This window comes from Methanohalophilus sp. WG1-DM (assembly GCF_004104135.1).
Classification (GTDB): domain Archaea; phylum Halobacteriota; class Methanosarcinia; order Methanosarcinales; family Methanosarcinaceae; genus Methanohalophilus; species Methanohalophilus euhalobius.
On sequence record NZ_RRBA01000001.1, the window covers coordinates 1 to 57,671 of the forward strand.

Below are 57,671 nucleotides of genomic sequence, written 5' to 3' on the forward strand. Positions count from 1 at the left end.
ATCCCGAACACAGAAGATAAGCCTGCCAGCGTTGTATACTGTACTAAAGTGCGAGAGCCTTTGGGAACTATGCATCGCTGCTGACTCAACTTATTGACTCTTACTAATTCTCTATATTTTTTCTTAATTATGCTATCTGCAATATCTTTCCTCCTATTATCAACTCGCTAGGTAAATCAATACCAAATCTCCAATTTTATTACAGCCTGATGTTGAAGGGAAGATTAGAGGAAGAGGATTTAGATAGATCGAATGAATTCAATAAAGGAATAATGGTTTATTTCCCTGATATTCCTTCAATCATCTGCTTGCCTTCTTCTGTAGCACTATATATTATCCAATTTCCTTCTCTGGTTCCTTTAATAATACCACTTCCACTTAATATTGAAAGGTGGTACGATAACTTTGAATCAGGTACTTTCAGAATATGCTTTATTATGCATACACAGAGAGGTTGCCTGGCTACCATATATAGTATCTTCAATCTGAGTGGGGATGATAATGCATGGTGAATCTCACTCCATCTTTTGAATTCATCTTCAGGAGGCATTTTTTTATAAAGGTTGTCCACTCCTCCTTTATGTTCTATTTCGCATTTTATGGGTTCGGGAATAATCATTTTTTCACCTGCTATAATAAAGACTGAACTTGGATATATTGTCTTTCTCCTTTTCACATTTTCCATTACCATTCAAATACACATATATACTATCACCGGTATCTATTGCTCCCATGACCGCTGTATTCGAAATACTGCAAAAAGACGCAGCTGGCCGTATTGGTAGACTGCATACACCACATGGTGTTGTTGAAACACCAACGGTTATGCCAGTTATCAATCCCAACATAAACACAATACCCTCTTCTGAAATGCATCAGTTTGGTGCACAAATACTTATTACAAATTCATATATCATTTCTCGCAAGGACAAACTCAGGAACGTCGCACTGGAAAAAGGCCTGCATCATCTTCTGGATTTTGATGGTCCCATTATGACAGATTCAGGTTCTTTTCAACTATCCGTTTATGGGGATGTTGAAGTAACAAACGAACAGATTATAAAGTTCCAAAAAAACATTGGTTCTGATATTGCAGTCCCCCTTGACATTCCAACCCCTCCTGATGTCTCTTACAAAAGGGCAGAAGGCGAACTTGAAACTACTCTTGAAAGAGTGATTGCAGCCAAGGAAATTGTAACAGATAATATGCTTTTGGCGGGTCCTGTACAGGGCTCCACTTATCTGGATCTCAGGGCCCACAGTGCGAAAACCCTTTCAAAACATGCCTTTGATGTATATCCTATCGGAGCTGTGGTTCCTCTCATGGAATCCTATCGTTATGCGGATCTGGTTGATGTTGTTATTTCTTCCAAAAAGGGTCTTGATCCTGTGAAACCGGTCCATCTATTTGGTGCCGGTCATCCAATGATGTTTGCTCTTGCTGTAGCAATGGGATGTGACTTATTTGATTCAGCAGCTTATGCCCTTTATGCAAAAGCAGGACGCTATATAACTGTTACCGGAACATCTCATCTTAAAGATCTTCAGTATCTTCCATGTAATTGTCCGGTGTGTTCTGCTCATACTGCATCGGAAATTAAATCTGCTTTCAACTCCACAGAATTACTGGCAAGACACAATCTGTATGTGACCTTTGCAGAAATTCGCAACATCAAGCAGGCCATAAGGGAAGGTAACTTGTTAGAACTTGTGGAACAGCGGTGCAGGAGCCATCCCTCAATGCTGTCAGCTCTTAAAAGATTGTACAATTACAGTCCCTGGCTTGAAAGACTTGATCCGTTTTCCAAATCCACCTTCTTCTATACCGGACCCGAATCTTCAAAAAGGCCGGAAGTTGTGCGATTTGAAGAAAGAATTGGCCGCTTTAATCTGGATGGTAAAATTCTCATACGCTCAAATTCTGTGAAAGGCGAAGGAACTTATGATCACGTCCTGAATTTCAAACCTCCTTTTGGAGCATATCCTGTTGAACTTTCTGAAGTATATCCTTTCAATGCAGAAATCCCTGAAGAAATGGATTCGTCTGCAACAGGTATGGCTTTACAAAACGTAATAGGACTTATTAATAAAAACAGGAATGGATTATTCTATTTGAATCTTCCAGAACAGTACACTGTTCATCCACTTTATGAAACTCTCAAGAAGATTGCCATTCCTTTAGATGAAATGCCCAGTGAAAATCTTTAACTAAACTGACAGAAATCACGGATTTGAATCTAATCCCGGGTGATTTACTTGGTATCTACAACTGGATCAAAGTCCCGCAACCCCTATCTGGAACTACTCAGACCTGAAATAGCTGATATGGACCTTGCCCTACCGGCAGCAAGTGCATTGCTTGCATCATATATATACGCCGGAGATCTACCTTCGGTTTTGCCTTTCATTATTGCAATTATTGGTGGTTATGCTGCGATAACAAGTTCTTATGTGTTCAATGACTGCTGTGATATTGATATAGATAAGATCAACCTGCCCGAAAGACCCATTGCATCTTCCACTCTCACGCAGGAACAGGGGCTCAAATATGCCTTTGTCCTTGTAGTTATTGCATCAATAGCTGCCTTGTATCTGAATCCCGAGTCTTTTGTGGTACTTGTGATAGCAGTTAGTACTATAAGCATATATTCAAAATTTGCTAAAAGATCTACCTACTTAAGCTTTGTACCAGTGGGTATTGCATACGGGCTTGTACCGATTGGTATCTGGCTTGCTTTTGATCCTGCGGGAATTCTAAAGGGTGCGGACACTTCCATTCTTCCCCTCCCCGGGATTTTCCTGGGTATTATGATGTGTGTTACCGATTGGGGATTTACTCTTTCCGGTGTCTCCAGGGATGTGGAAGGTGATCGGGCTAAAGGTGCGCCTACATTCCCTGTAGTATTTGGTGTACCTGCGACATCTAAATTGGTGACTGCCTGTTGGATTATAGGTGTAATTTCTTCCCTCATAATAGGTTGGACGGCACAACTTGGTCCTATTTTCTTCACAGGGGCAATTCTTGCGGGGATGTGGATGATTATCCAGTCCCTTGATTTTATCAAAAATCCTCTGCCCGAAAGAGGAGGAATGCTTTTCCTTCAGGGTTCTCGCTACAGGGGCGTAATGTTTGGTTCCCTGATAATTGATGTAATTCTGTCTATAGTTTCTGAGGGTTATGTGAATATTCTATGGTGATTTATAATGGATGCTGATGTCATTGTGGTCGGTGCTTCCCCTGCCGGTTTAGCTGCTTCCAGAGTAGCGTCTGAGCAGGGTTTGGATGTCCTTTTAATGGACAAACAAGACGTATTGGGTGAAAACACACATCCTGCTAACACTTTTTTTAAAGGAATGTTTGACAGGGCCGGTGAAACTGTGGATAGTTCCTATGTCCTCAAAAATTTAAGAGGGGCCAATATTGTAGCCCCTTCCGGATCCTATGTGGAAGTCGAAAGTCCCGCTTATTTTCTGGACCGCCCTGCATTTGACCGGTATTACATACAGAAAACCAGGGGTTCAGGTGTTGATATTGCGACATCAGTTGAAGCATATAATGTATTGAAAAATGATGAAGGGGTTTCTGTGAGTACTTCGCAGGGCACCTTCGATTCTAAACTTGTAATAATCTCAGATGGAATCAATTCTAAACTCGCTTCTCTTTGTGGCCTTTCTGCAATGAAACATCCGGATGATATAGCTTGGGCTATGGAGACAGAGGTAGAAGGTGAGGGGATTGGTGAGCCGGACATGTTTGAATATTTCGTGGGAAGCGTGGCTCCCGGATGGAAATCAACTTATTCTCCCTGTGGAGGCGACAGGGCAACCCTGGGTGTCTATGTAAGAAGGCATGGCAGGGATGTATCTTCCTTTTTTGATAGGTGGGTGGATAAATTCAAGCGGATGAAGGGTTTGTCAAATTTAAGCATAGGTGAAGTGAAAACCGGAGGGGACCCTATCGCTACTATTCCCAACCAGATGGTTGCTGATGGTATTATGCTTACAGGAGGTGCATCCGGACAATCGGGCATTGGCTATTCCATACACGGAGGCAAAATGTGTGGAAAAGTTGCTGCTGAAAGTATACAGGAGGGGAATACCTCTGCTCGTTTCCTGTCCCGTTATTCACATAGGTGGGCAAAGGAATACAGGACCGAATATTATTTGGGTAGAATGGCGCTTGAAACTCTTCGCAAAATGGATGATAGTGAGATAAACAGTATGATGGAAGTTTTCAAACAGGAGGACCTATCTTTCCTCCAGGGTTCATCTCTTCAAAAAGCATTACAGATCTCTCTTTTCATGCTAAAAAAGAAACCGTCATCGCTTCTTGGATTTAGTGCATTCCTGAGAAACAGGTGATGTGTGGTAACATGAAATACGATTTTTATAGAAATCCCTTCTTCAAGGTTTATGCTACTGTTGAAAACGGACGTGTCAATATGCATACCTCAGGTCTTGCATCAAAAGCAGTGAAACCGCTGCTATCAGATATGATGGATATGTTCGATGGTTCCAAACCGGCCCTTGTAAATGGTGAGTCTCTTGTGTTCTCCACCTGGATGCCCCCTATCCCAGGAAAGGCTTTTGACAGGTTGGTTTCCAGCCAGATGGGGTATATGAGGGGGAAAATGGTTCCTGAACAGGTGACAATTTCCATCACCGAGGAATGTCCCAACAGGTGTCTGCATTGTGCGTTGCCTAATACAAATAACAGGGCATCTCTTTCACCCGAGATTGTAAAAAATGCTATTGACCAGTGTCTGGAAATGGGTTCAACTTTAATTATTTTTGATGGGGGCGAACCTCTGTTATATGAAGGACTTGAAGATCTCATTAACTATGTTGATAATGAGAAGGCAATAAGCGGTCTGTTTACTTCCGGTGTAGGTCTGGATTTTGCAAAAGCCCTGGCATTAAAAGAAGCAGGCCTGAATATGCTCAGTGTCAGTCTGGACAGTGCATTCGAAGCAAATCATGACAGGATGCGTGGCAGGACAGGTGTTTACAGGGCTGCTATGTCTGCTATAGAGAATGCCCTTGATGTCGGATTACTGGTAAATATCTATGTCGTAATTTCTCCTTCTAATATCGATGAGCTGGACGATTTCTACCAGCTTGCAAAGGACATGAGTGTACATGAGATCACCTTTTTTGAGATCGTACCCACGGGTCGATGGTTTGATCATAAGGATGACCTTCTCTCATCCGGGGACATGCAAAAATTCAATGATTTTATTGAGCGTTCAAACAATATGAGTGGACCCCGTATATTTTCGGTTCCTCATGTATTGCGCAAAATGGGATGCTTTGCGGGTAAAAAATGGTTGCATATAACCCCTGAAGGAAATGTCAGTCCATGTGCATGCATACCAATTTCGGTGGGTAACATACATGAAGAAAAAATAAATAAAATATGGGATAGAATCCGGAAAGATCCTGTCTATAAAGCAAAAACATGTCTTATGCGGGATGATAATTACAGAAATCAATATGTCCTTAAATATATATGAAATATAATCAGGGTTTCCCCGGATAATTATTTCCATTCTTATAGAAGACCGGACTTCTGGAGAGTCATGAGGTTTTCTGTAGTAAGTTTCTCGCCGGATTTGAACTTATCAAATATATCCTCGGCATCCTTACGGACTTCTTCCATGTCTGCGCCTTTCCTGCCACCATCTTTCTTCTTGAGTTTGCGAAGTTCTTTGTCAATATCCCGGATTTCCTTCTGAGCTGCAATGAAAGCCTTGTGCTGTTCATCTGCTTTTTCCTGGATTTGTACAAACTCTTTATGTGCAGTATCGGATTCCGCGCGTATCTTATCCGCTTCTTTGAAAGTGGTAATCATCTTGTCATGATATTCCTGAGCTTTCTGAGCATATTCAGAAAGGGTTGTATGGTAGCCGGAAGCCTCTTCCCTGATTTCCTGTGCTTCCGTAAGCAGATCGTTTAGCTCAGTATTACTTTCAATTTGCTTTTTCTTTGTATCATAAAGTTTCCGGAGTTCGGATATCTTGTTGACCAGTTCTTTTTCTTTTGATGGTGTAAGCACTTCGGTCTGCTGTGAGAATTCCAGCCTGTCGATATCCTTGCGAATCTCTTTCAGGGATGGTCCCGTAAGATTATTGGCACTTCTGAGCTCATCAACTTTTCCAAAAAGTTCATTTGCCTTTTCATTGGTCTTATCACGAAGCCCCTTGAATTCCTGGACTTTTTCGTTGTTTTCATCACGAAGTTTTTTGTATTCCTGTGCTTCGTTGATAAGATCCTTGGTCTTTTTGTTGAGCTCATTGCGTTTAGATGCAAGTGTACTTGCCTGTGCATTAAGTTCATTACGTTTATTCTTGTGTTCTTCAGAGGCGTCCCTCAGATCTTTCCTTTTGTCTTTCAGTTCTTTTTGCATATTCGATTTATCCTCCCGGTCCAGCAAATGTAGCTGGCATTTCATGCATTTCTAATGCACGATACTTCAGGACCCACTTTATTGTAGTGAATCAATCACGGAAATTAATGCCCTAAGATCCTTCTTTGAAATTATGACATCTGCATGTTGATGGAGAATTGGTTTTGGATTGAATGCAATCGAATAACCTGCTCTCTTAAATATACAGACATCATTTGCCCCATCTCCTACCACGATACAATCTTCGGGTAGGAAGCCATTCTTTCTGGCAATTTCTTCAAAGGCAACTTCTTTTGAAAGGTTTTGTGTCATAGGGCCAGACACTACACCTGTCAGATATCCATTTTTCACCTCTAGAGTGTTGGCATATACGTAATCGATGTTGAGTAATTTTGCAACCCTGTCAGAGGAAAGAGTAAATCCTCCGGATAACATTGCAGTTTTGTATCCAAGTGATTGTACATGCTCAAGGAGTTCTTTTGCACCAGGCATTAGTTCGATCTTTTCAACCGCGTCCTTTGCCTTTGTAATTTCCAGACCTTTAAGGAGTTTCACTCTTTCCAGAAGAGCCAGATGGTAGTCAAGTTCTCCTCTCATTGTGCGATCTGTAATCTGTGCAACTTTGTCTGCCACTCCTGCAGCAAGTGCAAGCTCATCGATACACTCAGCATCTATTAGGGTGCTGTCCATATCAAAAACAATCAGTTTAGAAAAATTTCTGTTAGAATTGCTGGCTAAAGTCACTTCATCAAACCTGATCATTTGAGATAATAATAGAGGTATGTAGGAAATATGGCTGTAGATTAGTTACATTGCTTTTAACTTTTTCGGATAATAATATCTGCTATTCCCTCTCTTGTTTAACAATTTAGTACTGTTATGTGTAAATCCAAAAATAATATATGCTACGTAGTTATTTTCCCTCTGTGATTATATGGTAAAAGTAGGATTTATCAAATTGGGTAACCTGGGTATGAGCCAGGTCATTGACCTTGTACAGGATGAAATTGCAGCCAGGGAAGGTATCAGCACCCGCGTGTTTGGTACTGGTCCCAAAATGGACAAGGAAACAGCAGCTTCTACTGATGAATTGAAGGCATGGGAGCCTGACTTTGTTGTAATGATCAGCCCCAACGCAAGTGCACCGGGTCCCAAATCTGCCCGTGAGTTATGGAACGATTATCCATGTATTGTCGTCTCTGACGGACCTACCAAGAAAGATGACAGACAGGCTCTTGAGGATGCAGGTTTCGGTTACATTATAATGACTGTTGATCCTCTTATCGGTGCCAAGACAGAGTTCTTAGATGCTGTCGAAATGGCCTCCTTTAACTCTGATGCAATGAAAGTCCTTTCCACTTGTGGTGTGGTCAGGCTTCTCCAGGAAGAACTTGATGCGGTAACTGCTCAGGTCGATGAAGGCAAATCCGGTGCAGACCTTGAACTTCCACACATTCTTGCAAAACCACAGAAATGCATTGAACGTGCCGGTTTCAATAACCCTTACGCTAAAGCAAAGGGTCTTGCAGCCCTCCACATGGCAAGCAAAGTCGCAGAAGTAAACATGCCAGCCTGCTTTATCCTTAAAGAGATTGAAGATGTTGCTCTCACTGCAGCAGCAGGCCATGAACTCATGCGTGCAGCCGCACAGCTTGCAATTGAAGCCAGGGAAATTGAGAAAGCCAATGATTCTGTGTTCAGGCAGCCTCATTCCAAGAAAGGTGCCCAGCTTCAGAAAATAAAACTTTATGAGAAACCACAGAAAGTGTAAACTCACTTTCTTTTTTATTTTTAAGAAATGGATCCACTGACAATTGTTATTATTGCACTACTTTTCTTTGCACTGGCAGTGCTTTTAACGGCCTTTTTCTTAAAATCTGCAATATTGATGTCACACCAGCAGGATGAAGATATAAACCTGAAAGAAAAGAAATTATAATTTTTATATGTTTCATTTCGGGCAGGACTTATTTATCAGTATGAACATATACTATGCTAGTTGGTATAGTTTATATTAGATTTCTAAACGCAGGTGGTTTTTTGTCGGAAACAGATTACAAAAGTGATGTACATATTATCACAGAAAAGGTAAAATCCGAAGAGCCTATTTTAATAGAAGGGTTCCCGGGTATCGGGCTTGTGGGTAATATTGCAAGTCAGCAAATAATTGAAGAACTCAATATGGAATATATAGGTTCCATAGAATCCCGTTATTTCCCTCCCATAGCAGTGCTCTATGAAGGGATAATCAACATGCCTGTCAGGATATATGAAAATCCGGCTCTCAATCTTATAATGGTTGTGTCGGATATCCCCATCAATCCTTCTATTTCCTATGATGTAAGTAAGGCCCTTCTTGATTGGGCTGAGTCGGTAAATGTAAAGGAAATCATTTCAATTGCCGGTATTGCTACCATGAGTGAAGAACCCGTTGTATTCGGTGCTGCTACGACTGAGGAAATGCTGGAACGCATAAAAGAAAAAGTGGAAATATTCCAGATGGGTACAATATCGGGTATATCCGGCAGTATTATGGCGGAATGCTTTATGCGTAAACTTCCTGCCATCAGTCTTCTGGGAGCTACACAAACCCAGAATCCGGATCCAAGGGCCGCTGCAGCTGTAATAAAGATACTAAATGACTTCTGCGATTACTCAATAGATACGGAAAGTCTCATCGAGCAGGCTGAGAAGATTGAAGCTGAGATGCAGAAACTTGCAGAAGATGTGCGGAGCACGGAACAGCCTTCTTCCACCAGGAAAGAGTTCCCGATGTATGGGTGATCTAAATGGAATATGTTGCTTTAACCGGAATCTCTCATGATGTAGTTACAGATCTTAAGAACCATGGGCTAAGGACGATTGAGATCAGAAGTCCTCATAATTTTTTCACGGCACTGAATCTGCACGTAGGAGATAATATTTTCCTTACTTCCACAAGTACACAGGATTTGACTGCAGGCACAAAGGGTATTATTGTAAAACTAATGCAGCATCAGGTTTCTACGCATCGTATAATCAACGGTACGGATAATTTTTACGAGGAAAGGGAAATGACCATGATACGTATCCAGCTGCAATCTAGATGTATGGCAAGGGTGAGGAAAGTGCTCTCCAATCAGATAGGGCAGATTACCCTTGTTGATGCCGAAGAAATGTCCTTCTATGATGCCCGTTGATCAATCAAAGGTATTCGGGATTATTCCCAATGCCTTTTCTACTTTTTCCAGCATGTCATAGCGTATTCCGATAGGTACTTCTTCGCTGCTATACTTGCTGTGTTTTCTGGATCCTTTGCAGCCAAAAGACAGACCAATTCCTTTATTCAGGGTCCCTGCTACACAATCACTGCATACAGAAGCTGCGCCGATTGTTTGAATGTCTGCCGGAGCTCCATTATAATAGGCCATCGCCTGGATTATTCGCATTGCTTTTTCCGGTTTCAGGTACAAAATACAAAGATCAAATTTTGTGCTGTTTTTTGAAAGAGGTTCGATTTTCAAAGTCCCGTATTCCTTTTCCAGCCGGCTGAGGGAAAGGACCGCATTTTCTGCGATTTCGTATGATGCGTATCTACCTGTATTAAAATAATATTCAGCCGGGGGTTCATTGCTTTTACCAAGTATGAATTTGCCGACTCTGCATCGTTGTGCTGTAATCAAGGATTGTTTTCCATATCTTGCATCGGTAATAATTTCGCAGAAAAGTTTCTCCGATACGTCCCCTCTCGTACTGTCCTGGAAAGTAATACAAACCGGACTTCCTTCATCCATGATGCCCTTTATGCTTTTCATCCACTCATGTACCACCGCGTTTACCCCTTTTCTTTTTCTCTTCTCCTGCACATCGATGAGCAATCCTTAATGGTTCAGGCATTTTGTTTCCTCTCAAGCACTTTTTTGTGATATCCAGGCAACTCCTGGTAGATGTCAGATGTCCGACTGTAATTACGATTGGTTTTGTTTCGGGCAATACTTTAAGGAGCCAACCTTTTTGTGTTCCTTCATGATACAATGGCTGGGCTTCTTTTCTTTTTGTGGCATTTTTGCTCTGCCACAAAAAATTCTTTTTGTAATCCCGATTGTAGGCTTATCCAGGATCACTCCAATATGAGAGGTAAACCCGGCGTTTGCAGGATGGGTGATACCACAGGCATTGATCATAAGCAGATCGGGTTTGTGGTTGAGCTTCTGGTAGGCTCTTATTGTCCCTTCCCCCTCACGAAATGAAAAAAATCCCGATATATAAGGAAAACTTATCTTTCCAATATGAACTGTCCTTTCGACAAATTCCATTGTGGGATATTTTAGTACGACAATACAGCATATTACAAGATCTTTGAAATAGGTACAGTCAGTACCCCCAATAAGTTTGATATTTTCAAACCCATCAATGGTGACAACCTGTCTGCCTATTTCTTCCTGAAGATTTCTGAACCACTATAGAGCGGAATCTGGCAGTTTTTTCATGAAATTTCTGTCTTTATCGTGGTAAACACAGGTCCCCGTATGTCTATTTTCTTGTTTTTGCCGGTCACGTAACGCTGGGCAAGGGGGGAGAGTTTAATGTTGATTTCTGCAGGTGTCTTTATTATTCGTGCACGAGTCTCAATTTCAGTATCGCCTTTTGCAACAGCATCTTCGACCTCTGTTGCGGCCTTTGCTGCCAGTGCTTCAATAAACCTGACACCCGTCCTTGCTGAATGATTGGAAAATGCTTTTTTCCATTTTTTATTATTTGGCAATCCCAGGATATCGTTATTGTAAATTACAATCTCATTAAAAGCAGCCGGGCCACAGAGTTTAGTGTCTTCTTCTGGTTCAATGACTGAAACCTTTACATTGTGCCCTTCAATTTCTCCTTCCCATGCAGGGAACTGGCAGGGGCTGGGTTCGGATGCATGGGCCTCACACTGTTTAACAATGGCTTCGAATATTTCCCTGCCCTGGGGTGTTTTAGGTATCATGTCAATTTCGACATGTCTGGCAAGTTCGCTGTCGGACATCTCCCATTCAGAGTACAATTCCATCTGTGGATAGCTCATGCCCCGCAGGTCAGTGGCCTCATGGATGATCATGGCAAGCCTTTCAACTCCAAGGCCCAGATTCATCACAGGACAGGGAATATCATATTTTGAAAGAGGTATCGGGGAATATATTCCAAAAGTAGCAATTTCTACCCATCCATCCGAATATTTGGTATTGGAATCTACAAGTTTTGGGTGGTATGCAAATACCTCTATCTGGGTATCCGGACTGTAATATTTACTGCGTTTTTCATCGGGCCTGAACTGGAATTTCTCAAAACCAAACTGAGACAACAGGGCCTGGGCAACAGCTTTGCCGTGATCTACGGTCACATCCTCGTCCATGATAACACAGGATGCTGAATAATAGGTCATAAGCCTGGCAGCATCTTCCTGTTGTTCCCGACGGAAACACCTGTCGATGGAGAACAAATTGAATGGTGGTTCACGGCGCTTGAGAATCTCTGAAAGGCTGATAAACCAGCCGGAGGTCATATGGCTGCGCAGGGTACGTTTGCCTGCTTTGGGTGTCAGTTCCTTAAATTCCGGGAACACCTGATCTATTACTTCGACTATGAGGGAATCTGACACGTCCAGTTTTGCGGCCATTTCGGGGACAAGATCATCGCCTTCGATCTCTCCTTTCTTATAGGCGTGCAGGACCTTTCGTATTATATCAATATCTTCTGTGGAAAGATCTCCCAGCATTTCTTTTATTTTAGATATACGCTCATCGGATATGCCGGCATTTGGTCGGGGAAGTCCTGCCAGGTAGAAACATCTGTCAAGTACGGCCAGTGCTTCATGGCCGAATTGTTTGTGCACTTCCTGTTCATCAACAATAATGGGATTCATCATCTCCTCAAAGCCCATTCGAAGATAGGCTTCCCTGAGTTTTGCAATAGTATCATAAACAGGATGAGGTTTACCATAGTTGATTGATGTTATAGGATAGCGCTCATTGAACTGGGGCTTTTTGATATATTTTGCGCTATCGTTCCAGGCCCTGTCAAAATCTTCGCTGGCATCTTCTCTTATTTTATCAGGATTGAATTTCATATGAGCTCCCTTTTAAATTTGATTTATTTCCTGCGAATTTGTCATTAATTTCTGGAATTTGTATTGCTGTAATGCATGGGTCAGATCTCCTCTGGTCTTTTCATTCAGGGATCTGAGATTTGCGGTAATTACATCAGGGTAATCAAACATTATTAAAAGTGAATAAATGTTATCCATTATCTGTAAATATTTTTCCCCTCTGCAGGCTTGTCTTCTCTTATCAGATCAAGTACATGCCTTCTCAATTTCCCGCCTGCCTCTGCAAGGCCATTAAGATAGGCTGAATCTTCGACTTCCATCTGTTGGGGAGTTGGCAATTCTTCAAGTGTCTTATTTTCACATAGTATAGAATAGGTAATAATACATTCCGCATATTCCTGCTGTGCCTGCCCCACAGGTCCTTTGTAATAAATTTCAGGGTATTTTCCCAGGGTCTCATTCATTTCCCGGAGATAATTACGAGCAGTCAGGAGATTCTTTTTGACAGTATCCCTGTCTTTGCGATGAATGGCGATAGTAGTTGTACGGCACGCTCTGACAAGTTTACGTGACAGGGCCAAGCCCCTTTCCTGTGCAGCATCCTTTTCTTCAAAATTTCCAATAAGGATGCCGGTAATAGTATCCATGTTTCCTGAGGATTATCTAGATATTAAAAAAAGATACCTGATGGATTATTCATCCACAGGTATTGTTTCAAGCTGACTTGCTACATTCCAGATTAATGTACGGGTATGAAGGGGAATGTTTGGGTCATTGCTGATGTCTTCAAGAATGGATATGCTTGAAGAAGCTCTCAGGAAAAGGGCTTCACTGTCATCGTTTAATTTTTCTACGACTTCGGTGGCGGAGCGCCTGATATTTCTTGGGACTGAATTATCGTTTGCTATGTGCTCCAGTACCTGTGTGCATTGCTCTATAACATCTTTAGTATTAACAGACAGCATTTTGATCACCTTGAGTTAATTAGGGACATAAAATAAGGGTTAGTTCTGTATGTCTAACTAATAATCTCATATAAAAACTTACCCGTTTGCTGGAATCTTATCTTATGAAAGTTGTTGGTTCTATTCAGTCAGATTTAAATTCCTGGGTGGACTATTACCTCTTTGTACTGAATGCTGTATTCCGGCCACATATTATTCTTTTAGTTGTGATGTGATAATAATGGGAAGAAATGATGACGATGCTAAAATAAGAAGAATTTCCAAATTGCTTGAGCTTGGTGGCACAATGCTTGCACAACATTGTGATACTTGTGGATCTCCTTTATTCCGTTATCAAGGGCAGGTCCTATGTCCTCTATGTAACGTTGCAGAAGAGGGGGAAGAGGACCAAAATGAAAAGGTAGAGGAAATGATTCCTTCTGTTGAAACAGAAGTATCCACGGGAATAAAAGAGGAGTTTGAAACAGAGCCTGTTGAAAGTAAATCGAAGGTTTCTTCGGAGCAACCGCACGCCAACTTTCAGGAACCAGTATCTGATTCATTGCATGCTGAAAGGAAGGGCTCAAGTCCCCTTGAACAATTGATAGAATCCAAACTTGTTGAAATAGCAAAAAATATTCAATCAGAATCAGATCCCCGGCGTGTAGAAGACGCTTTTGATCTTATCGAGAGGGGAATGAATATTCTGGAAAGGATAAGGCACAATTCCTGATCTTATCCTTTATATTCGCTACAAACCACTTCTCTAATACGTGCAGCGGTTTTAGGACCAATGAGTTTCACTTCCCTGAGTTCTTCTTCGCAAGCTTTCATTACAGCCTCAACAGACCCGAAATGTTCAAGCAGGTTGCGTGCTGCTTGTGGTCCAATCTGGGGTATTGCGGATACAATATATTCCTGCTGCTTTGAAATGATTGGAGCAGCTTTTTTCCCGTGGGGATTGATAGGTTTTTTTTCCTTTCCCTGCTGTCTTTTAGCTATCTGGAGTATGAGAGCTGCTGTTTCCTCTGCGTCTCTGGTATGGAGAATAGTTGTTTCAAAATCCATTGATATTGATAACATTGCACCGTAAATGGAAGATGGATTGATACGTCGGGCATTGAATAGTCCTTCTCCTTCGATAATCAGGATAGTTTTTTCATATGTGCGTGTCAGGTTTGAAATCTGCTCAAAGAGCTTCCCCTCAATAAGTGAATTCACGAAATCCCCGGTTTCCTTTCTCTCGATAGCGACATTCTCACTGACGATATAATCTCCCACTTCGAGGGTTTTTACACTAAGGGATGCACCTGCTTTTTGTAGATTGCGTGTTACAGTACTGCGTATCTCTCTTTGATCTGCCACGACTTCCGGTCCGTTTTCATCTTCAGGCCCCACGCGGTTGTCGAAATCTTCAAGACTGCGCTGCTTTTCTTTAATGAAAGGATTTTCGTGTTCATCTGTGGATAGTGTTTCCTGGAGTTGTCTGATATTTCCCTGCATCTTCTTTTCCCGGTTTGCACTGCTCCAGTAGTAACCTTCGTCCCGTGTCCCCTTTGTTACCAGAACTACAACCCTGCCGGCATGTTTGCGGCCGGTTCTCCCTTTTCTCTGGATACTGCGTATTTCCGAAGGAATTGGTTCATAAAAAACAACCAGGTCTGTTGCAGGTATATCCAGTCCCTCTTCAGCAACGGAAGTTGCAACAAGTACATTGAAGTTTCCCTGTTTGAAATGATCGATAATTTCGACCTGTTGTTTCTGGGTCAGGCCTTTGTCTCTGTATTTTGAACTCTGGCCTACAAATTTCACCGGATTTATATCTTCAATATTTGATAGTGCATCTGTTACCATTTCTGCGGTATCCCTGAAATTGGTAAAAACGATCACTCTTGAATCTGGATTGGAGGTTAATTGTTCTTTTACAATGTTACACACGGTCTCAAGTTTGGGATGCTCTGCACCGCACTCTTTAATACGATAGGATAATTGCCTCATGAACAGGTCTTCCATGAGTCTTTTAGAAGCTTTACTCGCTCCCTTTGTACAGGCTTCCCTCTCCAGGCGGTCCACATATTTGGCAAGAGCCCCTACTCCCTGGGTTTCAATAACTTCTATTGCATGGCCTGCTTTGAGGATTTCTGCCATGAGGGATATGGAACTGTATACAGAAGGATCAGGGTTTCCACTTCTGAGTTGGCCCTGCATTTTTCTCTGGAGTCCCAGTAGTTCCTTTTTTGATGTTTTTTTCCCGTAGGGCAGTCTGTATCCCAGTTCATCCAGTTTTTGGATTCTGTCTTCCAGGACTTTATCAAGCAAATCCTTGAGCCTTTGCATTTCATCGGGCAATTTTAAGTGAACCCATTCGACTTGTTTATGGTGGATATATGGGGTAACATCAGAATCGTCTTCTGTTTTGACTGCCACTTTTTCGATATGAAGGCTTTCGCAGACCTCTGCTATCTTTTCATCAGAGCTTCCCGGGCTTGCTGTAATTGCCAGACACAGGGGTTCTTTTGCCTGGTTGAAATATTCCTCTGCAATGTAGGTATATGAGTAGTTTCCAACAGCACGGTGTGCTTCATCGAATGTTATGTGGGCCACGTCCTGAAGACTGATCCTTTTTGTGAGCAGGTCGTTCTCGATGACCTGGGGCGTGGATACTATTACTCTGCCCTTTTCCCACATATTTTCCCTCTTTGCAGGAGGGAGATTTCCCGTAAATGTCATCACTTCTTCAGGTTCCAGGTTTAACATCTGGCTAAAAAAAGCTGCGTGTTGTTCGACCAGTGGTTTTGTGGGTGATAACATCACCACCTTTTTTCCCGTAGCCTCCAGTTTTGAAGCCATGACAAGCAGAGCTACTATTGTTTTGCCCAGCCCTGTGGGAAGGACTACCAGTGTAGAGGAAGATAGTGCTTTGCCTGCCAGGTCAAGCTGGTAGAGACGTTGTTCGACAGAATCGGTTTTAATCAGGGGATGTTGTATGTACTTTACCATATTACCCTTTACTTATCTTTAAAGGGGAAATAACAAACAATTTTTATTAATATCTTAGCAAAGCGGATTGAAAGTATTAGAGGGGGCTTCCCGCCTCCTCAAACACCATATTTCCACTGATTAATTTTTCCAGGTTTCCTTCAAGATCGCTTACATGGGTGCGAACCTGTTTCATGGTATCTCTTTCACGAATTGTAACGGTATCATCTTCAAGGGTGTCGTAGTCAATAGTTACCGAATATGGAGTACCTATTTCATCATTCCTTCGGTATCTTCTTCCGATGGTTCCCGAATCATCATAAGCCACCATCAATCCCATGTCCTTTAGGTTACTTACGATCTGCCTGCCTTTATTGACCAGTTCATCACTGTTTTTCATAAGTGGCAGGACTGCTACCTGGATTGGGGCGATTTCGCTTTTAAATTTGAGAAGAATGCGCTCCTCTTCCTTTTCTTCCTCAGCTGTAGGGGCCATTTCGGTTTCATAAGCATGTTCCAGTAATGTGTAGAATATCCTGTCGATTCCATAGGACGGTTCGATCACATGGGGCACCACAGTTTCCCCGCTTATTTTTTCTTCCACTTCTTCAGCTGAAACAACATCTTTTGGTACTGAAACTTCTTCGCCTTTGACTACTACTTTTATATCGTCATCTTTTTCGAGTTCTTCAGGCCCGAGTTGCTTGAGGGCTTCTGCAACATCCTTTGCTTTTTTCCTGAATAGGGGGCCTAGTTTTCCCATATCCGGTTTTACAGCAAATTTTTTCACCATTTTAGGTTCATCATATTCAATATAGACAGCCAGCTCATTTTTGCTCATATTTGTATGCGCATTCAGGTCATAGTCGGTCCTGTCAGCAATACCCACTGTTTCTATCCATCCAAAACGAGATGTCTTGATTTCGCCATCCCAGCAATCGATTGCATAATGTGCCATTTCATCTTTTTTATGCTGGCGGAATCTCAGTTTATCAGGAGATATACCAATACGTTTGAGGAAACGGTTGGTAAGAGCGATATGGTATGCAAGGAATTCATGGGCAATGATATTATTGTCAATTGCTTCCCGGATTGTCATTTCCTCCAGTTCCCCTCTTTCCTGGGCTTTATCGGAATAAAGTATTATCAGGTCATTCTCCACTGCAGTAATTTCTGGATGTGTTTTTTCTTGTGGATGGATGAATATTTCAGCTTCAGCCTGGGTAAATTCCCTGAGTCTTATGACACCCTGCCGCGGGGATATCTCATTACGATATGACTTACCGATCTGGGTTACACCAAAAGGCAGTTTTTCCCTGTAATAACGCGCCAGCCTCTGGAAATCAATGAAGATTCCCTGAGCGGTTTCCGGACGCAGGTATCCGGGTTTGCCATTGCCGGGTCCTATACTCGTCTCAAACATCAGATTAAATTCCTTGGCCTTTCCGAGTTTCCCCTCGCATTCCGGGCAGCAAATATCATATTTGCTGATCATCTCATCTACTTCTTCATTGGTCAATGCATCCGCAACCGCTACATAGTCTTCAATCAGGTGATCTGCCCGGAATGCCTCTCCACATTGTTCACACTCACACAGAGGGTCGGAGAAACCACCTACATGACCGGAAGCCACGAAAATGTCCTCAATGCCGATGGTGGGAGTTTCGATTTCCATGAAACCTTCCCGGACGACATATAATTGTCTCCAAATGTTTTCTATTCTGCGTTTCAGGGTACTTCCCAGGGGTCCGTAGTCATAGAATCCGGCAGTACCTCCATATAATTCAAAAGAGTTCCACAGGAATCCCCGTCTTTTTGCCAGTTCTATAACCTGCTCATATTTGTCCATAATTGAATCCTCGATAAATGGGATAATATATCTATGAAAGTGATCTCATTCTCCATATTTCCATGACATTTAATTCTATCGAACTATTTCAAAATTGCACTATAATTATGAACAGAACAATTAAAGCCCAGTAACATTTGCTCATTTATTGGGGATGTGTGACCTGTCTATAGAGGACTGTATATACACTATCATATACAAGACCATTTTCATATCGTACCACTACCTAACATATCTTCATTTGGCCATATCACTCACATGGTCTTGCTCTCATCTTTTCAAATATTATCTATTGAGGACTTCTTCTACAGATTCTCCCCCATGTACAATGCGGGATATTTTAGATACGGTAACAACCGGGTCTTCGGACTGGAATACATTTCTGCCGATTGCAACACCTCTGCCGCCTGCCTCCAGTGAATCATGTATCATTTGAAGGAGATCTTCTTCGGTTTCCATCTGGGGACCACCTGCTATAACAACAGGTACCGGGCAGCCTTCCACGACTTCTTTGAATGAATCAATATCTCCTGTGTAATTTGTTTTTACGATATCTGCTCCCAGCTCGGCACCCACTCTTGCAGCATGTTTCACATACTCTGCATCATGTTCTGATGCTACGCGGGGTCCTCTGGGGTACATCATTGCAAGAAGGGGAATTCCCCATTCATCACAGCCCTTTGCAATTCTACCAAGGTCCTGCAACATTTCTGCCTCATCATCTGCACCTATATTTATGTGGACTGATACTGCATCAGCGCCCACCTTTATGGCTTCCTCAATGGTGGTAACCAGTACCTTGTGGTTTGGATCAGGGCCAAGGGATGTTGAACCGGAAAGATGAATTATCAATCCCACGTCCTTTCCATATCCTCTGTGGCCATGTTTGGGAAGACCCATGTGCCCCAATACTGCGTTTGCACCACCTTCAGCGACTTTATTTACAGTAGTGGGCATATCTGTCAGTCCTCTTAGAGGCCCGGCCCCGACTCCGTGGTCCATTGGTATTATTATTGCGTTTTGTGTATTACGATCGAATATGCGTTCTATCCTTACGGATTTGCCAATTTCACTCATGTGTCCTCTCCTGTACATATATGCACATGTATTTTTTATAAAAAATTATTGTAAGCAGGTATTCTCATTCTGGTATTTACCATTGTATCCTTCATCCACTTCTGTGTGCAGAGTATAAAACACAAGTTGTATAAGACGCGCATTTTTTTGCAGTTTCAGGCCATCGGGGTTATATACAACAAGTAAACATTCGCTTCTGCCCCGGTATCCGGCATCCCATACAGCAGTTTCCAGAGTCGCTCCGGCACGTATCAGGCTTGACCTTGGTGTTGCAAGTGCTGCAATATTTTTGGGAATATTAACGATTTCGTTGAAGATAATTTTGTATATGCCCTTTTCAAGATCAATCCATTCCTCATAAAAATCAAGAGGTATACTTTCAGGAATTTGCCTTTTTGAATTATCAAAATCGATGGTACCCTCTCCATTTAGTCTGTGCACACTCTCAAGTGTAAGTTCGATACCATTGGGTTGCACCTGAAATTCTTCATCCACAAAACCTTCTACAAGAGGCTGCTCACCCTCCAGTAGTTTGTTAAGTTCTTTCCTTGATAGCATTGCCATATGTTATATACCTCTTTTTTGCATTTCTATTGTAAGACAGTCTTATATCATTCTGTTCCAATCTTCAGTAAGACACTTTGGAGGGGATATTTTATGTTAAACCTTATTTTTCAAACAATTCTGATAACTATTATACTTGTTTCAGTATATCTTGTTCGTAATAATAAAACTAAACTCCATTGTCGTATAATGGGTTTTGCTTTGTTTGCACAGCTTTTGTCGACAGTATTTTTTATGTACCCCGCTATGTCTGGTGTAAGATCTACTTATTACTTTAACACGTTTTTCAATATTGAACTGCTTTTCCATCATGGGTTGGGCCTTTTTATCCTTCTTTTGGGCCTTTATGTAGAATTACTTTTTATGGGCAGGGTCAAGGATATTCTCAATAGGTTAATTGCAATGAAACTCATAGCTGCATTATGGTTCCTTTCTTATCTGCTGGGGGTACACATCTATCTTGTGATGTACTATTGAATCTCAGGTTGCTTGGACTCTCTTCCAATAAACAACTGCAGACATCTTTTCAGGTGAATGAACCATAGAAACATTAAAATCATTTTAGGTTTATTGGATGCTCAGGTGAAACTAAAATGAGTTCAGAACTACCCCCACAGGTCCAGAACCAGCTGGCACAGTTGCAGCAGGTTCAACAACAGGCCCAGACACTTGCTATGCAAAAAAATCAGATCGAAAGTACACTGAAAGAAACGGAAAATGCTCTGGAAGAACTTGAACAGTTATCAGGAGATGCAGTTGTCTACAGGACTGTTGGGGATATGCAGATCCGTACGACCAAGGATGATGCTATCGAAAAGCTCAAAGAGAGAAATGAAACCCTTTCCCTGAGATTGCAGTCTATTTCTCGTCAGGAAGAACGCATATCCAAACGTTTCAACCAGCTTCAGGAACAAGTCAAACAGGCTATGGGTACCCAGGGCGGTTATCAGGCACAGTGAGCCTGACCTGCCTGCCAACTATCATTTGCCGGCACAATTGCGGGTAGTGATAGTAGAGGTTGAAATGAAAGTAGATGAAGAGGGATTCTACAACAAACTTCTTGACTACCATAATATCCTGTATCTATGTCATCGCAACGCTGACCCCGATGCTGTAAGCAGTGCCTTTGCTCTATCTGAAGCTATTGGAGGCAAAGTAGGGCTGGTTGATGGTTGCAATCGTGTTGCTTCTTTGCTGGTTGACAAACTTGAGATTGATGTTGTGGAAAACCCAAACCCCGAAGCCTACGATCTTACGGTTGTAGTAGATACTTCAACAATTGCACAGTTAAATGATATTGAATTATGTCACTATGGCGTGATTGATCACCACGCAACAACTGCTCTTACAGAGAATGCAGCATTTTATCTGCACCGCAATAAGACATCTGTTGCAGAAATAGTTTATGATGTACTGAAATGCATGGGTGCCCCTATTATGAACCGTACTGCTGTGGGGCTCATGACAGGGATAGTGACCGATACCGGGCATTTCAAACATGCAACAAGTGATACTTTCCGCACATTTTCTAATATTATTGAAAGTAGCGGTGTTGAATATGCGGAAGTACTGGAGCTGATGGCTTCCACTCCACAGGATGTGTCTATGCGTATTGCCATGCTAAAGACGGCCAATCGTGCGGAGATTGAAAGAGTGGAAAGTTGGCTTGTGGCTACCTCTCATGTAAGCTCTTTTGGAGGTTCTGCTTCTTCAATGCTGATCAATATAGGTGCTGATGTTGCATTTGTAGGTACGTTGAAAGAAAACTCTATCCGGGTTAGCGGAAGGGCAAAGAGAGATGCTGTAAATGCCGGAGTAAATCTGGGTCAGATCATGGAAGATGTGAGTGCTGATTACAATGGCACAGGTGGAGGACATGCAGGTGCTGCGGGTATCGATGTAGTTGCCGATATGGAAGAGATACTTTGGGCCTGCAAACAAAAGGTTATTGAAGTTCTCCGGAATAAGACGAATCCGTCTAGTTTATAAATCTTAATTTCAAATATTATATATAATGATGTACTTTGTACATGACAAAATATCTGTTATGTGATAACATGATCGAATACTGGAACCCACAGATTGAAAGAATGCCCCTTGATGAGCTGGAACAGATTCAGGAGGAGCGGTTGCGCCATCTTGTAGACTATGTCTATACTCACTCTCCTTTTTACAAAAAACGTTTTGATGAAGCCGGGGTGAAACCGGAAGATATCAGGACTCTGGAGGACCTGCAAAAGCTTCCGTTTACCTATAAACAGGACCTCAGGGACAATTATCCTAAAGGAATGTTTTGTGTACCTGATACACAGCTTGTACGCTATCATGTTTCTTCAGGTACCACTGGCAAACCTACTGTTGTGGGTTATACCAAAAATGACATTCATGAGTGGGCAAAGTCCCTGGGAAGAGCATTAACATCAATTGGTGTGGGCCGTGGGGATGTCCTTCAGGTAAGTTACGGCTACGGTCTTTTTACAGGTGGACTCGGACTGCATTATGGTGCTGAAGAAGTGGGTTCCACCGTCCTGCCGATTAGTGTTGGTAACACCGATAAACAGCTTGAACTGATGCAGGATCTTGGTACCACAACGCTTGCATGTACTCCTTCTTACTTCCTTTACATGGCAGAAGAAGCAAAGGATAAGGGTATTGATTTCCAGGAGGATACCGGCCTGAAAACCGGTATATTCGGAGCCGAACCCTGGACTGAGGAAATGCGCAAGCGTATGGAAGACGCTACAGGCATCAAGGCGTATGATGTGTTTGGTACCTCTGAACTCAGTGGGCCACTTTTTACTGAGTGTACTTGCCAGGATGGAATTCATATCTGGGGCGACCAGTTTATTGTGGAAATAATCGATCCTGAAACTGGAGATACTCTACCAGAAGGAGAAAGGGGAGAACTTGTAATAACCACTCTTACAAAAGAAGCCCTGCCTCTTATCCGATACAGGATAGGAGATTGTACAATTCTGAACAAGCAACCCTGTGAATGCGGGCGCACACATCCCAGAATAATGAGGGTGACCGGACGTGTGGATGATATGCTGATTATCCGTGGAATCAACGTATTCCCGGGACAGGTAGAATCCGTGCTTATGAAAATACCCGAAGTTGGAGAACATTTCATGATACATGTGGATCGTATCAATGAAATGGATACAATGAAAATACAGATTGAAATGAATGATGAAGCATTCAGTGACAAGGTCAATGACATAATCTCACTGGAGAAAAAAGTTGCCTCTGCTCTAAAGAGTGTGCTCAATCTTTCTGTTGGTGTCGAACTTGTAGAACATGGGACAATTCCGCGGTCTATTGGTAAATCCAAAAAGATAATTGATAATAGAAAGCTATAAAGAATTTCAGGATAATTTATAGACCATAACACCACAGGTTGATGATTCCATGGATGAGAAATTTATCAAACAAATATCACTCTTTGCAGAGAATAAGCCCGGCCACCTTGCAAATATTGCATCCAGCTTCAAAGAGGCATCCGTCAATATAAGGGCATTTACTATCGCTGAAGCAGGGGATTTCGGAATTATAAGGATGGTAGTAGACAAGCCGGAAAAAGCACATCGTGTATTGCATGATGCAGGTTTTACAGTTTCCGAAACAGATGTTCTGGGTATACAAATGGAAGATGTACCCGGCCAGCTTGCAACAATAGCAGAGGTACTTGGCAAAAAAGGTGTCAACATCGATTATGCTTACGCTTTTGTTACAAAAACAGAAAAAGCGTTTCTCATAATACGCGTTAATGATTTGAAAACCGCTGTTGAAACGCTTTATGAACAAGGAATTTCATTGCTGGATATGGGTGATGTGCAAAGCATCTAATCTTTCTTTTTTTTTGAAAAGTAAAACCACGGCTCCTATATATGACTCCTAATTCAACCTTACAGAGCAAGCTTGGGGGTTCGCATTCCACCATCATAGGTGGTAGACATGGCAACAAACTGCTCAAAATAATCAGTAATCATCCAGATGTCAAAAGAATAATCCCTTCAGTAATTACTGTTAAAGGAAAGAGTGCACCCGGGGGGAAGATAGATGTAAAACTTCTTCGTCCGGATAGTAGAGGCAATTTGAGGGCTCTCCTGACACATGGTACTTCTTCCCAGGAGGTAAGAATCGTTACAAGCGTTGGGAAAGAAGAAGAAGGGGAAAGAATAATGCAGGAAATAAATGCAATGTTTATGGAGTGATCCCGGGTATGTATCTGGGTATTGATCACGGCACAAATGCAATGCGTTTTGCAGCTCTTGATAAACATGGAAAATCCTTCTATTTTGAAGTTCCCCGAACAGACATGAAAGAAATGGAAGACAGTCAAATTCTTGAATTAATCCAAAAGCAATTCAATATCAATATCAAACAGATTGAAATGATTGCCCTGACTTATTCTATGGGAGATGGAATTGTCAATATTATGGATATACAGGATGTCCACAATCGTGGAGTAAGAAGTATTGAAGGAGTCGGTAAAAAGACCGGTGCGGGAACTCTGGTGTTTGATACTATCAAGAAGACACAAATCCCCGCAGTTGTAATACCCGGGATACATTCACAAAGCCATACTGATTCTCGAATGAACGTATTTTCTCATTCCACAAGCCCTGAAAAACTTGGAATTGCCTATGATGCATTATCCAGGGGTATTAATAATTTCATTGTATCAGATATCAGTTCAAATACTGTAACTCTGGCTGTTGCAAACGGGGCGGTTGTAGGTGCCCTTGATGCCTGTATTTTCGCACCCGGTACCGTACACGGCCCTCTTGATCTTGAATCAATAAGGCAGATTGATGCCGGGAAGTGTGGTGCAAATGAGGCTTTCATGAACAGTGGTGTGCTGAAAAATACATCTTATAAAAACACTGCAGATTTGCTTGATGGATTAAAAGATAATGAAGATCAGGCAAAATTAGCAATTGATACTCTTGCTCTTTTTGCATCCATGGAAATAGAAGCCATGAAAGTTTTGCTAAAGGATTATTCAACATGTGATCGTCTTTTTCTTGCAGGTTCTATGGCAGAAGTGGATCCTCTTGTGGAAAAAATACATCACTATCTGGATATGAAACCCTGGATTCTGGGAAAATGGAGTGCAGCTACTGGATGTGCCCGAATGGCCAGGGATATTGCAAAAGGCAAAAAGCAAATCCTGGGTATCGAAGTTAGTATCTGAATTTCAATTGGAATACAGATCTCTCCTACGGTCATTCAGTACAGGTATTTTACTGGATAGTTCTTTGGCAAGTGAGAGGTCGATGTCTGCTATGATTATGCATTCATCGCGGCCGGAATCTGCAAGAGTATTCCCCAGGGCATCAATAATCATGGAACTTCCAGGGAACGATTTGGTAGGGTCTTTTCCTGTGCGGTTACACATCACATGAGGAATCTGGTTTTCCACTGCCCTGGCAGGACCCAGGATTCTCCAGTGATTGCCCCGCGGATCCGGAAATTGGGCAATAGTCACCAGTAAGTCGGCTCCTTCAAGCACAAGTTTGCGTGCCACTTCAGGAAACCTTATCTCGTAGCATATTTCCAATCCGATACATATATTCTCAAGTTTTATGGGCTGAATGGAATCACCCGGGGTAAAGTGACCTTTTTCTTCCCCGAAGGGGTGAATTTTGTGATAGGTTCCCCGAATTATACCGCTTTCAATACAGAACCCAAGATTGGCATAGGGTTTGGTTTTAGCATCCAGTTCTTCCACTATTGAACCGATAAGGATGCATTTATTTTTTTTTGAAAAATCCGCAAGTTGTCCTACTGTGGGGTAGGGGGACTTTTCAGCCAGTTTATCCATCTGTTCATAACAGAAACCTGTGGAAAACACTTCCGGGAATACAATTATTTCAGCACCCATGGCAAGGCCCCGATTAGCCATAGCGAGGGCTTTTTCAATGTTTGTTTTCTTATTACAATGCTCAATGTCCATCTGGATACAGGCAACTTTTACCATAGAGTATCTCCTCAGTATTTGGGACATGTACCTTTTGCAAGTATTATGGATATTCCTTTTTTTTCCATTTTTTCCATCAGAAGGGCCTGCAATTCTCTTTCTTTGATTTTTTCTGCAAAATCTACCACTTCAATGTCATCATGAAGTGCTTCAAGAACATGAGTAAGGTCCGCTACATCCTGTCCTCCCGTCATAGCTGCAACATCGTTCTGCAGGATAATAACCAGCAGGTCAAAACCGTTGGATTTTGCATTGATCAATCCCTGCATTCCTGTATGTGCCAGACCAAAATCCCCGATGACTGCAATACCTTTTCCTTTGAAACCACAGGCGACCGATATGGCAGAGCCAAGTGCAAAACCTGTATCCACGGCCTGAAGAGGTGCAGAAGTACTTAATATGGAACAACCCATGTCCCCTGCAATTGGTTTATCTATTGTACCAAGCACTCTGTAGAGAGACAGATAGGGGCATGTATCACAGATAGAACGTGGCCCTCTCTCTTTAATAGTCTCTGGTTTAACCACTTTATCCATATGTGTTTTTTTGATATTTTCAAGAGCATGCAGTATATGTTCTTTTTCTATTTTACCATGGGGTATATGTCCTGTGGATTTGCCCTTTATGGTGTCTTCGATTGAAATATGAGATTCTATGTAATCTTCTGTTTCCTCAACCACAAGCACATATTCATGGTGATCAATAAATCTTTTCAATTTTTTAATTGGCAGTGGATAAACCATGTCCAGAGCCAGATGTGAAATCCGGGAATTGCTTTCTTCAATGAATTTTTCCACAAGGCAGGCAGGATAACCTGAGGAAATAATGCCTGTTTTTGTTGTATCGATATGACACAGACAATCCTGTGATTGGGAATAATCTCCCATTAAAGGGTATGACATTGAATGGAAACGCTGATGCTTCCCCTTCATGGTGTAGTCCCATACAGACCTGTCAAATTCAGGTGGTACCGACCCTTTTGGTCGCAATAAAGCACTTTCACAAAACGATTCCAGAAGACGGGAAGTTACTCTGACTATAACGGGAATACTTGCCTTTTCCGAAAGTTCGATTGCTTCTTTCAGTGAATCAAACAACTTTTCAGGAGTTGCAGGATCAAAGACAGGTACTTCGGCCAGGGGTCCGAAATAGCGTGAGTCCTGTTCATTCTGGGAGGCTTTTGCGCCGGGGTCATCCCCTGCGATTATCACTAAACCTGCGCCTATTGTATGGGTGGCGGATGTAACCAGAGGGTCACAGAGTACATTCATGCCCACATGTTTTGTCAGGACAAAAGACCTGCGTCCGGCAACCGAGGCCCCCAGGGCAGTTTCAAGAGCCACTTTTTCATTAATCATCCAGAAAGTATTGTCTGCCCAAAAATCATCATTTCTGAATAGATTCACAATCGAAGTAACAGGATAGCCGGCAACCGCACTGACCAGCTTAACTTCCAGCAGGCCGGCAGCCTTTAATATCACATCTTTGCCGCTTATTTGACGCTCATTCATGGGAGTTCAGCATCCATTATTACCGAATCATCCGGTCTGGCAAACCAGGGTAGGGCAGCAAGGGCACCTATTACGCCTTTACCATCAATCCAGACATCCACACCATGATTTTCAGCATACTCCATTGCAAACTCATAGGTCAGCTCAGCAGACCTGCACAATCTGCTGTATTCCTTAATGCTGGAAGCATTAAAGGAGTCGAGGACAACCATTCCCGTATCCTTTGATACACTGTACTTTTCCAGTGCACTGCGGATATTTTCAAGGAGTGCATTCTGTGCCCTTTCATTCACACATCCAAATTCCAGGACTGTTGAAACACAGTTCTGGGTTTTTGCCGATACAGGGAAAAGTTGCACCAGGGAGTGGGAGAGGTACACACTTTCCACACAATCCAGTTCTTTTGCGATGTTGTGGGTCAGACACCAGGTAGCACCTGTTTCTTTGTTGTCAGTATCATCAATTCCCACGAGTACACGCTTGCGTTTTGGGACAATGATGGTACCTTTTGCCGCCTTCCCACCTCCAGAGGGAGTAGTTTCTGAGTGTAGGACCCCGGCTGCCTGTGCACGACAACGCGTGGCACCGACGCCTCCCCCACCCAGTCCGGCATAGGTAATTGCAACCTCATTATCTTTGATTTCCACCGCTTCAATACCTGCAGCGGCAGACGATGGCTTTAGTTCAAGGGGTACATTACCGGTTTTTACAAGATAGCGAGTCATATTTCCCAGTGTCCTTACCTGCCGGACAATAGGGGAGTGGGAATAATGGTGCCTGGCCCATGCAGCACCACCATAACAATTACTATGTTCAATTATCTCCGCACATTCATCCGTTTCATCACATATGGCATAGATTGCCCTGTAAGGGATGGAGTATGGTTCATCAAGTTCTATCTCTTTCATTCGGCTGGATAATTGTCGGAAAATGCTTTAAATCTTTTGTCAGGAAATATATCCTTCATCCTTCAAACTCACAAATTTTCCTTCCCCGATTATCACATGATCCAGTACATCAATTCCGAGTATTTTCCCTCCGTCTACGAGTTTACGGGTAATATTTATATCTTCCCTGCTTGGTGTGGGATCTCCCGATGGATGATTGTGTGTAAGAATTACAGAGGCTGCTGATTCCAGAAGGGCTGATTTGAATACCTCCCTTGGATGAACAATATTGGCATTGAGGCTGCCTATTGATACCACATCTTCCCGTAGGACCTGATTTTTGGTGTCAAGGTGAAGGGTTGTAAGATGTTCTTTTTTCTGGCACCTCAACTGGGGATACAGGAGTTTGTACACATCATCCGGGGAACGGATACGTGGCAGTGGCTCATCTGAATGTTTCTCAAGCCTGCGAGCCAGTTCGAATATAGCAGAGATCTGGGAAGCCTTTGCAATCCCTACTCCATGGATTTCGGTCAGCTTTGTGATATTGGCCTGACTTAAATTTTTGATAGAATAATTTGCAAAAATACGACTGCACAGGTTGATCACATTTTCCTTTGCAGTTCCGGTTCGCAGGATTATTGCAAGCAATTCCGTATTGGAAAGGTTCGAAGGTCCATATTTTGCAATTCTCTCCCTTGGCCTTTCTTCCTGGGGCATATCCTGTACCCTTAATTTCTGCTCATCCATACATTGAGTAAATAATCCTCTTATATATAAATAATACGTAATATTTCTTAATTATCAAATTATGTCAGTCTATCCAATGCCTACTTATATTTATAATTCCATGCCATAATTATGAAAGCCGTAGCTGTTATTGGTTACAAAAATACCGGCAAGACAACTTTTGTTTGCAGGCTGGTGGAAAAACTTGCTTTGAAAGGTAAAGTTGGTACTGTCAAAATCATGCATGATCATCGCTTTGATTCCCCAAAAAAAGATACGGGTAAACATTTTGATTCTGGCGCTGAAAACGTGACTGCAGTCTCAGAGGAAGGTATGGTTTCTATTCAGCGTGGGGCAGGCCTGGATGAAGCTCTTGAAGTCCTTGCTGACAGGGGGATGGATTACGCTGTCGTGGAAGGCGCTACAAATAGTGATTTGCCCAAAATAATGCTGGGAGAGATGGATGAGGAAGCAGGGAATGTTGTACTCAGGCTTGCTCCTTGTTCGGACTGGGATATGGACGAAGTTGCAGGAATTGTACAGCAAACATCGGAATTCGTAACCCTGAACAGTATGATTGACAGAATACGTCATATGCCTGAATTTCCTCTGACTGGAAGTATCGGTACTTTCACCGGTGTGGTAAGAGGGGAGACAGATGATATCAGCACAAAAATGCTCGAATTTGAAAAATATGAGAGTGTTGCTGATGAACGTATAGAAAAGATATGTAATGACCTCAAACAAAGAGAAGGAATTATCGAAGTGTTAATCCATCACAAAAGTGGCCGACTAATGCGGGGAGAGGATATTGTGTATATTGCTGTAGCATCGGCCCACAGACAGGAGTTATTTAAAGCCCTGAGTGATGCGATTGAAAGAGTAAAGTCAGAGGTGCCCATATGGAAAAAAGAAGTTACCATGGAAGGTGATTTCTGGGTACATGATCACGCATAAGTAAGCAGTCTCTTAAATTCTCGACTTTTGAATCGGCAGGGTACTCTGGCCATGGGGCATGAAATGGATTCTCACGGCCGGATTTTTTGCAATGATTGAATCAATCGCCTGCTGGATGTCTGGTACAGGCTTGAAAAACACGTCCTGTACATCCTTTTCAGGCATTTCTGAATACATGAGCAAATCATGTTTCATTGCAAGCTGTGCTATAAATGCCGCTTTATGTCCCCCAAACTCAAAATTTGAGTTGAATTTTTCAATTGTTTCCACAGGACAACTGCATTGTCGGCTCCAGCGCTCAAATATTTCATGACCAAACCCTTCCCTGCATGGGGCTGCAAGCAGGATGGTGCCTCCGTCAATAACTGCCATTTTTGCATTGTCCAGCGGTTTGTAGGCCTGATAGAGGTTCATCCCTTTTGAGACATCGGTTGCTGTAATGACTACATCTGCAGGTTCCACTTCCACCTTGTACATTTTATCCACACATTCAACTCCTTTTCGGTGGGCAGCTATAATATTACCGGCTACAGCCCTGACGATTTCCTTTTTGCTGTTGAGGACCACATTGAGTAAAAAATCCGGGCCGAATATTTGAGCCGCTTCCTCCATATCCTGTCTTACAGGACTGTCGATATTGCCGGTAGTTGCCTCTTCAATAGTCATCATCTTATGGTTTGTAATAACAGAATTATTGGAACTCACCCCGGGAAGGATTGCTTTTGCACCTCCACTGTAACCTGCATAATAATGGAATTCAATATTACCGGTACACACTACTATATCAGACTCATAAACTTCTTTGGATATTTCTACCGGAGTCCCTCTGGAAGTTGTTCCCACCTTTACACAATTCTCTTTATTATGTTCAACAAATCTGACGTTTCCATAAAGAGGGCCCAGTATTTTTTTAATCTCTTCTTCAGTTTGCTGGCGATGAAGTCCCAGAGCACAGACCACCGTTACATTTTCTTCGGTACATCCTCCGGATTTCAATTCTTCAAGAAGTGTTGGGAGCATTGTTGCAGAGGGGGATGGACGGGTAATATCACTGACTATGATGGCTACATTGGAATTCGGTGTTACGATTTCTGAAAGTTTTTTGCTATTTACCGGATTTGCAAGGGCATTTTTAACAAGTTCCTCAGGGGTAGATTCTACTTCCATTTCACAGGGCATCAGGATATCACCCATATTGGAATCCGGAATGTTGACATCAATACTTTCGTTGCCATAGGGTACAGTGATTACGGTCATTGTGTCGGTCCTCATTTATTTGCAATGAAGACAAAAGTCGCATGTGACGGTAAAACGGAGGGGATGGATATTACTCAGAATAGACCGACTTTTGTCAGGTTGAGGTTTTGAATCGATAAGATATAAATTTATCTTCACATATGAGACATTAAGTACAAGGATGACAGGATGAAATATGGAATTATAATACACGGCCCGGAAATAATAGACAGTGGCTGGGCAGGGAAAATAATACAACTTCTTTCAGCAAGAGCAGATGTGTATGCCGTAGCCGCCGGGACTATGTGTAAACTGGCCGTGCTGGATTCCTTTCTTGAAGATTTAATCGACATCTGGAGTTTGAGCAAACCCAGTGAGGCGATTACTGAACTTGCAAAAGAATGTGACTGTGTATTCCTGCTAAATCATGGAAAAACCATTGAAAGCGGGACTGTTTTTGGGAATATGGTGGCGGATAGAGTGGATATTGAAGTCCCCCTTGTACATGTTGAAAGACCCGGGAATTTGGATGGGAAAGTTATTCACAGGGGACAAAATGTAAACTCCGATGTATACTGGCTATGCAGGAAATTGGGTATGCCACTGGTGTACCCTGAAATTGCAAGGCAACCATCTATCAGAAAAAACGATAATAAAACGATACGTATGATTTCAGGGGTCCTGCCCGGAGAATCCATAATGGTCAACGGCCTTGTAATCGGTTACGCCAATACTGAGGATGTGGAATTAATATTTGAGGATGGGATTATTATTGCTATCAAGGGCGGACAATTGAAAAAACATGGTGTGGAAAAACTTGCTTCATACATCGGTAAGATTGACCCTGAAAATGCGTGGATAAAAAGTGGAAATTTACGCCGCACTCCTGTTCTGGAATCAATGAACAGGGAAAGAATTGATGTTCATAAGCACCAGTTATGTAGGGCCGTAATTATTAACCATGAAGCGGAAAGGACATTCGAACTTGCAAGAAAAGCGGACCTAGCAATTTCAGTTGGGGATGACACAACGGCTATTGCAGGAAGCATCCTGAAACGTCTGGAAATACCATTGATAGGAATTACTGATGGGGACAGGGATAATGTGCTTGTTGATGCTGAATATTGCGAAGGTTCTACGATAATACAGGTTGAAAGAGGTTGTGACGATATAGTGGGAGAACAAATAAAGGATTCATTCTTTCCTACATCCCTCCCCGAATTTCCCTCTAAATCTTATCTGGAAGAACAGATTCTTGATCTGGCAAAATTTCACATAAGGCATGTGATCTTCTATCCAATTGAATCTAATTATTAATCTGTATCCCTCCAGGTATTTCCAGATAGTTACATACACTTATTACTGAAGATATTTTATTTTTATTAGGGAGTTTTGGAATTGCCAGCTTGAAATGATGTGAAGCCGGCGTATAAAATGCCCTTTACAGGTGATATAATGGTGAGGGTTGAAAAAGACACAGTAGGTATTAAGGCACTCAGAGAGCAAATTGAAAAGAACAAAGAAAAGTAAAAGTTAAGGGATAATTCAATCCCTTTTCTTTGCTATCCAGAACATAAACATCAGGCCAAAGACTGCAACAATTGCTTCAAATCCGGGTTGCTCAACAGGCTCTTCAGTTTCAGTTACAGAATTGAATAATTTTTCTGATTTGTCCAGATATTCATTGGCCTTTTCCATGTTGTGAATGCCAAGACATCCGTCCTCTTCAACAAAATGCATGTAAAAGACTGCATTGTTGTAGTCTTCAAGTTTTGTCTCATAGGAAGCCGTACCATTGAGATTTTCCAGAGCAACACTGGCATTGTTCTGTACACTTTTAAGTTCTTCAATCCTTTGCGCAATCAAATCCTGTCTTGTTTCAATAACTTCTGCAAATTCTTCATCATGGCAATCATAACATTCCCCGGATGATTCCAAACTGAATAGCAGTTCGGGTTCATAATCGAAGGTATGCCCGGCTATTTCATGTGTGGTGTCATTATACTCCCTTGAAGCCATATGACAATCCAAACACCCGACCTCAGGGTGGTTGCCTGTGTTATAGATGGAATCGTTATACATCTCCCAGTTGGGATGGTGGATTTCCGTAGTCATGCCATCTGCCGTGGCACCCATGCCGTTATGACAATTCCCACAAAGAAGAGCCCCCTCTATACGGTATTCAGCGGAATGTGGTTCATGGCAGGCTACACAGGTAACACGCCATTCTTCTACATCTTCAGGTTGTGGAACTTCATCCAGGTTCAGACCATCGATACTTTCATCTTCCAGAGAAACAATGGCACCATCGGTGCTTTTGAATGAGACTCAGGAATTATCCCTTTCAAGAATGAAGGTTTCCGCCACATCAGTGGGTTCGGAATGACTTGCCATCGATTCCATATCAAATTTTTTGTAGGAATACTCATCCCATTCATCAATAATAGGATGATGTGAATCCGTATGGCAGTTGCCACACATCCCGGCGGAAAGATTCACTTTTGGTATATGGCTGGACGGATTGTCAATATGTGAATCATAACCTGTTTCAGGAGGCCGATGGCAGACTTCACACGTAATTGGCTCAATAGTTGTCTCCACATCTTCTCTTCCCTATGTTTCCTTTATTGAGGATTCAACGTGGCATTCCGTGCAACTTTCAATGTCAACAACCGACCCTCCTGCCGCTTTCAGGGAATCCGCGTGTGCCGAAGAATTTCATATAATGTATTGTTCATTGTGACATTGCTTGCATGTCTCCGGTTGCCAGGCCCCTGTCATGCCTGCTGATAAGAATAACAAAGTTAGTGCTACAATTACAATTTTGATCAACTAATACCCCCACGTTAATCTTTTGATAAGATTAGCTATGATTGTATTTAGTATAATCGGGTAAAAAAGTATTCTATTTGTTGCGATTTTAGTATTGGTGTGGAGCTTTTGGGATTCCACTCCTTATTGTAGATTTTTATCATCGGGGCTTAAGGGAAGGTTGAATCCGAATATACTGTATTTGCCGTATTGACTTTCTACCCACACATTTCCGCCATGTAATTCAATCAGTTGCAACAAAGGCACTCCATTATTCATAATCTCGCTGGACGAAGATTTTGATGGTGAAATAGAAGTTATACAACCAACTACCAAATCTGCCCTCGAGACAAGAGTAGATAATCTGAAAAATAAGTTTAACAATCTTGAAAAATCAACATCAGAAGACGATAAAAAGTCTGGTGGGCCCGCTGAGATTCGAACTCAGGATCCTCGCCGTGTAAAGAAGGACGTTGGTAGCGATTCGCGAGTACATCTCCTCGAATGTCAAGGCGAAAATCAACCGACTGCTGGAGGAAAACTGCAACCGGTTTTACTAAATGATGTATGGGCCAACCATAAAGAATCATTTAAGAATTGGTTATATGCAAGATCCATATCTGAAAGAACCAAAAATGATTATTACAACTCTCTGACAAGATTCTTTGACACCACAGTTGTGCATAAGCCACAGGAATTCCGATCACAACAACTTAATGATAAAGCAACGCGTGGACTTCGTAATCTGTTGAACTATTTAGAGGAAGAGGATATCGATGATGTAGCTGAATACAGCATCGAAAAGTGGAGGCGTTTTATCAAAATCAATCAGTCTGGTGTCGTTGAGATTTATGTCACAGATGAGGAGGTACAGGAAGCATATAATGCATGTGAAGAGGAAATTAAGCCCATATTCAAATTACTTATGTACTCAGGTAATCGACTCAGTCACATATATGCCATGCTAGAAAACTTTGATGAGGCTAACATAGTAGTTGATGGGGAAATTGCTCATTATCCCACCTCATCATTTTCAAGTGGAACAAAAAGAACTTTCCAGATATTTTTCCCTACATATTTTATCTCTGAACTCAAAAGCATCAATAGTCTAAAGTCATACAGTTCATTGGTAAAACTTACAAAGCATAATCGTGTATCTCCAAAGACTATCCGAAAATGGCATTTGAATTTTATGATAAAAGAAGGGGTCACAGAAAGCATAGCTGATTTCATCCAGGGCCGTGCACCTACTACTGTTGGCAGTGCGCATTACTTGAATAAGGTTCAGCAATCGAAAGAGGAGTATAGGAAAATAGTGAGTAAGTTTTTGATATAATTCAAATCAAATTAGAATATTTAAGAATCCATACAAATAAGAACAAAAATACTATTTTGTCTTATTGATGTTGGATACTTGTTTACTTGGAGGCTTCAATTTGGAAAATGAAGACAAGATAAAGGAGCTAAATAATGCTTTTCATAGAAATTCTGGCCAAATATTAGGAATGGCATTACATATAGAAACGCAGTTGGACTACTTTATAGCTAACTACTTTGCAAATCCCCAAAGCTACAGAACTTTTGTTTTAAAGGATTTAATTATATTTGATATGGCTTTTGGAAGAAAAACAAAGATTTTTGTAGACATTTGTAAGACAGAAAAAATAGATGAAAATTGGCTAAAAGAGATTCGTGAAGCCATTGGGTTTGTACAAAGAATTAGGAATAGAGTGGCACATGATCAAGCAACTTTTTATCAGCAGGAAGAAAAAATTGTACTCCAAAAGAAAAAAAGTGTTACTTACAAGAAAGATGAATTAGAAATCACAGATGCTTTAGTTGATAAAGTAGATAAAAATAGATTATTTTGTTTACAAGAAATTAGTAAAATTGCCATTAAGATATCTGAACTTGAAAAAGAGAATCTTGGTTGCTAATTAAGAGGTTTGTGTAAAATCTTAAATTGAATGCTCCTGCTGTGAGGAAGGGGGAATTTACTAAAAAAGGTTATTACAAAAATCATATATACCTCTGTGAGAATGTTCAAAAAGTATGGAAAAAAAGAGAAACACTTATTTTATTAAAATATTAATATTTTTATATATTGTTGGACTTGTACTATATTTATACTATTCATTGTCAGGTTCATTCTCTTTATCAATAGATACAAACACTCTTCTGCTTCAACTAATAGTTCATTACTTATACGGTTTTTTCTTTTTTATCGGGCTTGTCTCAATTTTAAGGAAATATGAAAATTTGCATAATTATGGTTTGTTTTTAGCACCATTGATACCAGTAATATTTTATTTTAATAATATATTGCAAAAAAATGAAATTGGATTGGAAAATTTCAGTGTGTATTTAAATGTTATTTTAAACCAATATTTACCAATATCTATTTTCTTGTATATCCTCCTCTTTGTATTTACTAAATTTTATATGGATTTTTTGTCAGAGAATTTAATAAGATATATTAGCGGAAAGCGAATTAGAGGAAGCTTATTTGGTGAATACTCATTTATTAAAGTATATGATTAGTTTGATGATTTTGGCAATAACCGAAGATTTCTAAATAATATAATAACCAAATTTTTGGGTTACGAATTTTTAGAATCTCGATATATAAAATACAATAATCAAAAACACAAGGTTTTTTGTTATACACGATATGAGTCAATAGGTTTAAAAAAACATTTACATCACTTGCTATTAACACCTCTTACATGCGTCGATGCAAGGTATTTAGAAGATTATGAAGATGAAGATGAATTAAAACTGATTAACTTTGATAGTCCTAGATTGGAAGAAGACTTTGCTATTGCATCCTATTCTTTTTATGATGGTTTTATAATATATCAATTCTCAGAGACGGGAGATGAAATTCAAGTAAATCCATATACTGAAGTATACCAATCATTAAAATCATTTTATCAAACTAACGAAGAAAATACATTTGTTTTTGATTATGACGAAAGGAATATAGAAACTCCTAGATTATTTAAGACCTATACTAATTTAACTGAACGTTATATATTTGAAAAATATTGCATGTTACCAGATAAAATATTAAATTATTTTAAAGGAATATTTGAAATAAAATATGGTAAAATAATTTTATTCGTAGTTTTAACCGCAATATTGGTTTATGTTGTAATTGGCATTCTTCGAAATTATCTGGATTCAGCAACAATTTCTTTACTCCTTACTATTCCAGCAGCGATGTATTATTCGTGGAATCTATATGAAAAATATAAAAATTCAAGGAATAACTGAAGTTTAAATATATTATACAGCACTCTTATATATTTTATATAAATTCTGTTTTTTTGCCTGCCTGTATCACCATAATTGATTGAGAGGACTATAATTTGAACAACATAAAACAGAACGACGTTTGAAATAGGCAATTATCAACTTCTGAGAATTATGTGCCCATAAACCCCGCCTCATTCAGGCGAATTTAGGTATACGGATAATTAATAAATATATAAGGCTATGCTGGTGCAGGTGTGCAGGATTATTTAGAACCTTAATGCTAAAGGTCAAATGCTTATAAACTGTAATGTAAATTCCCCATCTGGTTTAATATGGTATTCAATCTCTTTTTTACCTTCCTTGTATGGCCTCTGTTCTACCAAACCCCATTCTATTAAGCTTTGAATCAGTGAATAAAAACCCCATAAGAAATAGATTTTTTAGTTTTTCCAGACTTTGTACATGGTAAATTATCTGAGAGAGGCTCAAATGAAATTATATTTTGGGTGGGTACAGGGTTAAGACATGCCAAGTTTCTATGTACATCTTTCTGGTCGAGATGTAGATGATGCTATCCTGAAAGCAAATGGAATAATAACTGAAGACCAGAATTCTAGAAATCCGAATGAAACGGCCTGTTCAAACGTTGACATTTCAACAATCATGGAGTCGAAAATCAGCAAACTTATAGATGAAAGGGTTAAACAGATTTTCGAGCCTTAAATCGATGACTCTAATAATCAATACACTAGATATTTAGTTTAAAATGAAGAATAATCTCCCAAATATGCAATATAACCCTACAAGAAGATGTATTATTGCATCAAATGTCAATAACTACCTCTTTTCAACATTTCTTTCAGCATTTTAAAGTGAATTGGATCATATTTTATTTCATAACTCGAATTGAAATCTGTAAAAAGTACTTTATTGTCTTTGGGATCATCAAGATTTTTGAACTTAATATTTCCGTGCTTTATTAATGCTGCGTGGTTTGGACATAAGCATAAATAATTTGCAGGATGCCGAATTCCACCATTTCTTTTTTCAAGTAAACTAGCAGTTATACAATAATTATGTTTATTTTTGGTTCTAAAGGTAAAACCGCATATTTGGCACTTTCCTTTATAGTTATCCTTTACTTTAAATTTCGAAAATTGATTATCAGCTAATTTTTCCATATTGTAATTATATGCTCTTCTACTATTGTCATATTGAATTGATTCAATTTCATTTTCAAATTCACGATGAACGTTTCCATTAAATTTTCTTTCTTCTTCTATTGTCATTGGCTCTAAATTTTCGTCAATGGCATAGAAATGTATATTATCCTCTGTATCTTTGCCATTATATTGTTTCTCGATTGCTTGCTTAAAATTCATATCTTTGGTAGGTGTTCTTGTTCTACCTTTATCTTTGTCTGTGTATGATGATTTTTTGGAGTCAGATTTGTTTTCAAAAGATTCTTTCATTTCCATGTCTTCATTTGAATCTTTTGTATGCAACTCTTCTTTATCGGAATGAGAACAATTTTCAGAAAAGTTATCTTTGTCCCCATCATCAAAAAATGTTCTATTTTTAAATTTATTTGGAGATTCCGTTATGTCTTCGTTCGATTGATTTTCTGAGGAATATTCAATATTATTCAAAGGAGATTCAGAGATCATATCGTCTTCATCCTTTTCCTCATCTTCTTTTTCTAGTATATTTTCTATGTTTTTCTGGTTGATTAAATTAGTATTTTCAATTTCATCTACTGTAGGATAATTAGCTCCATCCAAAATATTGTGCATTTCTTCTAATGAATTTTTTTGCAATAATAATTTTGCAGTGTTAATAAAATTATTGTCAAGGTTGGGGTGCAATGTTTCAGACAATTCTGATGCTATGCCATCTGATATTTCCTCAATAGAACCCCTTACATAAATTTCATTTATAGTACCTTCATCAGTTTCCATATAACAACAAATAGCATTATCATCCTTTGTTTTATACTTTATATCATCAACAAAAATATACGTAGAGATTTGTAAATTATCATAGTTATATACTTTTATCTTTGAACTAATATGTTTCCAATGTTTGTTTGGAGATGTATGATCACCTTTATTACCAATTTTTATTCTCTGGAATAATTGGGCAAAAAGTTCCATTTTTTTAGTATAGGCCTCGTTTAATTCTAAAGAATTAGGAGATGGTCTGTTGATGAGTTCTTTATGAACCATTTGGCTAATTTTATTGATTTCTAATTTTTCAAAGAGTTCCAAATGGTCGTCATTATATCTCAAAAATCTATCTTTTAACTGATTCCGAAATTGATCTGATATTTTACGATTATCATCTAATATTGCATACTTAGGAGTAATTAATTGTGATTTATTGTTGATCAAAATATGCATATTTTGTAATTCATAAATTATTGCATCTTCAATACTTGAAATTTCTGCATCTTTGCTCAATTTAGTTAGACAATTATATACAATTTTTCGATCATTATCATCTGTAATGCAATAATTTTTCTCATGATATTTTAGCTCAATCAACTTTAAAATATTTTTAAGCGATTCAGCATAAGGTTCATCTGCAATATTTAGGCATTCAATCAGGTTGCTGTATTTTTGAACAAACTCTGAAGGTAGATATCCAATGTATTCATATCCATACAACTCACTACACTCATGCTTAAAGACTTCTGCTGGCGAAAAATACCTGGGTTTTTTTTCTCCTTCGTATTTTATAGATATGGATCGGAATGATTGTAGAGTTTTTACAGATATTGGATCTTTATTCGACCTCTTCTCTAATTCTGAATATATAGAGCTTTGTTTATCTATTAGTTTATTAGTAGAACTTAGTTGCTTTAAGTTTTTAATAATCATTTCAGTCGGTATTATATTTTTATAATTTAGCCCTATTATTTTTACAAATCCAGTTTTTAATTGGGATGAATTGGGCATATCAAAGTACAAAACATCGTTAAATTCGGATAAAAGCGGCTGTATATTTCCTAAATACAATTCCTTTGGCTTATAGAGTTTGTAGTTGCAATCAACAGCTGGCAACCATTCAATATCCGCTAATTTCTCTAATGAACTCAAAGTATTTTCATCAAAAGTGTCCCAATGTTTATTAATATAATTAAAAACAATTTTCATTCTTTCAATTAAATCATGGCTTATATTTCTTGTATTGATGGATTCAACAACATATTCCACTATATCATCTAAATTTAAATCATTTTTTACACCCATTTGTTCAAAGAAATGTTTGTAACTGTTAATATCATTATATTCTGGATATATGTAATTTTTACCAAACAACTCATCAAGTTCTCTAGATTTGAAAAATACTGATTCTTTGGTTGGACAATGGAATTTTCCATCATTACAGTATATTAGCTTTGTATTTACCAATACACTTTCAATTTCAGAATAGGAATTTTTTTTAGTCATTCCAATAAATTGGTCATTTAATTTATCAATCAAATCAAATTTGTCCTGGTCTTCTACTTTAGAATTATGGAAAATTTCTTCTAAATATTTTTTTATGAAAACCTCGAAATTTAATTCCTTGATTCCGAACATTGATTTTATTATTGTTTGTTTAAAGCGAGGAAAGTCAGGCACATTATCTAAAAATGCTTCATCAAGTATGTCATCAATTTGGATTCCTTTTGGAACAGGGTAGTTCCCTTTTAGTACCATTTCATTACCATCATCTTCTAATGAGCAATAATCAAGGTTGTTATTCTTAAAAATAGACATTCTCTTTAATCTGTCTATATTTTCTCTATCAAGTTGCCTTTGTTCTTCCGAAATTAGCTGATATAACAATATGATGTCATCATCAGAAATAGTACCATTTTTTTCCAAGTCAAATTCAAAATGATCAATAATTACATCGATTGTCAGTTTGAAAAAATTCTGATGTAATATGTTGGGGAAAAGTTCCCTTATACTGGAATCAAGATTTTTGAGTCCTTTCTTATCAGCGAATTGTTTTTTATAATTTGACTTGCTTAAATCATATACAATATGGTTTTTCAAAGGATATAATAGATTATCATCTGTAAGAGCCAACGGTAAAGCCAACATGTCATTAATAGTAGATTCAAAATTTATGAATCTTTGATCCTTTAAGTCAATTCTTTTTTCGCCATCACTCCAAAATCCAATATTTTTGGCTTTTTTATATTCATTATATTTGTAGATATATTTTTCAATAAAATGAATTATTGATATTAGTTTCTGGCGGTTGTTTATATAACGTTTTGTTTCGTTAATTTTTATTGGATATTTGGCGTCAGCAAAATCATTTTTAATTATTTTTATAAGGTGTTTTTCATTTAATTTAGAAACACCTAGCTTAGCTAAACAGGAATTGCATTTCGATACCAAACCAGCATCAATTTCAGTAACTGGAAGTTCGTTCTTTATTGCATCTAGCTGCTTAGGAATTCGTTTTATTCTGAAGTTATTGTTGCTTTCCAAGCACCCCCGAGTTGTTAAAAAAATATTTAAACTTCGTATATTTTCAATATATTTAGTTTTATAATCATTATTTATTTCTATTTTTTTAGATATGTAAGAATATATACTATATAATTCATCTTTTGAAATAAAAATAGATTCTTCAAATGAAATACAATGTGGTATTTTTTCTTGAATCAAACAGATTAAATCATTCAGATTGAATTCATCAACACCTATTTTTTTAAAAAAACCACGGTATTTGATATATTTTCCAGGAACAACTGGGCAATTGATTCTTGTCAATAATTTTAATATCGAAGTATCTCTTGTAATTTTTGAAAGGCTTATAGGGTACCATTCATTGTTTATGTAAATGATGTTGCAGTCTCTTTTTTTGACAAGATCAATAAATCTACTATAAATATAATTGAATTCTCCATCTTGTTTCGATAAATATAATATTTGGTAAAACAAGTCTGGATTTACTTCTGCTTTTAAATCATCTATAATCTCATCTATCATCGCGGGGACAAAATCAATAATTTTTAAGTTATATTTTCCTTTAGAATCATCTTCATCAAATATGAGATGTTTTCGATTCTGATCGGGTTGAAAATCACTATTTATGTCAAATGCAAAACCTGTGTTCAATTCAGTCGGAAGGGTACAAAAAAAGCGACCTTTTTGAAGTTCAGTACCATTAAACGCAATGGATATCAAAAAAGGCCTTCTGCGTGCGATACCATTTTTATATTCCGTTTCAAAATGATTTTCTATATTTTTATGATATAGCACCATTCTTTTTTTCGTTTCATCAATATTTATTCTTTTAATTTCTTTATTGAGATCCCTAGATAATGAATACAATTCATTTTCAATTCGTATTTTATGAATTAAATTTCCATTCTTATATATATCTAATTTAGCCAGATGATTTAAGAAATGGATATCATCTTGGATATTTCTTAAAACTTCAACTACGAAAAGATCTATTTTTTCCTGAGTGATTATCTCTGCACCAATTTCTTTCCTTGCATAACTTTCTTCTTTTCTCCAAAAAAATTCAAACTCAGTTATCTTTTCAGATGTATATTTTGGAGTGCGATATGTTTTCCATTTTTCTTTTTGATTTAAATCTACTTTTCTAGATTTATTTGTTGAATGTATATTTAATATATCACATATTTTAAATACTGAAGTAAATCCAATTCCAAACCTTCCAGTTTTACTTGTGTCTGCTTCTTTATTTCTAGAGCCGATTTCAATTATTTTAATCCAGTCATTTTCACTAAAAACAGTGTTATTCTTTAACACTAATTTATCTTTAAAAAAGTGAATCTCTACTTCAACTGTCTCCCCATTTGTTGAAGAATCATCGGCATTTTGTATCAATTCTCTTAATAAACTGACAAAGCCAGAGTATGATCTTAGATTTCGTTCAATATTTGAATAGATATTTACTTTATAATCTTCTTCTTCAATAAAATCATCATCTGGCACCAAAGTATCCTCCATAGACAGTAATCGATTTAACATTTATTGTTAGTACAGTGCATATTTTTAAAAACAAGGCAATATTCTAACTGTTGTTATTTATATTTTTTTATGTTCTAATTTAATAGAAGTTTCAATTACTTCTCTCAAAATATTTCAAAATCGACAGGTAAATTTTCACATAGGAAGATACTGTCATGCGAGAGATAAGAAGGACAATAAATCTCTCAAGAGTATTCTTCCCGCAAATTATGGTCGGACAGAATTGAAAAGGTCAAAAAAGTGCGAATTAATCCATCAAAAAAATATTTATCAAAGGTGGTTCAGGGAAGTAGAATCTTGCCTTCTCTGCACCACTGAATATTCTATGAATTCTGTATTATCTATAGAGTTATAATATATACTCAAGCATAAATTGAAGATTTGTCTTTATCGCAATTGGACATATCATAGTTGAATTTTTTAAAACAAATAGTTTTAAATAATATTTACATGCAGAGTTAACAAAAAAAACCATTCATTTAATCGGAGATATTTTGCAAGAATGATCAAAAAAATACATGTTGTCAGGATATATAAGGTGGCTACATGAAAGTTGTCGATAAGAGTCAATTTTCAGCTTCAGAAAGCAATATAGGTTATTTGTATCAAGTACGTGTAGCTCTTTTATGGTCCTTAAACAAACTTCCTGCAGGTGCAGATTTTCTCGTATCAGTAGAAGCCTTAGATGATATACAATTTGAAACATTAGAAAGAAAACCAAAAGATCTCCTCCAAACTAAACACCATTTTAATAAGAAAGCAAAACTGGGTGATGCTAGTCCAGATTTGTGGAAATCTATACGTATATGGTTTGAAGCACATAATTCAGGAGAAATTGACATCGGTACTTCGCTCTATCTAATAACTACTTCTCAAGCATCAAATGAATCTGCTGCTTATTATTTAGGTGGAATTAATAGGGATGTGAATCTCGCATTGGATATATTAGATGAAACTGCACACAACTCAAAAAATAAAGCAAACAAGGAAGCATATAGGATATTTTTGGATACATCTCCCGAAGAAAGGCTTAATATTGTAAATGACATTGTTGTTCTCGACTGTTCTCCACATATAAATGATATTGATTCAGAATTAAGCAAAGCTGCATTTCATGCAGTTGAAAGAAAGTATATGGAATCATTTCTTGAGAGGCTTGAAGGCTGGTGGTATCATCGCGTATTAAATCAATTATGCTCTGAAAAGGGATGCATATTAGGAGACGAACTTGAGGGAAAAATGTCAGAACTGCGAGAGCAATTTAAAAGAGATGCTCTTCCAATAGATGATGAAGTACTTTCCATAAAAGTAGATGAAAATAGTATGGAAGATTGTGATGAGTCTATTTTTGTAAAACAGTTAGAATTAACAAAAGCAAGTAAAAAACGCATTTTAGCAGCAGTTCGTGATTATTATCGAGCTTTTGAACAACGTTCAAGGTGGCTCAGTGAAGACTTAATTCTTGTAGGTGAACTTTCAAAATATGAAAACAAATTAATTGAAGAATGGGAACTTGTTTTTGAAGGAATGCGTGATAAATGTGGAGTATCGATAACAGAACAGTATAAAGAATCTTTAGCCAGAGATATCCTTAGATGGGTTGAACAGGAATCTCCTAATAAAATTCATATTCGTTCTCAAGTAACCGAGGAATTCCTTGCACGGGGATCGCTGCACATGTTGGCAGATAACTTGAAAGTTGGCTGGCATCCTGATTTTTATGAACATCTTTCATATTTATTAGCAGAGGGGGATAAAATTACATGATACCTTGGGAAAAACGTGCACCTGAAGAAAGAGCTATTTTGACACCAAGTTTTTTATCTCTGCTTTTGTGGAAAGCTTCAAATGGTTACTACCAGGAATCAAACAAGGGTTTGCCATTTGAATTAGCATTTTTAATTTTACCAATGGTCCTACATTGTAAAACTCGAGAATCTCTTCCGAGATCTAAGGTTACCCCTCTTGCAACTTGGATAGATAAAAATCCACTGATTCGATCGTATATAGCAAATCGTTCCTCTTTAATCGCTCCATTCACAAAAGAAGCACTACTTTTTGGAGGTATGCATGGACTCTTTAAAGTTACCAGTCTAGAAGTGACAGCTGATACCACTTGGGCAAGAAAAATTAAGTCGAATTTGAGAAATGCTGATGAAGAAATTCAAAAATGTGCAAAAAGCTCTGAATTAATAGGAAAATGGTTTGCTAAATCAGGCAGCAGTCAAATTATAATGTCTTTAATAGGGGTACGTCCATGAGTATTCAAATTCTTAATATTGTTCTTTACAGTCATAATGATAAATGTCGAATTCTTCCATTAAAAACAGGTCAATTTAATGTGATTACTGGTGCATCAAAAACAGGCAAATCAGCTTTAATTGACATAGTTGACTATTGCTTTGGAAGTAAAGAATGCAAGGTCCCCGAAGGTCCAATAAGGCGATCAGTGTCTTGGTTTGGTCTACACCTTAAATTAAATGGTGAAGAAGCGTTTATTGCACGTCGATGTCCTGCCAATCGTTCTACAAGTGAAGATTGTTTTGTTGAAGTTGGTAATTCAGTGAATATCCCAAATGCATCCGATATTTGTAAAATAACTAATACAAAAGGATTAGAAACCATGCTAGATGGATGGGTGGGAATAAGTGACAACATTCATGAACCTCCTGAAGGACAAACCCGACCACCATTGACAGCAACAATTCGACATGCTTTGCCATTGTGTTTACAATCCCAGGATGAAATTATTCAAAGGAATCAACTTTTTCATGGAACTTCAGATAACTTTGTAGCTCAATCATTGAAAGATACCTTGCCCTATTTCTTAGGTGCCGTAGATGATGAATATGTCAAGAAAAAAAATGAACAGAGGAAACTAAAAAAAGAACTCCGAAATTATGAAAAAAAACTGAATGAACTTTCAGCACTACGTGGAGATGGCTTTGAAAAGGCATCACTACTACTTGCTCAAGCTCGTGATGCAGGCATGGTGGAAACAAATCCCGAGTCATGGGAAGATATTGTTGCTGAATTAAAAAATGTTGCCTCGATACCATTAAATCAAAATGAATATCTTTCAGAGAATTCAGAGTATGAATTACTATCTAAAGAAAGAAAAGTTCTCTTAAATAAAAAACATAAAATCCATGATGAAATTGCATTAGTAAAATCTTTTGAGCAGGACAAGTCTTCTTTTTCTAAAGAGGCTAAGAAGCAAAAATCGAGACTAAAAACAATTGGCCTTTTTGAAGATTCAAATGAAACTAATGTTTGTCCACTTTGTTCACACAAACTTTCTGAGACGATCCCGTCTGAAAAAGAGATAAAAGAGACTTTTGTCGAGTTATCTAAAAAGTTTGAATCACTCTCTAAAACGAAACTACAATTAGAGAAACCTCTATCTGAATTAGAAGATGAACTTCAAACAACACGTCAGTCACTTTCTGAGAATTATAGAAAAATGGAAGCAATAAGAGCTACAAATGATTATTTAGCGGATGTTCAAGAAGAAGCAGTTAAGCATGCTCATATACGTGGACGAATTACACTTTATTTAGAAAGCCTTCCCGAATTAGCTGATACTATAAAAGTTGAAGAAGAAGTAGAGCGAATTCGTGCGGAATTAGACCGTCTTGATGACGATTTAAGCGATGAAAAAATTCAGGATAATCTCGATTCAATAATCTCGATTCTTGGAAATCGACTAACGAATTGGGCACAAAAACTGAAATTAGAACATTCAAAATTTCCTTTACGGTTTGAACCGAAAAGGCTAACGATTGTTGCAGATACCAACGGTGGACCTGTTCCAATGAAGAGAATGGGTAGTGGTGAAAATTGGGTTGGATATCATTTGATCGTTCACTTGGCCTTACATCTATGGTTTGTTTGCAAGAATAGACCCGTGCCAAATTTCATATTTTTTGATCAACCATCACAAGTCTATTTTCCAGCTGAACAATATAATGAAAAATCTCTTGAAAATGTGTCAGAAGAAGATGAGCTTGCATTATCAAGAATGTTTGAACTTGTTATTGAAGTCATCAATGAAGTTGAACCCAATTTACAGGTGATAGTTACTGAACATGCAGATATTGACAAAGAATGGTATCAAGAAGCAATTGTTGAACGGTGGCGTGATGGAATTAAACTCGTACCTGAAGATTGGCCTCGAGAGGAATAATTATTATTAATTTATAAATAAATTGGTAAGTAATGTTAACAAAAGGCATAGTGCCTTTTTTGAAAAACTAGGTATTTGATATTTTGAAAAAAATGGGTGGTACAGGTGGTATTTTACCAAATAATCTGCACCTGAACCTCCTTGTTTTAAAGTTAATTCCTGTAAGCAAAAAATGATCATCTCAAACCTTGTCTCTGAATATCTTCAGATTCCTGAGCGTATTGGAATGCAAATCAAATAATTCAGGTAATTTTTTCACCAACGGCATGTTGATGTTGTATATCTCTACAGGACTTGTTCCTTTCCCAGGATACCTTGTAGAATTTACATGGGGTAATACAATAGGTGCAAGATAATACAAAGGTATTAATGCAAGATATCCTTGTGCCATCAAAAACCATGAAGCTTTTATTATTTTTCTAAGGTCTTCAAGGTTTGATTCTTTCAAATTTTCTAATTCTTCAGCTAAACTATTGGCTGATTCAGTATTATCCATACGCATTCTTTCGATGGTAGAATCTATTTCTTTTATCCAACTTTTAATGTCAAGATCCATATCTGCTATTTCTTTCATATCATTTTCAATAGTTTGGAGTTCTGAATATATGTTATTAAGAATATTGTTTAACTCTCGAGTACTTAAAAATGCCAATTTCTCTTTTTCTTTTCTGAATTTCGAATTTTCACTGAGAAATGTACCACTTTCTGATAGTAAACCATTGATTTTATCTCTATCAATAACAGAAAAATTGTTCAACTCTGGACATTTATCAAGGTTATCAAGCAATTTACTGTATTTTTTTCTTTGCTCAATTATAGCAATATCGTATATTTTTGTTGAATCATGCCTGACCTTATTAGCAAGATAGTCTTCTGTAAAGTTACTATTTAATAATACAAGTGATTTGTTTGCCTTCTCAACACTCTGAGCAAAATAAAATACTGCTTGGGGATATAAACTGTACCTGTAGAGGGTTTTTGCTGCCTTCAAGTCCTTTATTGCAGTTCTTAGATATCCATGTCCTAACTCTACCATTTCATCCCTCTAAGTTATTCAATCGCATGAAGCTAATAATCCATTAACAGATAAATCCATCAACTCATCACCATCTTCCTGAGCCTGTCTTATAATTAATTTTCTGAACATTTTAAAAATCAGTATATATTAATTATCACTAAATCTTTGAACATTATTTTAAGCTGGAGCATAAACCGATGGATTAGAACTATCATACACTCTGAAAATATGGTCGTAGACCGCTTCTGCTTTCATATCAACTTCTGCATCTGAATAACTGCTTGGAAGACCTCTCGTATCTTCCCACAACCAATTTTTAATTTCAGTTTTGATAGAATCCCTGGTTGCTTCTTTTTCTCGCCAGTTATCAATATTCAGCTTTTCAGATTTTAAATAAAGAAGAAGTTCAGTAGCGGTTGCTTTAATCTTTTTGATATCCTCTTTTGAAAGATCTGGTTTGATTAAAAGATCAAAAATCGCAAGACTTTCTTCATCAAGACCTTCACGGATGTAGCGTTTTGATTCATCATCCAAATTTTCAGCGAGTTTCAATAGTTCTTCGAAAGTTTGCTCTATGGTAACTCGATCCTTTTCATTATTGTAGTCACTTACGATTTTTTCATATCTATTTTGGAAATTCATACGCAAAGGATTTTGCTTCATCATTCTTTGAAGTCTTTGTTCTATAACTTCCTTCATGTCATGTACAGCTGTGTTCTTCTTTTTACAAGCTTCAAATTCTTTGCGCAAAAGGTCAAAATCGATTTTACTAATATCATAGGCAGTTCGGGATTCACCAACTTCATTCTCAGTGGGTTCAACCGATTCATCAATGATTTGGTGTAATTCTTTGATTATATCAGTTATATCCGCTTCTTCTCTTGATCTTTGAAGCATTTTATAGATAATATTGATAGCTTCATATGACTGTCTGTAGTCGTTTATTCTTTTTTCACTCAAACAGAACTTGAACTTTCGAAACACATCACGGGCCATTATCTCAAACCGTTTACGTGTTTCATCGTTTCGATTGATTATTTCCTTTGCTTCATCAATGGCATGCAGTTGCTTAAAATCTGTTTCTTCAATTACCTTTTCGAGACGGAAATCATACGATAAAAGATATTCACGTACTATCTCGATTGAATTTGCCAGATCATCCAGAAGTTTGTCAGTTGGATTTGCAGGATCTACCTGTGGCTCTGGTTCTCCATCAATCATAGTGCCACCTTTATGGCCAGCAAAGGCTGCTAGAGCACTCCTGAGATTTTTGAGGATGCCACAATAATCAATTATCAATCCATTATTTTTCCCCTCATTTACACGATTGGCTCTGGCTATGGCCTGCATTAAAGTATGAGCCTTCAGCGGTTTGTCAAGGTAAAGCATAGACAGACTTGGTACATCAAATCCTGTTAACCACATGGCACAGACAATAGATATTCTGAAGGGATGCTCTTCTTTTTTAAAAGCAGAATCAACATCGATTCTTTTTCCATCTTCAGTTTCAAAACCTTCTTTTATTAATTTGCGATGAGGAGTGATATCAAGATCCCATTTCCTGAACTTGTCAACTTCTCCCTGTTCCTCACTCACGATCACAGCCATAAGAGTTTCTTTCATCCAATTGATCTTGTTTTGTAGTTGGATCTCTTCCTGTTCATCCTGGATCGTAGATAGTTCCTTTTCAAGTTCAACAATTTTTTCTTTCCAGTAATGGGCAATCAAATTGTGCATTCGGACGCAAGTAATCTTATCGATGCAGATTAGCATGGCCTTGCCACATTCCCATTGTGTTGAGTAATGATTTGTGAAATCTCTTGCAATCTGATCCAGTCGTTTTTCAGCAGTGATGATATGATATTCACGTTTTAGCTCTTTTTCGAGTTTCTGAGTTACATCCACATCATCAATCTCAAGTTCTTCTAGCTTTTCCGCAATACGTTCGTTCATATCATTTGTAGTGATCCCAAGCCTATCACCTCTTGCATCATAATAGAGAGGTACAGTGGCATCATCTTCAACAGCTCTCTGGAAGTCATAGGTTGACACATAGCCTCCAAAGATACGCTTTGTTAGTTCATCATCCTTGAACAGTGGTGTCCCAGTAAAACCGAGGAAACTGGCATTTGGTAGTGCATCTCGCATGTTGCGTGCCAACAGTCCAGATTGTGTTCTATGTGCTTCATCGGAGAGAACAATTATATCTTCTCTGGTGGAATAGGGGTCATCATCAATCTTCTTGTTGAATTTTTGAATCAGAGTGAATACGAAGGCTTTGTGTTCACCAAGCATTTTTTGTAGTTCGTCCCCATTATTTGGACGACAGTGTTCTCTGTCATTATCAGCAAGTCCGCAGCCTGCAAATGTATTGTATATCTGATTATCAAGATCTGCTCTATCAGTACATACAAGGAATGTAAAATTCCCTCCGAGCTTACGATGTATCTTCTGTGTGAAAAAGGTCATCGAGTATGATTTTCCTGCTCCCTGTGTGTGCCAGAAGACACCAAGCTTTCCTTCAAGTTGTTTGCGATTTCTAACTGAGTTTATTGCACGGTTGACTCCAAGATACTGGTGGTTTTTAGCTATAATTTTAGATAGTTTTCCTGAGCTTTCATCGAATAGAATAAAGTTCTCAAATATATCCATGAAATTGTCTTTACTGCAGATGCCTTTCAGCATCGTTTCCATATCCACACTTCCTTCATCTTCTTCTTCCAGCCTTTTCCATTCATGGAAATATTCGTATTTGCTGGAGTATGATCCAATCTTTGATTGAATTCCATTTCCAATCATAACTATTGCATTATGATGGAAAAGATGAGGAACAGTATCCTTGTAGTCTGAAAAATTCTCTTCATAGGCTTTACGTATGTCTTTATGTACGTTTTTCAGTTCAACAAAGAGCAGAGGTATGCCATTAACAAATCCTATTATATCAGGTCTTCTCCTGTAAATTGACCCTTTTATCCAGAGTTCACGGACTGCTAGGAAATGGTTTTCTTTTGGGTTATCAAAATCGAAAATTTTCAGGCGTTTCTTTATGAGCTCTCCTTTGTCATTTCGAAACTGGACCTGAACACCCTCTTTGAGCATCCTGTACTTGTCCTGGTTGGTCTGTAAAACTGATTGTATAACAGAATAATCAATTATCTGACTAATGGCGTCCTGGTACGCAGAAGAGGGGAGCTCAGGGTTGAATTTCTCAAGTGCCTCTTTGAGATACCGAGTGAGTACTACTTGTTTTTCACTTGTACGACCGAGGGTACCATTTTGACCCAGAACTTCGGTATTGTAGGTATATACTGAATTCCAACCTAGTTCATCGTGCATGTAATTTGCTGTTGTTTGCTGCACTAATGCATCCTCATTGTACTTTTGGTCCATCAGTAATTCCTCTGTTTTATATACTCCTGTGTTTGACTGGGTTGGAGTTCGGTTGTAGAAGGGCCAGTTCTAATGTAGAAACGCTCTGTGCCATTATCGTTTACGAAAATAGGTGCAGTTGCTGCGTCACATTTTAACACCATTATTCTTGAACCGTTGTAATCTTCAAAATGTGGATGTATGCTTGTCATTGCATGTGGTCCCATCCTGCTTTTAACAATATTTACCAGATGTAGACTCATTTTATCTTCATTCTGGAAACTATCAACATCTATTCCCACAGATTCACCGTCATCTGCGACGCCAATTATAAGGGTCCCTCCATTGGTGTTCAGAAAACCTGCCAATGTCTTTAACACAGCAAGTTCCATGCGAGGATCTTTATCGCCGGTGTGAAGATTTGTCCTCAGTGTGGACTTAAATTCTACTGCAGATGATTCACCACTCAAGATTAAACTATCAAGATCAAAATCTTCAATTTTTGTGTCTGTGTATGCATCTGATTTCAGTGTCTTATATCCCTCAGCAATTACCTTTGCCATTAGTTCCCTTCTTTGTTCAAGAAAATCCCGGTAATGTAGTTGTTCCCAACTTCCTGGTAATGCATGCCAATAATACATGCGATTTAGTTCATTGTATGTAAAGCGTGATTTCAATTCAGGAAGGTATTCAGAGGGTGGTTGATCTGATATCTTGACATTGTCTCCCCATTCTACAAGTGCATAATTGGCAATTTGGTTTATATCACGAGTGCCTTTTATACCAATGTTTTTAAGGTATCCTTTGGGGAATAGGTGATGTCGTTCCAGTGAACGTTTTCCCTGAATAGAGGGGTCCAACAGTTCGGATACTCTTGTTTTCGAAAAGAGTACTTTTGCATCTATTAGTACCAAGGATGCATAATATGCGAATAAAGAGGGACTTCTCGAGGACGATGTTGCCATATCATTTGGCAGTGTTACAATCCAGTAGTCATTAGTCAGAGTTATGTCACAAACGTGGTCTAAAATTTTGATGAACTGGTTTCCATCTTTCACATCACGGAAACGAGCCAGGTCAAATTCCATGTCCGATTCAGGAGATCTTGCGAAGCGACTCGTTACACATGACATGAAAAACCAGCGAGATATAGCCTTGCGAAGTTTGTATTCTTCAATTTTGTATTCGGTTTTTCCTATTAAATAAAGTATGTAGGAAAACAACAGGTTATTCTTTGAAGTGATCATCTTACCACTTCTAAAGCCTGCTTGTCGCACACAGTTCATGAAGTCATGCCAGTGCTGTAGATCCAATACCTTGGCCTGCGCCTCTTTGAGCAGTTCAAACTGTTCTATACGTTTTTCTTCGCTGAAAGTCTCTGTTTCAAGATCCTTTCCTCTAAGAATAGAATATACATAACGTAGCCTTGCACGTTTGAAAGCCACTCCAACACTTACCCTTAGTAACTGATCAGGTGATGGTTCAATGAAATGATTAAATGAAGATGGACCACTTTTAGATGGTTTTCTTGCTTCTTTACAGAATCGTTCTAAGTCAGCACGTCCTTCATCCCAGAATACCGACATCAGTGTGAGTATAAAATCTGCCTGGTTGAGTGATGTTCCGGCACTGTTTATCCTTACAAAGACCTCAGATACATCCTCTTCTGAAATGTTGGATGCCAATTCAAGAGCAGTAAACGGAAACCTCAATAGTCCCTGTAACTTGGTTATGGCCTTTCGTACCTTTTTTATATCTTCATCTGTGACTTCTCGAGAGGCTTTCAAACCTTTCAGGTAGTCATCAACAACTTCGAATAGATCTGTCTCATTATTCCAGAGTGCAGAAATATCTGATATGTAAGCTGGATCACGCATGATTGCTGCATCTGCAATCTCAAATTTTTCTTCGAGGGGGTTGAACGCAACACGAATTAATTCACTCTCATAATTCTCACGGATGACAGGTACACCTTTGACAACTGCATATAAAGAGGTTAACCGCTGTTGGCCGTCCACGACAACAAGTCTGGGTGCTTTCTGTTTAGAATCAGTTCCTATTGAGCGGGAATCAGCAGCCAACCCATTTTGCCAGAAAAGTAGGTAGCCAACTGGATAACCCTTGTACATTGAATCAAATAGATTACGCACCTTGAAATTCTTCCATACAAAGGGTCGCTGGATATCTGGAAGGCCAATCTCTCCAAGCGATATAAACTTAACAAGCGATCCCAGATCGTAGTCAACTTTCGTAAATACTGTTTCACTCATACACTAATTTCCCCACTCATTAATTTAGGAAGCAAGAGGTCACGAGCCTTTACTGCATTTTGATTCTGCTTGTTTAACGTTAGTATTTGTTTCCTAAAACTTTCAAGAATTTCATTAGCCAATATAAGTAAAGAATTGGGGGGTACTAATATTTCTATTTTTTTAAGGTGTTTTGCACCCAAGTGTTTAACAGTCGTTCCTGTAATCGTTTGATTTAAAAACAAGATACTTCTTTCAACCGCATATCGTATAAATGCTGTACTATATCCTTTTTTAGGGGAAAGCTTAACTACACGTTGATTTATCCATGACTTACCACCGTTCCAGAAATTCATATGGAAATCTCCATCCATTCCGATAACAAAGTCACCGTAATAAAGTAATTTATCTTTAGGTGCTTCCTCTTCTGAGAACGTTTTCGATTTACCAGCAGGAATGTCACGTATTCTTGCTACCGGTAATCCATGCCCCTCCTCATTGAAAAGATTAGATTTAAATGCATGTCCATAGGTAGGTTCAGATATCTCAAATAGAGGCTTTTTTTCCCATCCTTCAGGAACACCATCTACAATCTTGGTATGCTCATGACCTGGAAAGCGAAGGTTTACAAACCATTCCTTGTAAAGTAAGTGGGCTGCCTGCTCGAGCAACTCTATACGGCGTTGGTTATTATTAATGAGATAGTCATAAATAGAGAGAATATTGCCAATTTTGATCCTCTCCTGTTTTGAGGATACATTTATGCCAAAATCTGAAAATAATTTCCACTTAGTCCTTGGTCTGGCTCCATTTGATCTTTTAGTGGCATAATCGATAAATGAATTTTGAGCCATTACGTAAAACAAGAAATCTTTTTCATTCTCGTCTTTTGCTCTGATTACACTGAATTCTGTAGAGCATACACCATCAAAAGGTGCAATTATTAATTTTCGGAAATACGGCCGAAGTGTTCCAAAAAGAATATCACCTTTTTTAAATTTATATTTATTACTTTTAATCTTTGTAGATGAACTATAGCTTGATAAATGTAATTCATTGGGAACTACATGCTCTAAACCGACATAGGGTAAATCTTCATCTGGAGATGGAGTGTAAGAGATTTTGATATTTTGAGCCAAATTTGCAATCGTGCAATTTATCATATTTCCAATTCCTCAAAGTTTTTCTTGATAACTGCAGCTAACTCAACAGCCTCTTCATTGAGTTCTTCAAGTTCAACATGAATTTTACTTATTTCTTCTTCAAAATCAAAGTCTTCGTCCTCTTCCTCTGGAGCAATACCCACATAGCGTCCTGGTGTCAGACTCCAATCATTCTCTTTTATTTTATCGATATCAACTAACTTTACCAAGCCTTCGACATCACACAACTTTGCAGCGGGAAAATGAGAGGTGAGCCAGTGTGCATGTCTATAGAAATAGCGGACTTTCTTGAGTTGCTCTACAGCAAACCCACGTACTTTATTTGTTTCTTTGAGTTTACTATTCACATCTCTGCTTGACCATTTATTGTTTTCTATGGCATCGCAATTTTTCTCACAAACATCAATGAGTTGAGAAATGAGTTTGTAAATAAGGTCCGCATCTTTGATGAGATCATGACTGGTTTCTGAAAGTGGTGCTAATTTTTGAACAAATTGATACACATCTTCCTTTGTTTTGTTTTCACTCTCATAGGTGGATTGCTCATTATACAGATTGTTCTTGAAAATCTCAACGTCAGTGATGAATAATTGAAGTTTTTCGTTGAGTTCTGTCACCACTTCTTGCTGATCAGCATCTTCACTAAGTGTTCCGATGAGGGGTTTCAGTGATTGATGAAGCTCTTTGATTTTAGCGATAAAGGCTCGTAATGGCTGGACTTTTTCATCTTCATCAATAGTCTCAAAACATGAATGTCCTTCCTCAAGCAGCCTTCTACAGTAACTGTCAATTAAATCGAGGAAACGTTCTGTTTGACCACGGTAGAGCCAAACAATAGAAATGATATTCTGCTCCTGTTCAGGACTGAAATCATATATCCTGCGTGTTACCTGTCTGTAAATGTTTCGAGCATCAATCATAAGCACTTTATCCCGATGCTCTTCAGGCTTGTCTTTGTTCAGGAACCAGAGTTCACAGGGTACAGTTCTTGTATAAAAGAAATTGTTGCGAATGCTAATCATGACATCCACATCACCGCTTTCGACAAGTTTCTGTCTGACTTTTTGTTCATTCCCTCCTGCACTGGAAGCCTGAGATGACATCACAAATCCTGCTCGGCCCCTTTCATTAAGATAACTGTAGAAATAATTGATCCATACGTAGTTACCATTGGGAACTTTGTTCTTATTATTCTCTCCAGGCAGGCCAAAAGGTAAACGTGGGTCTTTTCTTATTTTTCCAGCATCGATCTCATCTACATTGAATGGAGGATTTGCCATCACGAAATCGGCCTTTTCCACCATTCCATGCGGATCTTCATAGTATGTGATGGCTTTTTGAATATTACCTTCAAGACCATGTACTGCCAAGTTCATCTTTGCCAGTTTTATTGTGGTAGGGTTCTTTTCCAATCCATAGAATGTGACCATTTCTGTTGGGTTCTTATTCATGTGCTCAATGAAATGGGCACTCTGGACAAACATCCCACCTGAACCACATGCAGGGTCCAGCACCTTCCCATGATCGGGTTCAATGACATTGACAATTGTCTGAACCAGCGAAACAGGAGTGAAGAATTCTCCACCATCATGTGCTTTTTGATCAGCAAACCCCGTGAGGAAATATTCATAGATTCGGCCAAAAATATCTCCTGTTACTTTTTTTAATGCGGAATCATCAAATGTCCTTAATAACTGTCCAAGAACATCGTTATCCAAATCCTTGTACTCGTTTTTTGGGAGAACTCCTTTCAGGGTTTCATAATCGTTCTCTATCGATTCCATGGCATCGAAAACTGCCTGGGACCTATCTTCACTGTCTGGCAATTCAACCAGGTAATCAAACTGAGATTCAGGTTTTAGGTAAATTGCACCTTTTCCTGAGAAATCTTCTTTCGTGAGTGGTCTTGTTTTACCACCACGTTTTGGTAAGGATTGTTCTAATTCTTTCTTAACACTTAAAAAGCGGCTATGGGCATGCCGAAGAAAGATCAGTCCCATTACAGGCATGAAGTATTCATTACTGGCGTAGTTTGAATTAGCACGCAGGTTATCTGCACTTTTCCAGAGACGTTTTTCAATAGCCTCAATACTTTCTAATTGTGACATATAATTGTGAACTCCATTTCGGCAGTTGGTGATGATGAATATACATTTTTCAGGCTCTTATAGGTGATTGCAGCATATATTGCACTGATTAAGAATATTTTATATTGTTGGAGTCGTTTATAAAAAGATTCCTATTTTAGGAAGACCCCCCTAAAAAAGAAAAATCACTTTTATTCTAACCCTCAGCCCTAGTATCTGTACTGATGATATACAAATAGGAGGTACAGGGTTATTATTTGTACATGGAAAGTTCAAAGAAATGTTTAGAAAACGAATTTGATAAATTCTTTAGTATAATTCAATAAGGTCGAG

The 57,671-nt window shown here is 38.8% G+C and carries 53 protein-coding genes and 1 rRNA gene; 27 read left to right on the forward strand and 27 right to left on the reverse strand.

The genetic code is table 11. From position 1 onward, the window contains the following. Positions 1-86, forward strand: a 5S ribosomal RNA gene (gene rrf / locus CI957_RS00005); the annotation flags it as partial. Between the two features lie 191 nt (positions 87-277). On the opposite strand, the gene CI957_RS00010 is transcribed toward rrf, so the two are convergent. Further along, positions 278-691: a helix-turn-helix transcriptional regulator gene (locus CI957_RS00010; RefSeq protein ID WP_241645706.1), complete on the reverse strand. Its 414-nt coding sequence runs from the start codon at positions 689-691 to the stop codon at positions 278-280. Between the two features lie 41 nt (positions 692-732). Here CI957_RS00010 and tgtA point away from each other — a divergent pair, with 41 nt between their 5' ends. Genes tgtA through CI957_RS00030 form a run of 4 tightly spaced genes read left to right on the forward strand, consistent with a single transcriptional unit; the run spans position 733 to position 5,513 of the window. Continuing rightward, positions 733-2,208 (forward strand): tRNA guanosine(15) transglycosylase TgtA, encoded by a 1,476-nt coding sequence (tgtA, locus tag CI957_RS00015; protein WP_128753956.1) that lies wholly within the window; start codon positions 733-735, stop codon positions 2,206-2,208. A gap of 48 nt (positions 2,209-2,256) precedes the next feature. After that, the gene (locus CI957_RS00020; RefSeq protein WP_128753957.1) at positions 2,257-3,198 is read left to right on the forward strand and encodes a UbiA family prenyltransferase; all 942 of its coding nucleotides are present in this window, start codon (positions 2,257-2,259) and stop codon (positions 3,196-3,198) included. A gap of 6 nt (positions 3,199-3,204) precedes the next feature. Next, positions 3,205-4,362 carry an NAD(P)/FAD-dependent oxidoreductase gene (locus CI957_RS00025; protein ID WP_128753958.1) on the forward strand — a complete coding sequence of 386 codons (1,158 nt, stop codon included), beginning with the start codon at positions 3,205-3,207 and terminating at the stop codon, positions 4,360-4,362. 11 nt (positions 4,363-4,373) lie between these two features. Next, a complete protein-coding gene (locus CI957_RS00030; RefSeq protein WP_241645708.1) occupies positions 4,374-5,513 on the forward strand; it encodes a radical SAM/SPASM domain-containing protein in 1,140 nt (379 codons plus the stop codon). A 38-nt stretch (positions 5,514-5,551) separates the two neighbouring features. Here the strand turns inward: CI957_RS00030 and CI957_RS00035 are convergent, their stop codons facing one another. Together CI957_RS00035 and serB are read right to left on the reverse strand one after the other, a co-directional pair. Next, entirely contained in the window at positions 5,552-6,406 is an 855-nt protein-coding gene (locus CI957_RS00035; protein ID WP_096711597.1) for a coiled-coil protein, read from the reverse strand. A 78-nt stretch (positions 6,407-6,484) separates the two neighbouring features. Continuing rightward, positions 6,485-7,168 (reverse strand): phosphoserine phosphatase SerB, encoded by a 684-nt coding sequence (gene serB / locus CI957_RS00040; protein ID WP_096711596.1) that lies wholly within the window; start codon positions 7,166-7,168, stop codon positions 6,485-6,487. 172 nt (positions 7,169-7,340) lie between these two features. Here serB and CI957_RS00045 point away from each other — a divergent pair, with 172 nt between their 5' ends. The 4 genes from CI957_RS00045 to CI957_RS00055 all read left to right on the forward strand — a co-directional run bounded on the left by CI957_RS00045 (position 7,341) and on the right by CI957_RS00055 (position 9,585). Continuing rightward, positions 7,341-8,177, forward strand: a complete 837-nt coding sequence (locus CI957_RS00045; protein WP_096711595.1) for a F420-dependent methylenetetrahydromethanopterin dehydrogenase — start codon at positions 7,341-7,343, stop codon at positions 8,175-8,177. A 27-nt stretch (positions 8,178-8,204) separates the two neighbouring features. Continuing rightward, a complete protein-coding gene (locus CI957_RS10530) occupies positions 8,205-8,345 on the forward strand; it encodes a hypothetical protein (RefSeq protein WP_157769641.1) in 141 nt (46 codons plus the stop codon). 101 nt (positions 8,346-8,446) lie between these two features. Continuing rightward, on the forward strand, positions 8,447-9,190 hold the full coding sequence (locus tag CI957_RS00050) for a proteasome assembly chaperone family protein (RefSeq protein ID WP_164908980.1): 744 nt from the start codon (positions 8,447-8,449) through the stop codon (positions 9,188-9,190). A 5-nt stretch (positions 9,191-9,195) separates the two neighbouring features. Then, complete coding sequence (locus tag CI957_RS00055) at positions 9,196-9,585, forward strand: DUF473 domain-containing protein (RefSeq protein WP_096711593.1); 390 nt, start codon at positions 9,196-9,198, stop codon at positions 9,583-9,585. Here CI957_RS00055 and CI957_RS00060 read toward each other — a convergent pair whose 3' ends face one another. From CI957_RS00060 to CI957_RS00085, 7 genes are read right to left on the reverse strand one after another with little or no spacing between them, the layout of a single operon-like run. Continuing rightward, entirely contained in the window at positions 9,586-10,200 is a 615-nt protein-coding gene (locus CI957_RS00060) for a DUF169 domain-containing protein (protein WP_241645712.1), read from the reverse strand. A gap of 4 nt (positions 10,201-10,204) precedes the next feature. After that, positions 10,205-10,465: an endonuclease V gene (locus CI957_RS11180; protein WP_105460521.1), complete on the reverse strand. Its 261-nt coding sequence runs from the start codon at positions 10,463-10,465 to the stop codon at positions 10,205-10,207. After that, positions 10,354-10,821 carry an endonuclease V gene (locus CI957_RS00070; RefSeq protein ID WP_105460522.1) on the reverse strand — a complete coding sequence of 156 codons (468 nt, stop codon included), beginning with the start codon at positions 10,819-10,821 and terminating at the stop codon, positions 10,354-10,356. Before CI957_RS00070 ends, CI957_RS11180 begins: the two co-directional genes overlap by 112 nt. Positions 10,822-10,871: 50 nt before the next feature. Continuing rightward, positions 10,872-12,491 (reverse strand): O-phosphoserine--tRNA ligase, encoded by a 1,620-nt coding sequence (gene sepS / locus CI957_RS00075; protein WP_105460523.1) that lies wholly within the window; start codon positions 12,489-12,491, stop codon positions 10,872-10,874. Positions 12,492-12,503: 12 nt separating this feature from the next. After that, positions 12,504-12,641: a hypothetical protein gene (locus CI957_RS10785; protein ID WP_241645715.1), complete on the reverse strand. Its 138-nt coding sequence runs from the start codon at positions 12,639-12,641 to the stop codon at positions 12,504-12,506. Positions 12,642-12,667: 26 nt separating this feature from the next. Next, entirely contained in the window at positions 12,668-13,117 is a 450-nt protein-coding gene (locus CI957_RS00080; RefSeq protein ID WP_241645719.1) for a hypothetical protein, read from the reverse strand. A 45-nt stretch (positions 13,118-13,162) separates the two neighbouring features. Beyond that, positions 13,163-13,435 (reverse strand): UPF0147 family protein, encoded by a 273-nt coding sequence (locus CI957_RS00085; protein ID WP_013037155.1) that lies wholly within the window; start codon positions 13,433-13,435, stop codon positions 13,163-13,165. 220 nt (positions 13,436-13,655) lie between these two features. Here CI957_RS00085 and CI957_RS00090 point away from each other — a divergent pair, with 220 nt between their 5' ends. Further along, positions 13,656-14,147, forward strand: coding sequence for an Sjogren's syndrome/scleroderma autoantigen 1 family protein (locus CI957_RS00090; RefSeq protein WP_096711589.1), 492 nt, complete (start codon positions 13,656-13,658; stop codon positions 14,145-14,147). Between the two features lie 2 nt (positions 14,148-14,149). On the opposite strand, the gene CI957_RS00095 is transcribed toward CI957_RS00090, so the two are convergent. The 4 genes from CI957_RS00095 to CI957_RS00110 form a co-directional block, all read right to left on the reverse strand. Further along, entirely contained in the window at positions 14,150-16,414 is a 2,265-nt protein-coding gene (locus CI957_RS00095; RefSeq protein ID WP_128753959.1) for a DEAD/DEAH box helicase, read from the reverse strand. 76 nt (positions 16,415-16,490) lie between these two features. Further along, positions 16,491-18,242, reverse strand: a complete 1,752-nt coding sequence (glyS, locus tag CI957_RS00100) for a glycine--tRNA ligase (RefSeq protein WP_128753960.1) — start codon at positions 18,240-18,242, stop codon at positions 16,491-16,493. Between the two features lie 285 nt (positions 18,243-18,527). Then, a complete protein-coding gene (locus CI957_RS00105; RefSeq protein WP_096711586.1) occupies positions 18,528-19,319 on the reverse strand; it encodes a 2-amino-3,7-dideoxy-D-threo-hept-6-ulosonate synthase in 792 nt (263 codons plus the stop codon). A 45-nt stretch (positions 19,320-19,364) separates the two neighbouring features. Then, positions 19,365-19,883 (reverse strand): deoxyuridine 5'-triphosphate nucleotidohydrolase, encoded by a 519-nt coding sequence (locus CI957_RS00110; RefSeq protein ID WP_096711585.1) that lies wholly within the window; start codon positions 19,881-19,883, stop codon positions 19,365-19,367. 246 nt (positions 19,884-20,129) lie between these two features. Between CI957_RS00110 and CI957_RS00115 the strand changes: the two genes are divergently transcribed. The 7 genes from CI957_RS00115 (at position 20,130) to CI957_RS00145 (ending at position 25,083) form a co-directional block, all read left to right on the forward strand. Next, complete coding sequence (locus tag CI957_RS00115; RefSeq protein WP_128753961.1) at positions 20,130-20,360, forward strand: hypothetical protein; 231 nt, start codon at positions 20,130-20,132, stop codon at positions 20,358-20,360. A 116-nt stretch (positions 20,361-20,476) separates the two neighbouring features. Then, positions 20,477-20,842 (forward strand): prefoldin subunit beta, encoded by a 366-nt coding sequence (locus CI957_RS00120; protein ID WP_072562211.1) that lies wholly within the window; start codon positions 20,477-20,479, stop codon positions 20,840-20,842. 64 nt (positions 20,843-20,906) lie between these two features. Continuing rightward, positions 20,907-21,872: a bifunctional oligoribonuclease/PAP phosphatase NrnA gene (locus CI957_RS00125; RefSeq protein WP_128753962.1), complete on the forward strand. Its 966-nt coding sequence runs from the start codon at positions 20,907-20,909 to the stop codon at positions 21,870-21,872. Positions 21,873-21,940: 68 nt separating this feature from the next. Further along, positions 21,941-23,245: a phenylacetate--CoA ligase family protein gene (locus tag CI957_RS00130; RefSeq protein ID WP_105460529.1), complete on the forward strand. Its 1,305-nt coding sequence runs from the start codon at positions 21,941-21,943 to the stop codon at positions 23,243-23,245. 49 nt (positions 23,246-23,294) lie between these two features. Next, entirely contained in the window at positions 23,295-23,732 is a 438-nt protein-coding gene (locus CI957_RS00135; RefSeq protein WP_096711582.1) for an ACT domain-containing protein, read from the forward strand. Between the two features lie 41 nt (positions 23,733-23,773). Continuing rightward, positions 23,774-24,100, forward strand: coding sequence for a DUF2103 domain-containing protein (locus CI957_RS00140; RefSeq protein WP_128753963.1), 327 nt, complete (start codon positions 23,774-23,776; stop codon positions 24,098-24,100). 8 nt (positions 24,101-24,108) lie between these two features. Continuing rightward, the gene (locus CI957_RS00145; RefSeq protein ID WP_128753964.1) at positions 24,109-25,083 is read left to right on the forward strand and encodes a methanogenesis marker 12 protein; all 975 of its coding nucleotides are present in this window, start codon (positions 24,109-24,111) and stop codon (positions 25,081-25,083) included. Between the two features lie 3 nt (positions 25,084-25,086). Here the strand turns inward: CI957_RS00145 and CI957_RS00150 are convergent, their stop codons facing one another. From CI957_RS00150 to radC, 4 genes are read right to left on the reverse strand one after another with little or no spacing between them, the layout of a single operon-like run. After that, a complete protein-coding gene (locus CI957_RS00150; protein ID WP_128753965.1) occupies positions 25,087-25,869 on the reverse strand; it encodes a nitrilase-related carbon-nitrogen hydrolase in 783 nt (260 codons plus the stop codon). Positions 25,870-25,880: 11 nt separating this feature from the next. Further along, entirely contained in the window at positions 25,881-27,380 is a 1,500-nt protein-coding gene (locus tag CI957_RS00155; protein ID WP_128753966.1) for a thiamine pyrophosphate-dependent enzyme, read from the reverse strand. Continuing rightward, the gene (gene mmp11, locus CI957_RS00160) at positions 27,377-28,288 is read right to left on the reverse strand and encodes a methanogenesis marker protein 11 (protein WP_096711577.1); all 912 of its coding nucleotides are present in this window, start codon (positions 28,286-28,288) and stop codon (positions 27,377-27,379) included. Before mmp11 ends, CI957_RS00155 begins: the two co-directional genes overlap by 4 nt. A 39-nt stretch (positions 28,289-28,327) precedes the next feature. Beyond that, positions 28,328-29,017 (reverse strand): DNA repair protein RadC, encoded by a 690-nt coding sequence (radC, locus tag CI957_RS00165; protein ID WP_105460533.1) that lies wholly within the window; start codon positions 29,015-29,017, stop codon positions 28,328-28,330. 111 nt (positions 29,018-29,128) lie between these two features. Here radC and CI957_RS00170 point away from each other — a divergent pair, with 111 nt between their 5' ends. Continuing rightward, positions 29,129-29,953: a molybdopterin synthase gene (locus CI957_RS00170; protein WP_128753967.1), complete on the forward strand. Its 825-nt coding sequence runs from the start codon at positions 29,129-29,131 to the stop codon at positions 29,951-29,953. A gap of 12 nt (positions 29,954-29,965) precedes the next feature. Here the strand turns inward: CI957_RS00170 and larA are convergent, their stop codons facing one another. Further along, positions 29,966-31,210, reverse strand: coding sequence for a nickel-dependent lactate racemase (gene larA / locus CI957_RS00175; RefSeq protein WP_128753968.1), 1,245 nt, complete (start codon positions 31,208-31,210; stop codon positions 29,966-29,968). Between the two features lie 168 nt (positions 31,211-31,378). Between larA and CI957_RS00180 the strand changes: the two genes are divergently transcribed. Continuing rightward, positions 31,379-32,506 carry a DUF2117 family protein gene (locus tag CI957_RS00180; RefSeq protein ID WP_128753969.1) on the forward strand — a complete coding sequence of 376 codons (1,128 nt, stop codon included), beginning with the start codon at positions 31,379-31,381 and terminating at the stop codon, positions 32,504-32,506. Positions 32,507-32,734: 228 nt separating this feature from the next. On the opposite strand, the gene CI957_RS00185 is transcribed toward CI957_RS00180, so the two are convergent. Further along, positions 32,735-33,325, reverse strand: a complete 591-nt coding sequence (locus CI957_RS00185; protein ID WP_096711572.1) for an ammonia-forming cytochrome c nitrite reductase subunit c552 — start codon at positions 33,323-33,325, stop codon at positions 32,735-32,737. Between CI957_RS00185 and CI957_RS10535 the strand changes: the two genes are divergently transcribed. Next, entirely contained in the window at positions 33,209-33,514 is a 306-nt protein-coding gene (locus CI957_RS10535; RefSeq protein WP_164908979.1) for a hypothetical protein, read from the forward strand. The genes CI957_RS00185 and CI957_RS10535 overlap by 117 nt on opposite strands. Before the next feature lie 3 nt (positions 33,515-33,517). Here the strand turns inward: CI957_RS10535 and CI957_RS00195 are convergent, their stop codons facing one another. Continuing rightward, positions 33,518-33,790, reverse strand: coding sequence for a hypothetical protein (locus CI957_RS00195; RefSeq protein WP_096711571.1), 273 nt, complete (start codon positions 33,788-33,790; stop codon positions 33,518-33,520). Between the two features lie 958 nt (positions 33,791-34,748). On the opposite strand from CI957_RS00195, the gene CI957_RS10540 reads away from it, so the two are divergent. From CI957_RS10540 to CI957_RS00215, 4 genes are all read left to right on the forward strand, one after another. After that, on the forward strand, positions 34,749-35,336 hold the full coding sequence (locus CI957_RS10540) for an integrase (protein ID WP_164908981.1): 588 nt from the start codon (positions 34,749-34,751) through the stop codon (positions 35,334-35,336). Positions 35,337-35,436: 100 nt separating this feature from the next. Next, positions 35,437-35,937 carry a hypothetical protein gene (locus CI957_RS00205; protein ID WP_128753972.1) on the forward strand — a complete coding sequence of 167 codons (501 nt, stop codon included), beginning with the start codon at positions 35,437-35,439 and terminating at the stop codon, positions 35,935-35,937. A gap of 115 nt (positions 35,938-36,052) precedes the next feature. After that, entirely contained in the window at positions 36,053-36,541 is a 489-nt protein-coding gene (locus CI957_RS00210; protein ID WP_128753973.1) for a hypothetical protein, read from the forward strand. Between the two features lie 165 nt (positions 36,542-36,706). After that, positions 36,707-37,276 carry a hypothetical protein gene (locus CI957_RS00215; protein ID WP_128753974.1) on the forward strand — a complete coding sequence of 190 codons (570 nt, stop codon included), beginning with the start codon at positions 36,707-36,709 and terminating at the stop codon, positions 37,274-37,276. An 812-nt stretch (positions 37,277-38,088) separates the two neighbouring features. On the opposite strand, the gene CI957_RS00220 is transcribed toward CI957_RS00215, so the two are convergent. Continuing rightward, entirely contained in the window at positions 38,089-43,230 is a 5,142-nt protein-coding gene (locus tag CI957_RS00220; RefSeq protein WP_128753975.1) for an ATP-binding protein, read from the reverse strand. A gap of 582 nt (positions 43,231-43,812) precedes the next feature. Here CI957_RS00220 and CI957_RS00225 point away from each other — a divergent pair. Genes CI957_RS00225 through CI957_RS00235 form a run of 3 tightly spaced genes read left to right on the forward strand, consistent with a single transcriptional unit; the run spans position 43,813 to position 47,452 of the window. Then, a complete protein-coding gene (locus CI957_RS00225; protein WP_128753976.1) occupies positions 43,813-45,033 on the forward strand; it encodes an ABC-three component system protein in 1,221 nt (406 codons plus the stop codon). Further along, positions 45,030-45,527 carry a three component ABC system middle component gene (locus CI957_RS00230; RefSeq protein WP_128753977.1) on the forward strand — a complete coding sequence of 166 codons (498 nt, stop codon included), beginning with the start codon at positions 45,030-45,032 and terminating at the stop codon, positions 45,525-45,527. Before CI957_RS00225 ends, CI957_RS00230 begins: the two co-directional genes overlap by 4 nt. After that, positions 45,524-47,452, forward strand: coding sequence for a DUF3732 domain-containing protein (locus tag CI957_RS00235; protein ID WP_128753978.1), 1,929 nt, complete (start codon positions 45,524-45,526; stop codon positions 47,450-47,452). Before CI957_RS00230 ends, CI957_RS00235 begins: the two co-directional genes overlap by 4 nt. A 181-nt stretch (positions 47,453-47,633) precedes the next feature. Here CI957_RS00235 and CI957_RS00240 read toward each other — a convergent pair whose 3' ends face one another. From CI957_RS00240 to CI957_RS00260, 5 genes are all read right to left on the reverse strand, one after another. Then, the gene (locus CI957_RS00240; protein WP_128753979.1) at positions 47,634-48,488 is read right to left on the reverse strand and encodes a HEPN domain-containing protein; all 855 of its coding nucleotides are present in this window, start codon (positions 48,486-48,488) and stop codon (positions 47,634-47,636) included. 159 nt (positions 48,489-48,647) lie between these two features. Beyond that, on the reverse strand, positions 48,648-51,860 hold the full coding sequence (locus CI957_RS00245; protein WP_128753980.1) for a type I restriction endonuclease subunit R: 3,213 nt from the start codon (positions 51,858-51,860) through the stop codon (positions 48,648-48,650). Beyond that, positions 51,860-54,109, reverse strand: a complete 2,250-nt coding sequence (locus CI957_RS00250; protein WP_128753981.1) for a DUF262 domain-containing protein — start codon at positions 54,107-54,109, stop codon at positions 51,860-51,862. Before CI957_RS00250 ends, CI957_RS00245 begins: the two co-directional genes overlap by 1 nt. Next, on the reverse strand, positions 54,106-55,251 hold the full coding sequence (locus tag CI957_RS00255) for a restriction endonuclease subunit S (RefSeq protein WP_128753982.1): 1,146 nt from the start codon (positions 55,249-55,251) through the stop codon (positions 54,106-54,108). The genes CI957_RS00250 and CI957_RS00255 overlap by 4 nt, the downstream gene beginning before the upstream one ends. Continuing rightward, on the reverse strand, positions 55,248-57,359 hold the full coding sequence (locus CI957_RS00260) for a type I restriction-modification system subunit M (RefSeq protein WP_128753983.1): 2,112 nt from the start codon (positions 57,357-57,359) through the stop codon (positions 55,248-55,250). Before CI957_RS00260 ends, CI957_RS00255 begins: the two co-directional genes overlap by 4 nt. Positions 57,360-57,671: the final 312 nt, after the last annotated feature.

Bases quoted from the DNA above. Each gene is read 5' to 3' on its own strand.
- CI957_RS00210 (WP_128753973.1), top strand. From the start codon at position 36,053: ATGGAAAAAAAGAGAAACACTTATTTTATTAAAATATTAATATTTTTA.
- CI957_RS00090 (WP_096711589.1), top strand. From the start codon at position 13,656: ATGGGAAGAAATGATGACGATGCTAAAATAAGAAGAATTTCCAAATTG.
- sepS (WP_105460523.1), bottom strand. From the start codon at position 12,491: ATGAAATTCAATCCTGATAAAATAAGAGAAGATGCCAGCGAAGATTTT.
- CI957_RS00035 (WP_096711597.1), bottom strand. From the start codon at position 6,406: ATGCAAAAAGAACTGAAAGACAAAAGGAAAGATCTGAGGGACGCCTCT.
- CI957_RS00025 (WP_128753958.1), top strand. From the start codon at position 3,205: ATGGATGCTGATGTCATTGTGGTCGGTGCTTCCCCTGCCGGTTTAGCT.
- CI957_RS00010 (WP_241645706.1), bottom strand. From the start codon at position 691: ATGGTAATGGAAAATGTGAAAAGGAGAAAGACAATATATCCAAGTTCA.
- CI957_RS00045 (WP_096711595.1), top strand. From the start codon at position 7,341: ATGGTAAAAGTAGGATTTATCAAATTGGGTAACCTGGGTATGAGCCAG.
- CI957_RS10530 (WP_157769641.1), top strand. From the start codon at position 8,205: ATGGATCCACTGACAATTGTTATTATTGCACTACTTTTCTTTGCACTG.
- CI957_RS10785 (WP_241645715.1), bottom strand. From the start codon at position 12,641: ATGTTTGATTACCCTGATGTAATTACCGCAAATCTCAGATCCCTGAAT.
- CI957_RS00260 (WP_128753983.1), bottom strand. From the start codon at position 57,359: ATGTCACAATTAGAAAGTATTGAGGCTATTGAAAAACGTCTCTGGAAA.
- radC (WP_105460533.1), bottom strand. From the start codon at position 29,017: ATGGATGAGCAGAAATTAAGGGTACAGGATATGCCCCAGGAAGAAAGG.
- CI957_RS00255 (WP_128753982.1), bottom strand. From the start codon at position 55,251: ATGATAAATTGCACGATTGCAAATTTGGCTCAAAATATCAAAATCTCT.
- larA (WP_128753968.1), bottom strand. From the start codon at position 31,210: ATGACCGTAATCACTGTACCCTATGGCAACGAAAGTATTGATGTCAAC.
- CI957_RS00095 (WP_128753959.1), bottom strand. From the start codon at position 16,414: ATGGTAAAGTACATACAACATCCCCTGATTAAAACCGATTCTGTCGAA.
- CI957_RS00150 (WP_128753965.1), bottom strand. From the start codon at position 25,869: ATGGTAAAAGTTGCCTGTATCCAGATGGACATTGAGCATTGTAATAAG.
- CI957_RS00135 (WP_096711582.1), top strand. From the start codon at position 23,295: ATGGATGAGAAATTTATCAAACAAATATCACTCTTTGCAGAGAATAAG.
- CI957_RS00240 (WP_128753979.1), bottom strand. From the start codon at position 48,488: ATGGTAGAGTTAGGACATGGATATCTAAGAACTGCAATAAAGGACTTG.
- CI957_RS00235 (WP_128753978.1), top strand. From the start codon at position 45,524: ATGAGTATTCAAATTCTTAATATTGTTCTTTACAGTCATAATGATAAA.
- CI957_RS00085 (WP_013037155.1), bottom strand. From the start codon at position 13,435: ATGCTGTCTGTTAATACTAAAGATGTTATAGAGCAATGCACACAGGTA.
- CI957_RS00125 (WP_128753962.1), top strand. From the start codon at position 20,907: ATGAAAGTAGATGAAGAGGGATTCTACAACAAACTTCTTGACTACCAT.
- CI957_RS00230 (WP_128753977.1), top strand. From the start codon at position 45,030: ATGATACCTTGGGAAAAACGTGCACCTGAAGAAAGAGCTATTTTGACA.
- CI957_RS00105 (WP_096711586.1), bottom strand. From the start codon at position 19,319: ATGAGTGAAATTGGCAAATCCGTAAGGATAGAACGCATATTCGATCGT.
- mmp11 (WP_096711577.1), bottom strand. From the start codon at position 28,288: ATGAAAGAGATAGAACTTGATGAACCATACTCCATCCCTTACAGGGCA.
- CI957_RS00080 (WP_241645719.1), bottom strand. From the start codon at position 13,117: ATGGATACTATTACCGGCATCCTTATTGGAAATTTTGAAGAAAAGGAT.
- CI957_RS00225 (WP_128753976.1), top strand. From the start codon at position 43,813: ATGAAAGTTGTCGATAAGAGTCAATTTTCAGCTTCAGAAAGCAATATA.
- CI957_RS00115 (WP_128753961.1), top strand. From the start codon at position 20,130: ATGTCTGGTGTAAGATCTACTTATTACTTTAACACGTTTTTCAATATT.
- CI957_RS00145 (WP_128753964.1), top strand. From the start codon at position 24,109: ATGTATCTGGGTATTGATCACGGCACAAATGCAATGCGTTTTGCAGCT.
- CI957_RS00055 (WP_096711593.1), top strand. From the start codon at position 9,196: ATGGAATATGTTGCTTTAACCGGAATCTCTCATGATGTAGTTACAGAT.
- CI957_RS10535 (WP_164908979.1), top strand. From the start codon at position 33,209: ATGACAATCCAAACACCCGACCTCAGGGTGGTTGCCTGTGTTATAGAT.
- CI957_RS00030 (WP_241645708.1), top strand. From the start codon at position 4,374: ATGAAATACGATTTTTATAGAAATCCCTTCTTCAAGGTTTATGCTACT.
- CI957_RS00185 (WP_096711572.1), bottom strand. From the start codon at position 33,325: ATGGGTGCCACGGCAGATGGCATGACTACGGAAATCCACCATCCCAAC.
- glyS (WP_128753960.1), bottom strand. From the start codon at position 18,242: ATGGACAAATATGAGCAGGTTATAGAACTGGCAAAAAGACGGGGATTC.
- CI957_RS00170 (WP_128753967.1), top strand. From the start codon at position 29,129: ATGAAAGCCGTAGCTGTTATTGGTTACAAAAATACCGGCAAGACAACT.
- CI957_RS00060 (WP_241645712.1), bottom strand. From the start codon at position 10,200: ATGAAAAGCATAAAGGGCATCATGGATGAAGGAAGTCCGGTTTGTATT.
- CI957_RS00245 (WP_128753980.1), bottom strand. From the start codon at position 51,860: ATGGACCAAAAGTACAATGAGGATGCATTAGTGCAGCAAACAACAGCA.
- CI957_RS00140 (WP_128753963.1), top strand. From the start codon at position 23,774: ATGACTCCTAATTCAACCTTACAGAGCAAGCTTGGGGGTTCGCATTCC.
- serB (WP_096711596.1), bottom strand. From the start codon at position 7,168: ATGATCAGGTTTGATGAAGTGACTTTAGCCAGCAATTCTAACAGAAAT.
- CI957_RS00120 (WP_072562211.1), top strand. From the start codon at position 20,477: ATGAGTTCAGAACTACCCCCACAGGTCCAGAACCAGCTGGCACAGTTG.
- CI957_RS00155 (WP_128753966.1), bottom strand. From the start codon at position 27,380: ATGAATGAGCGTCAAATAAGCGGCAAAGATGTGATATTAAAGGCTGCC.
- tgtA (WP_128753956.1), top strand. From the start codon at position 733: ATGACCGCTGTATTCGAAATACTGCAAAAAGACGCAGCTGGCCGTATT.
- CI957_RS00110 (WP_096711585.1), bottom strand. From the start codon at position 19,883: ATGGCAATGCTATCAAGGAAAGAACTTAACAAACTACTGGAGGGTGAG.
- CI957_RS00130 (WP_105460529.1), top strand. From the start codon at position 21,941: ATGATCGAATACTGGAACCCACAGATTGAAAGAATGCCCCTTGATGAG.
- CI957_RS00180 (WP_128753969.1), top strand. From the start codon at position 31,379: ATGAAATATGGAATTATAATACACGGCCCGGAAATAATAGACAGTGGC.
- CI957_RS00250 (WP_128753981.1), bottom strand. From the start codon at position 54,109: ATGAGTGAAACAGTATTTACGAAAGTTGACTACGATCTGGGATCGCTT.